This is a genomic window from Allobranchiibius sp. GilTou38 (genome assembly GCF_017565325.1).
GTDB classification, from domain to species: domain Bacteria; phylum Actinomycetota; class Actinomycetes; order Actinomycetales; family Dermatophilaceae; genus Allobranchiibius; species Allobranchiibius huperziae.
Map to the genome: position 1 here is coordinate 1 of NZ_JAGEKN010000010.1, position 56,959 is coordinate 56,959.

51 protein-coding genes and 2 riboswitches (1 of these 53 cut by a window edge) are annotated in these 56,959 nt (G+C 70.2%); of the genes, 21 read left to right on the forward strand and 30 right to left on the reverse strand.

Features of this window, described 5'->3' with window-relative positions; genetic code table 11:
* The first annotated feature begins 251 nt into the window (after positions 1-251).
* Together JOB34_RS14220 and JOB34_RS14225 are read left to right on the forward strand one after the other, a co-directional pair.
* Entirely contained in the window at positions 252-1,184 is a 933-nt protein-coding gene (locus JOB34_RS14220; RefSeq protein ID WP_208053310.1) for a DUF559 domain-containing protein, read from the forward strand.
* A gap of 250 nt (positions 1,185-1,434) precedes the next feature.
* Positions 1,435-2,061 carry a methyltransferase gene (locus tag JOB34_RS14225; RefSeq protein WP_208053311.1) on the forward strand — a complete coding sequence of 209 codons (627 nt, stop codon included), beginning with the start codon at positions 1,435-1,437 and terminating at the stop codon, positions 2,059-2,061.
* On the opposite strand, the gene dapF is transcribed toward JOB34_RS14225, so the two are convergent.
* Both dapF and miaA read right to left on the reverse strand, forming a co-directional pair.
* Entirely contained in the window at positions 2,045-2,905 is an 861-nt protein-coding gene (dapF, locus tag JOB34_RS14230; protein WP_208053312.1) for a diaminopimelate epimerase, read from the reverse strand. The two genes, JOB34_RS14225 and dapF, sit on opposite strands and share 17 nt — an antisense overlap.
* An 11-nt stretch (positions 2,906-2,916) precedes the next feature.
* The gene (gene miaA, locus JOB34_RS14235) at positions 2,917-3,840 is read right to left on the reverse strand and encodes a tRNA (adenosine(37)-N6)-dimethylallyltransferase MiaA (protein WP_208053384.1); all 924 of its coding nucleotides are present in this window, start codon (positions 3,838-3,840) and stop codon (positions 2,917-2,919) included.
* A 192-nt stretch (positions 3,841-4,032) separates the two neighbouring features.
* Here miaA and JOB34_RS14240 point away from each other — a divergent pair, with 192 nt between their 5' ends.
* From JOB34_RS14240 to JOB34_RS14260, 5 genes are read left to right on the forward strand one after another with little or no spacing between them, the layout of a single operon-like run.
* Positions 4,033-5,295, forward strand: coding sequence for an FAD-dependent oxidoreductase (locus JOB34_RS14240; RefSeq protein WP_208053313.1), 1,263 nt, complete (start codon positions 4,033-4,035; stop codon positions 5,293-5,295).
* The gene (locus JOB34_RS14245) at positions 5,292-6,041 is read left to right on the forward strand and encodes a DUF1365 domain-containing protein (RefSeq protein ID WP_208053314.1); all 750 of its coding nucleotides are present in this window, start codon (positions 5,292-5,294) and stop codon (positions 6,039-6,041) included. Before JOB34_RS14240 ends, JOB34_RS14245 begins: the two co-directional genes overlap by 4 nt.
* Complete coding sequence (locus JOB34_RS14250) at positions 6,038-7,306, forward strand: cyclopropane-fatty-acyl-phospholipid synthase family protein (protein WP_208053315.1); 1,269 nt, start codon at positions 6,038-6,040, stop codon at positions 7,304-7,306. The genes JOB34_RS14245 and JOB34_RS14250 overlap by 4 nt, the downstream gene beginning before the upstream one ends.
* The gene (locus tag JOB34_RS14255) at positions 7,303-8,613 is read left to right on the forward strand and encodes a cyclopropane-fatty-acyl-phospholipid synthase family protein (protein ID WP_208053316.1); all 1,311 of its coding nucleotides are present in this window, start codon (positions 7,303-7,305) and stop codon (positions 8,611-8,613) included. The genes JOB34_RS14250 and JOB34_RS14255 overlap by 4 nt, the downstream gene beginning before the upstream one ends.
* The gene (locus JOB34_RS14260; RefSeq protein WP_208053317.1) at positions 8,606-9,388 is read left to right on the forward strand and encodes a DUF1295 domain-containing protein; all 783 of its coding nucleotides are present in this window, start codon (positions 8,606-8,608) and stop codon (positions 9,386-9,388) included. Before JOB34_RS14255 ends, JOB34_RS14260 begins: the two co-directional genes overlap by 8 nt.
* A gap of 58 nt (positions 9,389-9,446) precedes the next feature.
* Here the strand turns inward: JOB34_RS14260 and JOB34_RS14265 are convergent, their stop codons facing one another.
* The 8 genes from JOB34_RS14265 to JOB34_RS14300 form a co-directional block, all read right to left on the reverse strand.
* A complete protein-coding gene (locus tag JOB34_RS14265; RefSeq protein WP_208053318.1) occupies positions 9,447-10,661 on the reverse strand; it encodes an MFS transporter in 1,215 nt (404 codons plus the stop codon).
* A gap of 133 nt (positions 10,662-10,794) precedes the next feature.
* Positions 10,795-12,315, reverse strand: a complete 1,521-nt coding sequence (miaB, locus tag JOB34_RS14270; RefSeq protein WP_208053319.1) for a tRNA (N6-isopentenyl adenosine(37)-C2)-methylthiotransferase MiaB — start codon at positions 12,313-12,315, stop codon at positions 10,795-10,797.
* 33 nt (positions 12,316-12,348) lie between these two features.
* Positions 12,349-13,728: an FAD-linked oxidase C-terminal domain-containing protein gene (locus JOB34_RS14275; RefSeq protein WP_347813876.1), complete on the reverse strand. Its 1,380-nt coding sequence runs from the start codon at positions 13,726-13,728 to the stop codon at positions 12,349-12,351.
* Positions 13,729-13,752: 24 nt separating this feature from the next.
* Complete coding sequence (locus JOB34_RS14280) at positions 13,753-14,376, reverse strand: LysE family translocator (protein ID WP_208053320.1); 624 nt, start codon at positions 14,374-14,376, stop codon at positions 13,753-13,755.
* 23 nt (positions 14,377-14,399) lie between these two features.
* Entirely contained in the window at positions 14,400-14,930 is a 531-nt protein-coding gene (locus JOB34_RS14285) for a regulatory protein RecX (RefSeq protein WP_243758158.1), read from the reverse strand.
* A 1-nt stretch (position 14,931) separates the two neighbouring features.
* Positions 14,932-16,011 carry a recombinase RecA gene (recA, locus tag JOB34_RS14290; RefSeq protein ID WP_208053321.1) on the reverse strand — a complete coding sequence of 360 codons (1,080 nt, stop codon included), beginning with the start codon at positions 16,009-16,011 and terminating at the stop codon, positions 14,932-14,934.
* 428 nt (positions 16,012-16,439) lie between these two features.
* Positions 16,440-17,234 (reverse strand): transglutaminase family protein, encoded by a 795-nt coding sequence (locus tag JOB34_RS14295; RefSeq protein ID WP_243758165.1) that lies wholly within the window; start codon positions 17,232-17,234, stop codon positions 16,440-16,442.
* Between the two features lie 11 nt (positions 17,235-17,245).
* Positions 17,246-17,479 carry a DUF3046 domain-containing protein gene (locus tag JOB34_RS14300; RefSeq protein WP_208053323.1) on the reverse strand — a complete coding sequence of 78 codons (234 nt, stop codon included), beginning with the start codon at positions 17,477-17,479 and terminating at the stop codon, positions 17,246-17,248.
* A 95-nt stretch (positions 17,480-17,574) separates the two neighbouring features.
* On the opposite strand from JOB34_RS14300, the gene JOB34_RS14305 reads away from it, so the two are divergent.
* The 4 genes from JOB34_RS14305 to JOB34_RS14320 all read left to right on the forward strand — a co-directional run bounded on the left by JOB34_RS14305 (position 17,575) and on the right by JOB34_RS14320 (position 25,306).
* The gene (locus tag JOB34_RS14305) at positions 17,575-18,537 is read left to right on the forward strand and encodes a nitrilase-related carbon-nitrogen hydrolase (protein WP_208053324.1); all 963 of its coding nucleotides are present in this window, start codon (positions 17,575-17,577) and stop codon (positions 18,535-18,537) included.
* A 26-nt stretch (positions 18,538-18,563) separates the two neighbouring features.
* Positions 18,564-19,577 carry an agmatine deiminase family protein gene (locus JOB34_RS14310; RefSeq protein WP_208053387.1) on the forward strand — a complete coding sequence of 338 codons (1,014 nt, stop codon included), beginning with the start codon at positions 18,564-18,566 and terminating at the stop codon, positions 19,575-19,577.
* A 67-nt stretch (positions 19,578-19,644) separates the two neighbouring features.
* Positions 19,645-24,300: an ATP-dependent helicase gene (locus JOB34_RS14315; RefSeq protein WP_208053325.1), complete on the forward strand. Its 4,656-nt coding sequence runs from the start codon at positions 19,645-19,647 to the stop codon at positions 24,298-24,300.
* Positions 24,301-24,466: 166 nt separating this feature from the next.
* Positions 24,467-25,306: an Fpg/Nei family DNA glycosylase gene (locus JOB34_RS14320; RefSeq protein ID WP_208053326.1), complete on the forward strand. Its 840-nt coding sequence runs from the start codon at positions 24,467-24,469 to the stop codon at positions 25,304-25,306.
* A gap of 135 nt (positions 25,307-25,441) precedes the next feature.
* On the opposite strand, the gene JOB34_RS14325 is transcribed toward JOB34_RS14320, so the two are convergent.
* The 4 genes from JOB34_RS14325 to rimO form a co-directional block, all read right to left on the reverse strand.
* A complete protein-coding gene (locus JOB34_RS14325) occupies positions 25,442-25,741 on the reverse strand; it encodes a helix-turn-helix transcriptional regulator (protein WP_179481707.1) in 300 nt (99 codons plus the stop codon).
* Positions 25,742-25,909: 168 nt separating this feature from the next.
* Positions 25,910-26,398, reverse strand: coding sequence for a CinA family protein (locus JOB34_RS14330; RefSeq protein WP_208053327.1), 489 nt, complete (start codon positions 26,396-26,398; stop codon positions 25,910-25,912).
* A gap of 6 nt (positions 26,399-26,404) precedes the next feature.
* Positions 26,405-27,004 carry a CDP-diacylglycerol--glycerol-3-phosphate 3-phosphatidyltransferase gene (pgsA, locus tag JOB34_RS14335; RefSeq protein WP_347813877.1) on the reverse strand — a complete coding sequence of 200 codons (600 nt, stop codon included), beginning with the start codon at positions 27,002-27,004 and terminating at the stop codon, positions 26,405-26,407.
* A 17-nt stretch (positions 27,005-27,021) separates the two neighbouring features.
* Positions 27,022-28,518 (reverse strand): 30S ribosomal protein S12 methylthiotransferase RimO, encoded by a 1,497-nt coding sequence (rimO, locus tag JOB34_RS14340; protein ID WP_208053328.1) that lies wholly within the window; start codon positions 28,516-28,518, stop codon positions 27,022-27,024.
* Between the two features lie 68 nt (positions 28,519-28,586).
* Between rimO and JOB34_RS14345 the strand changes: the two genes are divergently transcribed.
* Positions 28,587-29,762 carry a dipeptidase gene (locus JOB34_RS14345; RefSeq protein ID WP_208053329.1) on the forward strand — a complete coding sequence of 392 codons (1,176 nt, stop codon included), beginning with the start codon at positions 28,587-28,589 and terminating at the stop codon, positions 29,760-29,762.
* Between the two features lie 40 nt (positions 29,763-29,802).
* On the opposite strand, the gene JOB34_RS14350 is transcribed toward JOB34_RS14345, so the two are convergent.
* The 5 genes from JOB34_RS14350 to JOB34_RS14370 form a co-directional block, all read right to left on the reverse strand.
* Positions 29,803-30,624 (reverse strand): hypothetical protein, encoded by an 822-nt coding sequence (locus tag JOB34_RS14350; protein ID WP_208053330.1) that lies wholly within the window; start codon positions 30,622-30,624, stop codon positions 29,803-29,805.
* A 15-nt stretch (positions 30,625-30,639) separates the two neighbouring features.
* Entirely contained in the window at positions 30,640-31,335 is a 696-nt protein-coding gene (locus JOB34_RS14355; protein ID WP_208053331.1) for an ion channel, read from the reverse strand.
* Positions 31,332-33,878 carry a DNA translocase FtsK gene (locus JOB34_RS14360; RefSeq protein WP_208053389.1) on the reverse strand — a complete coding sequence of 849 codons (2,547 nt, stop codon included), beginning with the start codon at positions 33,876-33,878 and terminating at the stop codon, positions 31,332-31,334. The genes JOB34_RS14355 and JOB34_RS14360 overlap by 4 nt, the downstream gene beginning before the upstream one ends.
* Before the next feature lie 239 nt (positions 33,879-34,117).
* Positions 34,118-34,396, reverse strand: a complete 279-nt coding sequence (locus JOB34_RS14365; RefSeq protein WP_243758159.1) for a hypothetical protein — start codon at positions 34,394-34,396, stop codon at positions 34,118-34,120.
* A gap of 11 nt (positions 34,397-34,407) precedes the next feature.
* Entirely contained in the window at positions 34,408-35,358 is a 951-nt protein-coding gene (locus tag JOB34_RS14370) for an SPFH domain-containing protein (protein WP_208053332.1), read from the reverse strand.
* Between the two features lie 167 nt (positions 35,359-35,525).
* Positions 35,526-35,640: riboswitch (SAM riboswitch) on the forward strand.
* Between the two features lie 52 nt (positions 35,641-35,692).
* Here JOB34_RS14370 and JOB34_RS14375 point away from each other — a divergent pair.
* Positions 35,693-37,120, forward strand: a complete 1,428-nt coding sequence (locus JOB34_RS14375; protein WP_347813878.1) for an aminotransferase class V-fold PLP-dependent enzyme — start codon at positions 35,693-35,695, stop codon at positions 37,118-37,120.
* 25 nt (positions 37,121-37,145) lie between these two features.
* On the opposite strand, the gene JOB34_RS14380 is transcribed toward JOB34_RS14375, so the two are convergent.
* Entirely contained in the window at positions 37,146-38,102 is a 957-nt protein-coding gene (locus tag JOB34_RS14380; RefSeq protein WP_208053333.1) for an endonuclease/exonuclease/phosphatase family protein, read from the reverse strand.
* Positions 38,103-38,144: 42 nt separating this feature from the next.
* On the opposite strand from JOB34_RS14380, the gene JOB34_RS14385 reads away from it, so the two are divergent.
* The 3 genes from JOB34_RS14385 (at position 38,145) to JOB34_RS17925 (ending at position 40,929) form a co-directional block, all read left to right on the forward strand.
* A complete protein-coding gene (locus JOB34_RS14385; RefSeq protein ID WP_208053334.1) occupies positions 38,145-38,804 on the forward strand; it encodes a SatD family protein in 660 nt (219 codons plus the stop codon).
* Positions 38,801-39,544 carry a hypothetical protein gene (locus JOB34_RS14390; RefSeq protein WP_208053335.1) on the forward strand — a complete coding sequence of 248 codons (744 nt, stop codon included), beginning with the start codon at positions 38,801-38,803 and terminating at the stop codon, positions 39,542-39,544. Before JOB34_RS14385 ends, JOB34_RS14390 begins: the two co-directional genes overlap by 4 nt.
* Before the next feature lie 505 nt (positions 39,545-40,049).
* A riboswitch (cyclic di-AMP (ydaO/yuaA leader) is annotated at positions 40,050-40,207 on the forward strand.
* 14 nt (positions 40,208-40,221) lie between these two features.
* Positions 40,222-40,929: a transglycosylase family protein gene (locus JOB34_RS17925; protein ID WP_208053336.1), complete on the forward strand. Its 708-nt coding sequence runs from the start codon at positions 40,222-40,224 to the stop codon at positions 40,927-40,929.
* Positions 40,930-41,147: 218 nt separating this feature from the next.
* Here the strand turns inward: JOB34_RS17925 and JOB34_RS14400 are convergent, their stop codons facing one another.
* Both JOB34_RS14400 and dapA read right to left on the reverse strand, forming a co-directional pair.
* Complete coding sequence (locus JOB34_RS14400) at positions 41,148-42,830, reverse strand: ribonuclease J (protein ID WP_208053337.1); 1,683 nt, start codon at positions 42,828-42,830, stop codon at positions 41,148-41,150.
* Entirely contained in the window at positions 42,827-43,714 is an 888-nt protein-coding gene (gene dapA / locus JOB34_RS14405) for a 4-hydroxy-tetrahydrodipicolinate synthase (RefSeq protein WP_208053338.1), read from the reverse strand. Before dapA ends, JOB34_RS14400 begins: the two co-directional genes overlap by 4 nt.
* 273 nt (positions 43,715-43,987) lie before the next feature.
* On the opposite strand from dapA, the gene JOB34_RS14410 reads away from it, so the two are divergent.
* From JOB34_RS14410 to JOB34_RS14420, 3 genes are read left to right on the forward strand one after another with little or no spacing between them, the layout of a single operon-like run.
* The gene (locus JOB34_RS14410) at positions 43,988-44,800 is read left to right on the forward strand and encodes a thymidylate synthase (protein ID WP_347813879.1); all 813 of its coding nucleotides are present in this window, start codon (positions 43,988-43,990) and stop codon (positions 44,798-44,800) included.
* On the forward strand, positions 44,797-45,726 hold the full coding sequence (locus JOB34_RS14415) for a dihydrofolate reductase (RefSeq protein WP_208053340.1): 930 nt from the start codon (positions 44,797-44,799) through the stop codon (positions 45,724-45,726). Before JOB34_RS14410 ends, JOB34_RS14415 begins: the two co-directional genes overlap by 4 nt.
* Positions 45,719-46,264, forward strand: a complete 546-nt coding sequence (locus tag JOB34_RS14420) for a GNAT family N-acetyltransferase (RefSeq protein ID WP_208053341.1) — start codon at positions 45,719-45,721, stop codon at positions 46,262-46,264. Before JOB34_RS14415 ends, JOB34_RS14420 begins: the two co-directional genes overlap by 8 nt.
* A 6-nt stretch (positions 46,265-46,270) precedes the next feature.
* Here JOB34_RS14420 and JOB34_RS14425 read toward each other — a convergent pair whose 3' ends face one another.
* Positions 46,271-46,699 carry a VOC family protein gene (locus JOB34_RS14425; protein ID WP_208053342.1) on the reverse strand — a complete coding sequence of 143 codons (429 nt, stop codon included), beginning with the start codon at positions 46,697-46,699 and terminating at the stop codon, positions 46,271-46,273.
* Positions 46,700-46,786: 87 nt separating this feature from the next.
* Positions 46,787-47,533 (reverse strand): 4-hydroxy-tetrahydrodipicolinate reductase, encoded by a 747-nt coding sequence (dapB, locus tag JOB34_RS14430; RefSeq protein ID WP_208053343.1) that lies wholly within the window; start codon positions 47,531-47,533, stop codon positions 46,787-46,789.
* A 122-nt stretch (positions 47,534-47,655) separates the two neighbouring features.
* Here dapB and JOB34_RS14435 point away from each other — a divergent pair, with 122 nt between their 5' ends.
* Positions 47,656-49,440, forward strand: a complete 1,785-nt coding sequence (locus JOB34_RS14435) for an MFS transporter (RefSeq protein WP_208053344.1) — start codon at positions 47,656-47,658, stop codon at positions 49,438-49,440.
* 57 nt (positions 49,441-49,497) lie between these two features.
* On the opposite strand, the gene JOB34_RS14440 is transcribed toward JOB34_RS14435, so the two are convergent.
* Positions 49,498-50,511, reverse strand: a complete 1,014-nt coding sequence (locus tag JOB34_RS14440) for an NAD(P)H-binding protein (protein WP_208053345.1) — start codon at positions 50,509-50,511, stop codon at positions 49,498-49,500.
* A gap of 48 nt (positions 50,512-50,559) precedes the next feature.
* On the opposite strand from JOB34_RS14440, the gene JOB34_RS14445 reads away from it, so the two are divergent.
* A complete protein-coding gene (locus tag JOB34_RS14445; protein WP_208053346.1) occupies positions 50,560-51,528 on the forward strand; it encodes a cytochrome c oxidase assembly protein in 969 nt (322 codons plus the stop codon).
* A 144-nt stretch (positions 51,529-51,672) separates the two neighbouring features.
* Here JOB34_RS14445 and JOB34_RS14450 read toward each other — a convergent pair whose 3' ends face one another.
* The 5 genes from JOB34_RS14450 to JOB34_RS14470 form a co-directional block, all read right to left on the reverse strand.
* Positions 51,673-52,317, reverse strand: a complete 645-nt coding sequence (locus JOB34_RS14450; protein WP_208053347.1) for an SIMPL domain-containing protein — start codon at positions 52,315-52,317, stop codon at positions 51,673-51,675.
* A gap of 84 nt (positions 52,318-52,401) precedes the next feature.
* Complete coding sequence (locus tag JOB34_RS14455) at positions 52,402-53,232, reverse strand: Fpg/Nei family DNA glycosylase (RefSeq protein ID WP_208053348.1); 831 nt, start codon at positions 53,230-53,232, stop codon at positions 52,402-52,404.
* A gap of 8 nt (positions 53,233-53,240) precedes the next feature.
* On the reverse strand, positions 53,241-54,902 hold the full coding sequence (locus JOB34_RS14460) for an alkaline phosphatase D family protein (protein WP_208053349.1): 1,662 nt from the start codon (positions 54,900-54,902) through the stop codon (positions 53,241-53,243).
* 24 nt (positions 54,903-54,926) lie between these two features.
* Entirely contained in the window at positions 54,927-55,910 is a 984-nt protein-coding gene (locus JOB34_RS14465) for a methyltransferase domain-containing protein (RefSeq protein WP_208053350.1), read from the reverse strand.
* A 219-nt stretch (positions 55,911-56,129) separates the two neighbouring features.
* Positions 56,130-56,959, reverse strand: the 3' portion of a protein-coding gene (locus JOB34_RS14470; protein ID WP_208053351.1) for a polyribonucleotide nucleotidyltransferase. It continues 1,660 nt past the right edge of the window; the window shows 830 of its 2,490 coding nt (coding positions 1,661-2,490); its start codon lies beyond the right edge, outside the window — the gene reads right to left on this strand; the stop codon is at positions 56,130-56,132.

Sequence of the window (56,959 nt, forward strand, 5' to 3'; positions counted from 1 at the left end):
CTGCGAACCGTTTATGCCGGTACGCCGCCCCTACCCCCCGTCCCTACGCCCGCTCTTGTTTCGGCCCGCTCAGCCCCAAACGCGCCACCCACCCCTACGCCCGCTCTCGTTTCAGCCCGCTCAGCCCCAAACGCGCCACCCACCCCTACGCCCGCTCTCGTTTCAGCCCGCTCAGCCCCAAACGCGCCACCGAATCCCCGTGGGTTGTGGATAACCGTGGGCAGCCTCTCGGAGTCCTCGATGCTGTCCGGATGGCCGCCTTCGACAACGCCCGCGTGTTCATCGATCGCCGGACCGCGCGCACACGTGGTCTGCCGATGAAGGAGCTGCTCAGCACGCAGTACACCAGGGTGTTCTTCGACTGCTACGTGCCGGCAAGCACCCCCGTAACGCAGACACTTCTCGTTCAGGCGGCGCTCTTCTGCGCGCCCGAAGCCCTCGCGGCCAGCCACCACTCGGCCGCTCAGCTGTGGGGCGGCATAGTTCCGCGAACGTCGGATGTGCACCTCGCCGTGACCACTGACGTTCGCACCAAACGCCGCGGGATCCGGACGCATCGCTACGACGTGAGCCCGCGGGTCATGCAGCGATCGGGTGTACCGACAACGACACCCGAGCAGACATTCGTGGATCTTGGCGCGTATCTCGAACTGGTGGATCTGGTGGTCCTCGGCGACTCGCTGATCAGGAAGCAACGAACCACGATCGATCGACTCTCCGCGGCCGCGTCGGTCGCATCGGGCAGGGGTTCTGTCACTGTTCGCCGAGCCGCGACGTGGGTGCGCGGGAGAGTGGATTCGCCAAACGAGACGAGGTTGAGGCTGTTGCTCGTCCTCGCCGGCCTCCCCGAGCCCGCGGTGAACACTGCGATCCGAGGGGCAGACGGTGAGATTCAGCGCAAGCTCGATCTCGCGTACGAGAGGGCGCGAATCGCCATCGAGTACGACGGCCGCCACCATATCGACCGGCAGGACCAGTGGCAGCGTGACCTTCTCCGCCGGGAGGAGTTGGAGGGGCAGGGGTGGAGGTTCGTCGTCATCACCGCGGACGACCTGTACTCACATCCCGATCGGGTACTCACGCGGGTGACGACGGCGATGCGCACGCAGGGAATGCGGGTACCTCGCCTGTCCACCGCCTGGTGCACCTATTTCCATCAGCCGTCCGCAAGCTCAGTGGCCTGACGCGGGCCACGCTTCGGCCCGCTCAGCCCCAAACGCGCCGCCCAGCCCGTACGCCCGCTCGCGTTTCTGCCCGCTCAGCCCGAAACGCGCCGCCCAGCCCGTACGCCCGCTCGCGTTTCGGCCCGCTCAGCCCCAAACGCGCCGCCCAGCCCGTACGCCCGCTCGCGTTTCTGCCCGCTCAGCCCGAAACGCAGGTTGTGCGAGTGGACGGCGCACGACCCGCGCGCCGGGAGGTGGGTAGCGTGCTCGCGTGGCGGACTCCGAGGAACATCAGCACTACTTCACCGCGCAGCCCGCGAGCGACGCGGACCGTCGCACGATCAACATCCCGCTGGCCGGGACGACGTACGCCGTGCAGGTCGCCCGCGGCGTCTTCTCCCCCGACCGCATCGACCAGGGCACATCGGTGCTGCTGCGGCACGCTCCGCAGCCACCGACCACCGGCACGTTCCTCGATCTCGGGTGCGGCTGGGGACCCGTCGCGCTGACTATGGCCCTGCGCTCGCCGCAGGCGAGCGTCTACGCCGTCGACGTCAACGAACGCGCGCTCGACCTGACCCGTCGAAACGCCTCGGCGGTGGGGGCGGACGGCGTACGCGCGGAGCTCCCCGACGACGTACCCGCCGCCGTCCGCTTCGACCTGATCTGGTCCAACCCGCCCATCCGGGTCGGCAAGCCGGCGTTGCACGACCTTCTCCGTACCTGGTTGCCGCGGCTGAGCGCGTCGGGCGAGGCCTATCTCGTGGTCCAGCGCAACCTCGGCTCGGACTCCCTGCACCGGTGGTCGAGCGAGGAGTTCGCCGGGCAGGGGCTCGTGACCACTCGGCACACGAGCGAGAAGGGCTACCGCATCCTGCAGGTCAGCCGGGCAGGCTGACCCGGCCGTCGGCGACCAGCGCGGCGGGACCGGACAACGAGACCCGGTCGCCGTCGATCAGGACGCCGAGGCGCCCACCGGGCACATCGACCGTCCACTGGAGCTGGTCGGGCGACTGTCCGCTCCACCACCAGGTCGCCAGAGCGGCGGCCGCCGCTCCGGTGCCGCAGCTGAGCGTCTCCCCCACCCCGCGTTCGAAGACCCGCATGCTGATGTGCCCGGGCCCGTGCGCGCGGACGAACTCCACGTTCGTGCCGTCGAACGGTCGCGGGTCGACGTGCGGTGCCCGTTGCAGGTCCAGGGTGCCGAGATCCATCGACGGCGGCAGCGCGACGACGGTGTGCGGGTTGCCGAGATCGAGGCTGAGCGCGGGCAGCGCGTCGGGCGCGCCGACGACCTGGACGACCGCGTCCATCCCCCGCTCGGCGGCCTCGTCCGCCCGCGACAACCTCCACGGCCCGAGGTCCGTGCTGTAGCCGTCGCCCACCAGGTCGATGCGCTTGACGCCCGCACGGGTGCCGATCTCGAACGACGGACCGCTCGCCAGTCCGTGCTCCACGAGGTAGCGGGCGAAGACCCGCGTGCCGTTGCCGCACATCTCGGCGGCCGATCCGTCGGCGTTGTAGTAGTCCATGAACCACAGCTGCGGGTCGATGTCCGCGGGAGCATCGGCGACCGACTCGGTGCGGGTCACCCGGATCACGCCGTCCCCGCCGATCCCCGCGTGCCGATCGGCGAGGAAGCCGACGTCGGCGGCGGTCAGCGACAGCGCACCGTCGAGGTCGGCCACCAGCACGAAGTCGTTCATCGTGCCGTGGCCTTTGACGAAGTCGACGGTGGGCATGCGTGCCATTGTCACGGACGCGCCGCACGGATCAGCGCCAATGCGCGATCGGTGAGATCCGGGTCGTCGTGATCGAGCCAGGTGATCCTGGGATCGGCCTTGAACCATGCGACCTGTCGGCGTGCGAATCGCCTTGTGGCGAGGGCAGTCTCGTCGATCGCCTGATCCCGGGTCAGATCACCGTCGAGCTGCCCCAGTGCCTGCGCGTACCCGATCGCCCGGCTGGCAGTCCGTCCGTCGCGCAGCCCTTGACCGTCCAGTCGGCGCACCTCGTCGAGCAACCCGTCCTCCCACATCTCACTTGCACGACGAGCGATCCGCTCGTGCAGGAGTGGTCGGTCCGCTCGCAGCCCCACCTGCACGGCCGGGCGGCGGTAGGTGCGCGTGGGCATGCTCGCGCTGAACGGGCGACCGGTCAGCTCGATGACCTCCAGGGCCCGGACGAGACGGCGTCCGTTGGCCGGTCCGATGGCACGCGCCGCCGCGGGGTCCTGCTCGCGCAGCTGTGCATGGAGCGCATCGGGGCCCTCGGTCTCCAGGCGCTGCTCCCACGCGGCTCGCGCACCAGGGTCGGTCGGCGGTATCTCCAGTACGTCCAGGGCCGCCCGCGCGTAGAGGCCACTGCCGCCGACCAGGATCGGCGTACGCCCCCGCGCGCACACGTCGTCGATGGCGACGGTGACGCGTTCCTGGTACGCCGCGAGCGTGGACTCCTCGCGGACGTCCAGCACGTCCAGCAGGTGGTGGGGGATGCCGCGTCGTTCGGCGACCGGCAGTTTGGCCGTGCCGATGTCCATGCCGCGGTAGAGCTGCGAGGCGTCGGCATTGACGATCTCGCCGTCGAGCGCCTCTGCCAGGTCCAGCCCGAGGTGGGATTTTCCGGTCGCCGTCGGCCCGACCACCGCCACCACGGTCGCCCGACCGCCCACATCCATGAGGGAAGTATCCAATGCCGTCGACGCGGTCCGCGGGCCGCGGCGAATGGACATCGTCACGCTCCGCTGCTCGGTCCGGGGACGACGCGGGCGCGCGGTGTGACGTACGCCTCACCGCGACGCGTACCCATCCGTGATCTGGGTCGTCTCGAATCACACGTGGTCCAAGACGTCCACCACCGAGGAGCATCAATGTCACCGCGCAGGTACGCCGTGATCGGCAGCGGTGTGGCCGGACTGACGGCCGCGCACGTCCTCAGCAAGAGTGGCGACGTGAGCCTGTACGAGGCCGACGAGCGGCCCGGTGGTCATGCACATACCCACGACGTGCCGCTCCCCGACGGCAGCACCATCGCCGTCGACAGCGGGTTCATCGTGCACAACGACCGCACCTACCCCACACTGCAGCGACTCTTCCGCGAGCTCGACGTGCCCACTCAGCCGACCGACATGAGCATGTCGGTCTACGTGCCGCGGACCGGCTTCCAGTACGCCGGGGGCAAGGGCCTGAGCGGCATCCTGGCGGACGCCCACACGACGACCCGTCCCGGTTTCTGCCGCATGCTGATCGACGTCAAACGCTTCCACCGCCGCGCTCGCGCCCTGCTCGACGGCCCGGAGCAGGATGATGTGACCATGCAGGACTGGCTCGGTGAGACGACCTACGGTCGCGACTTCACCGAGAACTTCATCCGCCCGGTGATCGCTGCGGTCTGGTCGTGCCCGCCCGACATGGCACTGCACTACCCCGCGCGATCCCTGCTGCAGTTCCTGGACCACCACGGCATGCTCACCGTCAGCGGATCGCCGACCTGGCGCACGGTGACCGGTGGGTCGCGCGTCTACGTCGAGCGCGTCGTCGCGGGTCTGCACCGCACCCTGCTCAACACCCCCGTCGCATCGGTGCGCAAGCTTGCCGATGGCGTGGAGGTCGGTGATTTCGCCGGCAGTCGCGAGGTGTACGACGGTGTGGTGATCGCGACGCATCCGCATCAGGCCCTGGCGATGCTGGCACAGCCCACGGCCGCCGAGGAGCGCGTCTTCAGCGCGATGCCCTATTCAGTCAATACCGCTCAGCTGCATACCGACTCGTCCGTCCTGCCGAGCAACCCGCGTGCCTGGGGCTCGTGGAACTACCTGTCTCCCGAGGACGAGGACGGGGTCGTCGTCACCTACGACCTCACCCGGCTGATGCGGCTGCCGAGCCCGGACGGCACTCGGATGCTCGTCACGCTCGGTGGCGAGCACCGTGTGGACAAGCGCACGGTGATCGCGCAGATGACCTACGAGCACCCGCTCTACACGCTGGGTTCGCTGCGTGCGCAGCGCGAGTTGCCCTCGCTCTCCGACGACCGGGTCGCCTTCGCCGGCGCCTACCACGGGTCGGGCTTCCACGAGGACGGGGCGCTCTCCGGACTGCAAGCGGCGACGCGCCTCGGTGGGACGTGGGAGTGAGCCCGCACCCGACGGCCACCGCCTATCTGACACGGGTACGCCACCAGCGCACCTCCCCGCTGAAGCATGGATTCAGTTATCCCGGCATCAGCTATCTCGTCGACCTCGACAAGCTGGGCAGCTCCGAACGTCCGGCCGAACTCCCCTGGTGGGCCAGCGCGTTCACCCGCTTCAAGGCCTCGGACCATCTAGGCGACCCGAGTAGTTCCTGGCGAGACAATGTGACGACGTACGCCGCAACGCATGGAATCGATCTCGACGGCGGCACGGTGCGCGTCCTCACGGGAGCTCGCTCCCTCGGCTACGTCTTCAACCCCGTCAGCGTCTACTGGTGCCGGGATCGGCGCAGCGCGCTCGCCTGTGTCATCGCCGAGGTGCACAACACCTACGGCGAGCGACACGCCTACCTGGTGCGGCCCGATGAGAGCGGCCGCGCTGAGGTGGGCAAGGAGTTCTACGTCTCCCCGTTCAACGACACCGACGGCGAATACACGATGTCCCTGCCCGAGCCGGACGACGAGTTCGCGGTCGCGATCACCCTGCGCCGCACCGGTGAGCGACCCTTCGCGACCACCTGGACCGGCCGACGAATTCGTGGTCGCGGCGAAACCCTGAAAGCTGCCGTCGCCACTCCTCTAGCCTCATACCTCGTCACCACGCTGATCCACCTGCACGGAGTGCGATTGTGGTCGCGGCGGCTCCCGATCCAACCACGACCACAGCACGCGCCCCAGGAGGCAGTATGACCGCCCTGTCCGACCCCTCGACCATGGGGATCGATCCGATCCGGTGGCCTGATGTCGTGCGAATCCCCCGCAGTTTCAAGGCAAGCGCGGCCGAGAGCGTGACGCGCGGTCTGTTCCGTCGGGCGGTCGCGCGACTCGCGATCCGCGTGGTCATGCCGGATGGGACCACGCTCGGCGGGTGCGCCGACGATCCTGCGGCGCCGACCATGCACGTGCACAACCCGCGCGCCCTGATGCGCCGGATCGGCACCGGCGGCCTGATCGGGTTCGGCGAGTCCTATCTGGCCCGCGAGTGGGACAGCGAGGATCTCGCCGGGCTCATCGCGGCGTTCGCCGGCGGCATCGACCACCTGGTGCCGACGTCGTTGAAGCGGATGCGATCGGCGTACCTCACGCGCAAGCCGCTCTCCGACAAGCCGTCGACGGCAAACTCGCGCAGCAACGTCGAGCGGCACTACGACCTTTCGAACGACATGTTCGCGACGTTCCTCGACCCGTCGATGACGTACTCCGCCGCGCTCATCGAAGGACCGGTCGACGCCGACTCGCTCGAGCTGGCGCAGCACCGCAAGATCGACCGGATGCTCGACCAGGCCGGCGTCGGCGAAGGCAGCCGGGTGCTCGAGATCGGCACGGGTTGGGGCGAACTCGCCCTGCGGGCCGCAGCACGCGGGGCTCATGTCGACTCCGTCACGCTGTCCAGCGAGCAGCTCGCCTGGGCGCAGGGGAAGATCGACAACGCGGGCTTCGCGGCGCGCGTCGACCTGGCGCTGCGGGACTACCGCGACACCCTCGGCCAGTACGACGCGGTGCTCTCGGTGGAGATGATCGAAGCGGTGGGTCTGGAGTACCTCGACACCTACTTCGCCAAGATCGCGCAGGTGCTCGCACCCGGGGGGACGGCGGTCATCCAGGCCATCACCATGCCGCACCATCGGGTGCTGGAGACCAGGAACACCTACACCTGGATCCACAAGTACATCTTCCCGGGCGGCGCGCTGGCATCGGTCGAGATGCTGCGCGACACCGCCGCGCGACAAGGGCTTTCGCTGGGTGATGACCTTCCGATGGGTCAGAGCTACGCCGAGACGCTGCGGATCTGGGCAGAGACCTTCGACGCCGCCCACGAGCGTCTCGAACAGCTGGGCTTCGACGAGACCTTCCGCCGGATGTGGCGGTTCTACCTGCGCTACAGCGAGGGCGGGTTCCGCGCGGACTACCTCGACGTGCATCAGCTGACCTTCACCAAGGGCGCAGCAGCATGAACTCGGACGTTGCGGGCCGTATCGCCGCCCTGGTCGCACCGCTGTCCGGGAGCGAGCTTCCCGTGCGGTTGACCGCGTGGGACGGCAGCGCCTCCGGGCCCCTGGACGCGCCCCACGTGACGTTGGCCAGCCCCCGCGCGATTCGCCGACTGCTGTGGCATCCGGGCGAACTCGGCGCGGCACAGGCGTACGTCACCGGGGAGCTCGATGTCGAGGGCGACCTGGTCGAGGGCCTCTCCCGGGTGCGGGCGACGCTCGCGGCCCGCGGAGTCACCGCCAAGCGTCCCTCCGTGCGGATGCTCGCCGATGCGACCCGACTGGCACGCGAGTTCGGCGTGCTGGGTCGGCCCCTGCCTGCGCCGAAGACGCAGATCGCCGTCCGCGGACGGTTGCACTCCGTCAGCCGGGACCGCGACGTCATCCACAACCACTACGACCTGTCCAACGACTTCTACTCCCTCATCCTCGATGACCACATGGCGTACTCCAGCGCCTACGTCACCGGCGCTGACCTGAATGGCGAGGAGTCGCAGGACTATTCGCTCGAGGACGCTCAGCGCGACAAGCTGGACCTGGTGTGCCGCAAGGCGGGGCTCGATGCCCGTCGCGGCATGCGATTCCTCGACATCGGCTGCGGGTGGGGCTCGCTCTCGCTGCATGCCGCCGCGGCGTACGGCGCGCAGGTCACCGGCGTGACGATCTCCAAGGAGCAGAAGGCCTTCATCGACGCGCGCGTCGCCGAGCGGGGCCTCGACGACTTGGTGGAGATCCGTCTGCAGGACTACCGGGAGATCGCCGACGAGCCGTTCGACGCGGTGGCTTCGCTGGAGATGGGCGAACATGTCGGCGAACGCAACTACGCGGCGTACGCGGACACGCTCGCGCGATGCGCCTCCGACGAGGCACACGTGGTGATCCAGCAGATGTCCCGACACGACGAGCACCCCGGCGGCGGGCCGTTCATCGAGGCGTTCATCGCGCCCGACATGACGATGCGCCCGGTGGGTCAGACGGTCGCCTTCCTCGAGCGGGCCGGCCTCGAGGTGCGCGATGTACATGCCATGCGTGAGCACTACGTGTGGACGGTGCGCGCCTGGCAGCGTCGCTTCGACGCCGCCAAGGACCAGCTCGTCAAGCTCGTCGGCGACGAGGTCGTGCGGGTCTGGGAGCTCTACCTTGCGGGCGGGCTGCTGGCCTTCCAGGAGGGGCGGATGGGCGTCGATCAGATCACCGCCGTACGCCGCAGGTCCGGCATGAGCGCACTGCCCGCCGTACGACCGGCAAGCTGGAGCGACCCGCGTGGCTGATTTCCTGCTCGTCTCCGGCGTCAGCCTCCTGCTGCTGGCGGTCCTGCAGGCTGTGACGTTCTTCGTCGGCCGCGCCAAGGGCCGCTACAACGTCGTCGACGTCATCTGGGGATCGGGGCTCGCGCTCGTCGCGCTCGTAGCCCTGGTGCTGGGCACGGGCGGCATCGCCCGACGGATCACATTGGCCGTGCTGGTGATCGGATGGGGTGCGCGGCTGTCGTACCACATCTGGAAGCGAAGCCGCGGCGGCGAAGAGGACCCTCGCTACGCCGAGTTGCTCGAGGGCAAGGGCACCGGGGCAATCATCGGGCGCATCTTCGTGACCCAGTGGATCGCGCAGTGGTTCATCTCGCTGCCGGTGCAGGTCGCCGCGGCCACCCACGATCCGCGCGGCATCTGGTGGGTCGTCGCAGTCGTCGGAGCCCTGGTGACGGTGTTCGGCATCGCTTTCGAGGCCATCGGCGACGCGCAGATGAGCGCGTTCAAGGCAGACCCTGCGAACAAGGGCACGATCATGGACCGCGGCCTGTGGGGCTGGACGCGGCATCCGAACTACTTCGGTGACGCCTGCGTCTGGGTGGGCGTCTACCTCGTCTCCGCGTCGGTGTGGCCAGGGGTGCTCACGGTGCTCTCACCGGTCGCCATGGTGTTCTTCCTCGTCGTCGCCACCGGCGCGCGACGCCTGGAGAAGTCGATGGCGCAGCGCGAGGGCTACCGGGACTACCAGGAGCGCACCAGCTTCTTCGTGCCCACGCCCCCCGGCAAGCACACCTGACCCGAACATTCGGACATGCACGCCGGGGCACATCTGCCCCGCTGTGCATGTCCGAAACTCACGCGGGCTCACGTACGCCGTGGCGCAGCCAACCGACCACCGTCAGCGCCAGCAGGAAGATGACGCCGATGTAAGCCACGGCACCTGACCAGCCGTACGCCGAGTAGGCAAGTCCCGCAGCCGCACCGAGTACCGAACTTCCGGCGTAGTAGGCGAAGAGGTAGAGCGAGCTGGCCTCCGCGCGGTGGTCATGCGCGATGCGACTGACCCAGCCGCTTGCGACCGCATGCGCCGCGAAGAACCCGGCCGTGAAGAGCAGCACCCCGATCAGGACGAGGGGCAGTGCCGTGACCCAGGTGAGGAGGAGGCCGATGAGTGCGACGACCTCGGAGGTGAGCAGCACCGCCGCCCGCCCGAACCTGTCGGACAGCCGGCCGGCCGCTGCCGACGACACAGTGCCGGACAGGTACATCAGGAAGACGAGGCCCACAACGGTCTGCGACAGGCTGAACGGCCTCGCAAGCAAACGGTATCCGAGCAGGTTGTAGATGGAGACGAAGCCGCCCATCAGCAGGAACGCGGTGCCGAAGAGTGCCAGCAGCCGGGGATTGCGCAGGTGCCCGGCGACGGCCCGCGCGGTGCGGCGTACGCCGATCGGTTGCGGACGGAAGTAGACCGACGGCGGCGCGAAGCGAACGAAGACGAGGGTGAACGCGAGGCTGACGAGGGCCGCGACCTCCAGGGCCCACCGCCACGTGGACAGGTCGAGCGTGAGGGAGGCGACCACCCGCCCGGCGAGCCCACCGACCGTCGTCCCCGCGATGTAGCGACCCATGGCCGCGCCGAGGTCCTGCGCGTGCACCTCTTCTGCGAGATAGGCCATCGCCGTGGCCGGCACCCCGGCCAGCGCGATCCCCTGCACCCCGCGCAGTGCCACCAGCAGCCCGAACGACCCCACCCACGGCAACACGATGCCGACCGCAGCCGTCAGCAGCGCGGAGGTCACCATCACCCGGGTGCGCCCGAACCGCTCCGACAGCGCGCTCGCCGGGATGATGGCCAGTGCGAGCATGCCGGTGGTCGCCGACACCGCGAGGGCCGAACCGGCGGGCGAGACGTCGAAAGCGTCGGAGAGTGCGGGCAGGACCGCTTGCGCGGCGTACATCGCCACGAAGGTCGTCATGCCGGCAGCGAAGAGCGACAACGTGATCCGCCGGTAGCCCGCATCCCCACGCCGGTAACCGGCGGGTGCGGGAGCCGTCGTCTGAGCCATCCCCGTCATCGTCTCGCAGTGCGATCGGAGCCCGGCGCGGAGCCCCGCACCGAGATGTCGATTCGGGCGGGTCGCAGACGCCTGCAACCCTCCGGGATCGACACGTCGGCGAGTTGCGACAGACCTGGGTGCGCTAGCAGGCGCAGGTGGGTCCGTCGGCGGCCGCGCGCGGGGCCGGGGCGCCGATGGACGGCATGCCGAGGGTCACCGTGGGGTTGGCCGTCGTGCCCGGCGTGGCGCCGTCCTGCAACGCGGCCCACGCGTCTCCGCCCGGGGTGCGCCTCACGGAGTAGGCCCCGCCCTGGATGCCGGAGTCGGCCACCAGGTGATGTGGAGCGCCGTAGGAGACACCGACTGTCACCATGTCACCGGGCCTCGCACGCTCGGCGCCGTCCGGCACTGCGAAGTGCACCAAGCGGTTGTCTCGGGCGCGGCCGGACATCCGGCCGCTGGCGGCGTCCTTACGACCTTCACCGGGAGCGACGAGCACCTCGACCTCACGGCCCTCCAGCGTGCGGTTCTCGGCCCAGGAGACCTCTTCCTGCGCCGCGACCAGCCGATCGAAGCGTTCCTGCACCACGGCTTTCGGCAACTGGTCGGGCAGGTCGGCGGCCGGGGTGCCGGGGCGGATCGAGTACTGGAACGTGAACGCCGAGGAGAAGCGAGACTCGCGCACGACGCGCAGGGTCTCGGCGAAGTCGGCCTCGGTCTCGCCGGGGAAACCCACGATGATGTCGGTCGTGATCGCCGCCTCGGGCATCGCCGCGCGCACCCGCTCGATGATCCCGAGGAACTTGGCCGACCGGTAGGACCGGCGCATCTCCTTCAGCACCCGGTCGGACCCGGACTGCAGCGGCATGTGCAGAGACGGCATGACGTTGGGCGTCTGGGCCATTGCGTCGATCACGTCGTCTGTGAACGCGGCCGGGTGGGGCGAGGTGAAGCGCACCCGCTCCAGGCCCTCGATCTCCCCGCAGGCGCGCAGCAGCTTGCCGAACGCGAGGCGGTCGCCGAACTCCACGCCGTACGTGTTGACGTTCTGGCCCAGCAGAGTCACCTCGACGACGCCCTGCTCGACGAGCGCCTTCACCTCGGCGAGCACGTCGCCGGGACGGCGGTCCTTCTCCTTACCGCGCAGCGCCGGGACGATGCAGAACGTGCAGGTGTTGTTGCAGCCGACCGAGATCGACACCCAGCCGCTGTACGCCGAGTCGCGTCGGGTGGGCAGCGTCGAGGGGAAGGTCTCCAGCGACTCCAGGATCTCGACCTGCGCCTCTGCGTTGTGGCGCGCCCGCTCCAGCAGCACCGGCAGAGATCCGACGTTGTGGGTGCCGAAGACCACGTCGACCCAGGGCGCGCGCTGCACGATCGCGCCCTGGTCCTTCTGGGCGAGACAGCCGCCGACGGCGATCTGCATACCGGGGTGGGCGTCCTTGACGGGCTTCAGCGCACCGAGGTTGCCGTAGAGCTTGTCGGCGGCGTTCTCCCGCACGGCGCAGGTGTTGTAGACGACCACGTCGGCCGCGTCAGGGCGACCGTCGGTCGCCAGGGTCAGCCGGTCGACGTACCCGGCATGCTCGAGCAGCCCACTGATCCGCTCGGAGTCGTGGACGTTCATCTGGCACCCGTGGGTGCGAACCTCGTACGTGCGCATAACGCGGTCCAGGGTACGGCGTGCCGAGGTCGCTCAGATCGCCTTGCCCGGGTTGAGGATGCCGTGCGGGTCGAGCGCCGCTTTGACGGCGCGCTGCATGGCCACGACCTGCGGCCCGAGCTCGCGCTCCATCCCCGCTCGCTTCAGCAGACCCACCCCGTGCTCCCCGGTGACGGTGCCGCCCGCGGCCAGCGCCGCGTCGATGATCGCGGTGAACGCGGCCTGGGCGCGTGCCTTCGCTGCCTCGTCGCCGCGTTCGGTGATCATCAGCGGATGCAGGTTGCCGTCGCCGGCGTGCGCGATGTTGGCGATGGTGGTGTCGTAGCGGGCGGCGATCGCGGCGATCTGTTCGAGCATCTGCGGGACGGCCGCCTTGGGCACGCACACGTCCTCGGTCAACACGTCGCCGAGCCGCTCGAGGGCGGGGTAGGCCAACCGCCGCGCGGCCATCATCGCGTCGGCCTCCTCCGGGTCGGCCGCCTCCGCGGTGAAGGTCGCCCCCGCTCCGCTGAACGCCTTCTGCATCGCTGCGGCGCCGGCGGCTCCCGCCTCGCCGGCATCGTCGAACCGGCCGATGAGCACGACGTTCGCCTCGCCGCCGATCCCCAGATGCGCATAGTCGTCCACGGCCTGCAGCGACACCCGGTCGACGAGCTCGAGCGCGGCGGGCGTCAGCCCCTGCGCCGCGACGTCGCGGACGGCCTGACCGGCGCCGGCCAGATCGTCGAAGTAGCCGATGACGGTGTGGCCCGGGTCCGGCAACGGCAGGAGGCGCACCGTGACCTCGGTGACGATGCCGAGCGTGCCCTCCGACCCGACGTACAGACCCATCAGGTCCAGCCCCGTGACGCCCTTCGCGGTCCGCCGACCGAGGCGGACGACCTCTCCGGTGCCGGTGACCACCTGCAGCGCGCGGATGTAGTCGCGGGTGACGCCGTACTTCACACAGCACATGCCCCCTGCGTTGGTCGCGACGTTGCCGCCGATCGTCGACCAGGGCGAACTGGCGGGATCCGGCGGATACCAGAGGCCGTGCTCGGCGACCGCCTTGCGAAGGTCGTCGTTGATGACGCCCGGCTCCACGACCGCGAGCCGCTCGAGCGGGTCGATCTCGCGGACGGCGTTCATCCGGTCCAGCGAAACGACCACGCAACCCTCGAGCGAGTTCGCGCCTCCCGACAGGCCGGTCCCGGCGCCGCGTGGCACCACCGGGGTGTCGTGCTCGATCGCCCAGTGGACGAGCGCCTGCACCTCGGCGGTGGAGCGGGCGCGTACGACCGCCAGTGGCGTGCCGTAGGGCGCCCACTCGGCCTCGTCGTGCAGGTATCTCGCCATGAGATCCGGGTCGCTGACGACGGCGGAGGCGTCGAGGACGTCGTGCAGTGAGCTCAGAGCATCGGCTGTGACAGTCACCCGTGCGACGTTACGCCGCGAGCGTCAGTTGCGCGGGACGAGCGCGATGCCGGTGATCGCGAAGACCGTGCCTGCGACCAGGTCGATGGCACGGCCCGCTCGTCGATACGCAGCCACCACCGGGGCGGACGACGCAGCAGAGGCGACGACGACGTACCAAGCGAGCCCGATGGCCAGGATCGCGCCGAGCACGCCGACCCGGCCACCGACGCTCAGCCCGTGCGGCAGCAGCGAGGCGAAGAGCGCGCCGAAGAAGACGACCGCCTTGGGATTCGCCAGGTTGGTGAAGAGGCCGAGCCGCCATAAGGAATGGCTCCCGCCCTGTTCAGGGGCCGGCACGCCGTGTCCGGTGTCGGGACGGTGACCCCGGAAGGCGCCGATGAGCACCCGCGCGCCATAGAGGAAGAGGAGCACGGCGCCGACCGTGCGGATCACCAGGTAGAGGTGCTCGTAGCGGGCGATAACGGCGCTCAGCCCCACGAGCGCGCACGTGGCCCAGCAAGCCATCCCGCCGACGACGCCGACGGCCACCGACAGACCCGCCCGACGGCCGTGGGCGGCCGAGGTGCGCAACACCGCGACGAAGTCCGGTCCGGGGATCGCCACGGCGACGAACCAGGCCACGAGCAGGGGAAGCGTCGACGACATCGAACGATTCTCGCGCATCCGCCTCAGTCGCGCTGGTGCTCCGGGGCGTCCGAGACGGCCGCCCGGATGATCGACCAGGAGAGGGCCGACGGGTACCCCTTGCGCGCCAGCATCCCCGCGAGGCGGCGGGTCTGCACGGCGGCATCGAGTCCGTGCATGGAGCGCAGCTTCTTGGTGACCAGCGCCTGCGCTCGGTCCCGCTCGCTCTCGTCGTCGATCTGCTCCAGCGCTTCCTGGGCGGTCTCGTCGTCGACACCCTTGCGCCGCAGCTCCTGCGCCAACGCCCGGCGGGCCAGCGCGCGCCCGGCCTGCTGGGAGCGCACGACCATGCCGGCGTACGCCTCGTCGTCGACCAGACCGACCTCCTGCATCCGGTCGAGGACGACCCGCGCCACCTCGTCGTCACACCCCTTGGCGCGCAGCTTGTCCTCCAGCTGCCGACGACTGCGCGGGGCCATCGTGAGCTGACGCAACACGATGGCCCGCGCGATGTCGTGCGGGTTCGGCTCCGGATCGGTCTCGGGCGCCGGCGAGGTCTTTCCCCGCGTCGTCATCTCAGAAGTCGACCGGCACCTCGGCGGGTGTCGCCGCCGCGACCACGTCGGCGGGCTTGTCGACCTGCGGGCCGATGCCCAGCTTCTCCTTGATTCTCTTCTCGATCTCATCCCCCAGGTCGGGGTTGTCCTTCAAGAAGGTGCGGACGTTCTCCTTGCCCTGACCGAGCTGGTCGCCCTCGTAGGTGTACCAGGCACCGGACTTGCGCACGAAGCCCTGCTCGACGCCCATGTCGATCAGGCCGCCTTCGCGGGAGATGCCCTGCCCGTAGAGGATGTCGAACTCCGCCTGCTTGAACGGCGGCGCGACCTTGTTCTTGACGACCTTGACGCGGGTGCGGTTGCCGACCGGGTCGGTGCCGTCCTTCAGCGTCTCGATGCGGCGCACGTCCAGGCGCACCGACGCGTAGAACTTCAGCGCCTTGCCACCGGTGGTGGTCTCCGGCGAGCCGAACATCACCCCGATCTTCTCGCGCAGCTGGTTGATGAAGATCGCGGTGGTGCCGGTGTTGTTGAGCGCGCCGGTGATCTTGCGCAGCGCCTGGGACATCAACCGGGCCTGCAGGCCGACGTGGCTGTCGCCCATCTCCCCCTCGATCTCCGCACGCGGCACGAGCGCCGCGACGGAGTCGATCACGATGATGTCGATCGAACCGGAACGGATCAGCATGTCGGCGATCTCCAGCGCCTGCTCACCGGTGTCGGGCTGGCTGACCAGCAACGAGTCGATGTCGACGCCCAGCTTCTTAGCGTACTCCGGGTCGAGCGCGTGCTCGGCGTCGATGAACGCCGCGATGCCGCCTCCCCGCTGCGCGCTGGCCACGGCGTGCAGCGCGACGGTGGTCTTACCGCTGCTCTCCGGGCCGTAGATCTCCACCACGCGACCGCGCGGCAGGCCGCCGATCCCGAGGGCCACGTCGAGCGCGATCGCACCCGTCGGGATGACGTCGATCGGCGGGCGCACGTCGTCGCCGAGCCGCATCACCGATCCCTTGCCGTGCGCCTTCTCGATCTGCGCCATGACGGCATCGAGGGCCTTGACCTTCTCGCCGGGCTTGGGGCCGGCCGGTGCTGGACTCATCGGGTGCTTCTTTCTGCTCGAGGTGGTCGCGCCTGCCGTCGACCTTCTCCCTGCGTCAACGTGCGATGACGTGAGATCTGGTCAGACGCTAGGCACCCCCACCGACAGCCACCGGGCTCGGTCCGGCACGTGTGGACAAGCAGCTCCCCGGGAGGGCACCTGTGGAAAGCGTAGACCAGTGACCGAACACGCGTACGAAGCGACACGCCGTACGTCGGCACTCCCCCGGCGCCGACTCAACCGACCGGCCCCACCACGTTCGCGTTCTGCGTCCGCGGCCAGTGCTGCAGCCCTGGCCACCGACGCAAAACCCCCACCACGCGACACGTGCGACGGATCCCTACCGACTCATCCCTTCGAGCCGCTTCCTCACACTCCGCTGCGGGCGGACCTCGCTGCGCTCGGCACACCCTGCGCTGCGCGCTTCGTCAGCGACTCAACCGGACCAGGCCCGTGTGATTGTCCTGCGGCAGCTGACCGTCGATGACCGCGCCGACCGTGATCGCCTGCAGCGTCACCGGGCCGCCGAAACTGGTCATGAACGAGGTGTCCGCGGCATCACGTCCGGTCGCCACCCGCAGCAGCGACTGCCGCGGTGCGAGGCCGGTGGCATCCACCGTGTGCCACGCCCCCTCGACATAGACCTCGACGACCGCGTGGAAGTCCATCGGGTCCAGACCGGGTGCGTAGACCGCGATCAGCCGGGCCGGCACGCCGCGGGCGCGCAGGATCGCGATGGCCAGATGTGCAAAGTCGCGGCACACGCCGTTGCCGAGCAGGAAGGTGTCGAGTGCGCCGTCGGTCGGCCGCGAGGAGCCCGCGACGTACGCCGTGCGCCGCTGCACCCACTGCCGCACCGCGAGCACCAGCTCGACTCCGTCGAGATCGCCGAAGAGCTCTGCAGCGACTCCGAAGAGCCGGTCGGACTCGGCGTACCGGCTCGGCACCTGGTTGCCCAGCTGCGCGCCGGTGCCCTCGTCGCCGTCCTCCTCGTAGCCGGAAACCGTTGCCTCGTAACGCATCTGGTACGCGCCGGGCGTCGCCTCGAAAAGGTGCAGCACCCCGTCGTGGGTGTCCCCCACCTCTTGGACGTCTACATCGTCACCATCACGCGTGATCCGCATCGACTCGTCGATCTGCAGGCCCTTGCACCGCGCCGCAGCGACCGCGAGCACGATCCTGGCCGGCCCGTCGACCCGGAAATCCAGGGCGGCGTTCACCATCCGCTTCACGTCTACGGCTCCTTCGTCTCGGTGCCCGGCAGATCGCGGCCCAACCACCGCTCAGGGGGCACCTCGAGGTCCACGCAGAGCGCGCGCCACACCTCGCGCGGGCCCACGCCGTCCTCCAGGGCCTCGTCCGCACTGCGGTCGTGCAGCGCGTGGATCGCGTGCGAACGCGCGAGCACCCGGCTGTACCCCGAGCCGAACTCGTCGTCCATCAGCCGCCAGAACTCGCTTAATCGCACCCCGCCAGTCTGACAGCCGTCGACGTGCCCGCAGGACGTCGCGCAAAGCGGGCCACTCGGCACGGCCGACCCGAACCACGCGCGATACTGCACCCATGCGCCTCATCACCGCTCCCGCCGTCCCCGACTCCCCCGCCCGGGTGAACGCCCCGCAGGACGCACCGGTCCGCGTCGGACTGGTCCAGCACGCGTGGGATCCCGACGCCGCGCGCCTCACACAGACGCTGCACGACGGCATCGGACAGGCCGCGGAGGCCGGTGCCCGCTTCGTCTTCCTGCCCGAGCTCACGCTGTCGCGCTACCCGGCCGACACCCTGCCCTCGGGCGTGGCCTCCGAGACCGCGGAGGACCTGTCCGACGGTCCCACGATGCGCTTCGCCCGCGCCGCCGCGCGCGAGCACGGGGTCTACGTGCACGCCTCCCTCTACGAACGCGCCGACGCCGAGGACGGCCGCGGTCTCAACACCGCGATCCTGGTCTCGCCCGACGGCGACCTCGTGCAGCGCACCCGCAAGACGCACATCCCCGTCACCGCGGGCTACTACGAGGACAAGTACTTCCGCCCGGGTCCGGCGGACGACGCCTATCCCGTTGCGATGGTGGACGATCCGGCCATCAAGCTGGGTATGCCCACGTGTTGGGACGAGTGGTTCCCGGAGGTCGCGCGGTCGTACGCGCTCGCCGGTGCCGACGTCCTCGTCTACCCCACCGCGATCGGCTCGGAGCCGGACCACCCGGAGTTCGACACCCAGCCGCTGTGGCAGCACACGATCGTCGCGCACGCAATCGCCAACGGGCTCTTCGTGATCGCCCCCAACCGCTGCGGCAGCGAGGGACTCATCACGTTCTACGGCACGTCGTTCGTGGCCGATCCGTACGGCCGCGTCCTGGTGCAGGCACCGCGCGACGAGCAGTGCGTGCTGGTCGCCGACCTCGACATCGCCCAGCGCCGCGACTGGCTCGACCTATTCCCCTTCCTCGCCACCCGTCGTCCCGACACCTACGCATCGCTCGCGGCGCCGATTCGGCCGGAGCACCAGCGCACGGTCGACCAGTGACGGCACCGGTGGCCGGCGACTGGCGGATGCCGCCGGAGTGGGCACCGCACGAGCGCACCTGGATGGCGTTCCCCACCAAGGGCTACACGCTCGGTCACACACCCGCGGAGGCCGACGCGGCGCGACGTACCTGGGCATCGGTCGCCAACGCCGTCGCCCGCTTCGAGCCGGTCTCGATGGTGGTCGCGCCGACTGATGCGCAGATCGCGCGCGCCCTGCTCGACCCGGGCGTCGAACTGCACGAGACCGGCCTCGACGACGCCTGGATGCGCGACATGGGTCCGTCGTTCGTGCTGTCGGCCGACGGCGCGCGACTCGGCGCCGTCGACTGGATCTTCAACGGATGGGGTGCGCAGTCCTGGGCCAGCTGGGAGTGCGACGCGCAGATCGGCCGGTACGTCGCAGGGCTCGCCGGTGCCGAGGTCGTCACGTCGCCGATCGTCAACGAGGGCGGGGGTTTCCACGTCGACGGTGGGGGGACCGTGCTGCTGACCGAGACGGTGCAGCTCGACCCCGGGCGCAACCCGGGCGCCACGAGGGCGTCCATCGAGGCCGAGTTCACGCGGTGCCTCGGAGTGGACACCTTCGTCTGGCTGCCGCGCGGACTCACCCGTGACTACGACGAGTTCGGCACCCGGGGCCACGTCGACATCGTGGCGACCTTCCCCTCCCCCGGTGTGGTGCTCGTGCACTCCCAGGAGCATCCGGACCACCCCGACCACGCGGTCAGCCGGTCGCTGATCCAGAGCCTGCGCGGCGCGGTCGACGCTGCCGGACGCACGCTGGAGATCGTCGAGATACCAGCACCTGCAACGCTGTCCGATGACGAAGGGCCGGTCGACTACAGCTACGTCAACCACCTGGTCGTGAACGGCGGCGTCATCGCCTGCACCTTCGACGACGCCCACGACGACCGTGCGCTGGACGTGCTGCGGCAGGTCTACCCGGGCCGCGAGGTGGTCGGGATCGACTCCCGCGAGATCTTCGCCCGCGGCGGCGGAATCCACTGCATCACCCAACAACAGCCCGTTCTGCCCTGACCCGATCGCAGCTGCCCTCCTCACCGGCGCGGGGGCTGTCGGTGGCGGATGGCAGGCTGGCCACGTCATGAGCACCGCCGTCGACGTACTCGACCGCTTCTCCCCCATCACCCGGGCATGGTTCACGGGCACCTTCAGCGAGCCCACCGCCGCACAGGTCGGCGCATGGGACGCGATCTCCAGCGGCTCGCACACCCTGGTCGTCGCTCCAACCGGGTCGGGCAAGACGCTCTCGGCGTTCCTCTGGGCGCTGGACCGGATGACCACGCAACCCGTCCCGGAGGAAGCGCTGAAACGCTGCCGGGTCCTCTACATCTCCCCGATGAAAGCGCTCGCGGTGGACGTGGAGCGCAACCTGCGCGCCCCGCTGGTGGGGCTGCGCCACGCGGCCACCCGGCTCGGCGCCGAGCCACCGGACGTGACTGTCGCCGTCCGGTCCGGCGACACCCCGGCACAGGAGCGACGCGCGTTCAACCGCACCCCCAGCGACGTACTGATCACCACCCCGGAGTCCCTCTTCCTGCTGCTCACCTCGGCCGCCCGCGAGTCGCTCACCGGCATCGAGACGGTGATCCTCGACGAGGTGCACGCGCTGGCGGGTACGAAGCGAGGAGCTCACCTGGCGGTGTCGCTCGAGCGGCTGGACGTGCTGCTCGACAAACCCGCTCAACGCGTCGGACTGTCGGCGACCGTACGCCCGGTCGACGAGGTCGCGCGGTTCCTCGCTGGCGGGCGGCCGGTCACCTGTGTCCAGCCGCCGTCGACCAAGGAGTGGGACCTCGACGTCGTCGTACCGGTGCCGGACCTGTCCGAACTCGGCCAGACCACCGACGATCTGACCGGTGCGGCGGCAGGTCCGCGGGAGCGCAGCTCGATCTGGCCGCATGTCGAGGAACGCATCGTCGACCTGATCTCCGAGCACCGTTCGACCTTGGTCTTCGCCAACTCCCGGCGCCTCGCGGAGCGGCTCACGACCCGCCTCAACGAGATCTGGCAGGAGCGCACAGCCGAGGCGGACGAGGCCGTCGCGGATGGTGGTTCGCGGCCACCCGCGGAGGTCATGGCGCAGGCCGGCAGCGCGCGGGGCGCGCCCGCCGTCCTCGCCCGGGCCCACCACGGCTCGGTCAGCAAGGAGCAGCGCGGCGAGATCGAGGACGCCCTCAAGACCGGCACGCTGCCGGCGGTCGTCGCGACCAGCTCCCTCGAGTTGGGCATCGACATGGGCGCGGTCGATCTGGTCATCCAGGTCGAGTCGCCACCGAGCGTGGCCAGCGGGCTGCAGCGCGTCGGCCGCGCCGGTCACCAGGTCGGCGCCGTCAGCCACGGCGTGGTCTTCCCCAAGTTCCGTGGTGACCTCGTGCAGACGGCGGTCGTCGTGGAGCGGATGCGCGACGGTGGCATCGAGGCCCTGCGGGTGCCTGCCAACCCCATCGACGTCCTCGCCCAGCAGATCGTGGCGATGTGCGCGATGGACGACTGGGACGTCGACGAGCTCTTCGCGCTGATGCAGCGGTCGGCCTCGTTCGGCACCGTCGCCCGTACGGTCCTGGAGTCGGTGCTGGACATGCTCTCGGGCCGCTACCCGAGCGAGGAGTTCGCCGAGCTGCGACCGCGGATCGTGTGGGACCGGGTCGGCAGCAGCCTGTCCGGTCGCCCGGGCGCGCAGCGTCTCGCGGTGACCAGCGGCGGCACGATCCCCGACCGCGGGCTGTACGCGGTCTTCCTCGCCTCCGGCGACGGTCCGGGGCGCCGGGTGGGTGAGCTGGACGAGGAGATGGTCTACGAGTCCCGCGTCGGCGACCTGTTCACCCTCGGCACCAGCACCTGGCGGATCGAGGACATCACCCACGACCGGGTCCTCGTCACCCCGGCGCCCGGCCAGCCCGGCAAGCTGCCGTTCTGGAAGGGCGATTCGCTCGGGCGGCCGGCCGAGCTCGGCGCCGCGGTGGGCGCGTTCGTCCGCGAGATCGGCGCGCTGCCCGACGACAAGGCGCACGAGCGGGTCAAGGCTGCCGGTCTCGACCAGTGGGCAGCGGACAACCTCATCGCCTACCTGCGCGAGCAGCAGGAGGCCACCGGACAGCTCTCCCACGACCGACAGATCGTCGTCGAACGCTTCCGCGACGAGCTCGGCGACTGGCGCATCGTCATCCACTCGCCCTACGGCGCCGGGGTGCACGCGCCCTGGGCGCTGGCCATCGCCGCCCGGATGCGCGAGCGCTTCGGTCTCGAGGTGCAGGCCATGCACGGCGACGACGGCATCGTCCTGCGGCTGCTCGACCTGGATCTCGACGAGGGCGAGCAGTCCCTGGGCAGCGCGCTCATGGAGATCGTGGCGCTCGACCCCGACGAGGTGCACCAGCTGGTGACCGAGCAGATCGGTGGATCCGCTCTGTTCGCAGCACGTTTCCGCGAGTGCGCGGCGCGCGCCCTGCTGCTTCCCCGTCGGCAGCCGGGCAAACGGCAGGCCCTGTGGCAGCAGCGCCAGCGGGCGTCGCAGTTGCTCGAGGTCGCCAGCAGGTATCCGTCGTTCCCGATCGTGCTCGAAGCGGTCCGGGAGTGCATCCAGGACGTCTTCGACGTGCCGGGTCTCATTCAACTTATGCGCGACATCGGCGCCCGCCGCATCAAGATGGTGCAGGTCGACACGCAGCGACCGTCGCCGTTCGCGGCCAGTCTGCTCTTCGGTTACGTGGCCCAGTTCCTCTACGAGGGCGATTCGCCGTTGGCCGAACGCCGCGCCGCCGCACTCGCGCTCGACCCGTCCCTGCTGTCCGATCTGCTCGGCACCACCGAGGGCGCCTCCCTGCGCGACCTGCTCGATCCCCAGGTCGTGACCGACACCGGCCTGGAGCTGCAGCGGCTCGCCGAAGGTCGGCGTGCGCGCAATGCCGAGGAGATGGCGGACCTGCTGCGGGTGCTCGGTCCGCTGACCCTCGAGCAGGTCACCGAACGCAGCGAGAGCGAGCAGGACGACGTACGCGGGTGGCTCGTGGATCTCGTCGCCGCCCGGCGGCTCATCGAGCCGTCCTGGGGCGGGACTGTGCGGTACGCCGGGATCGAGGACTCCTCGCGGTTGCGCGATGCGCTCGGAGTGGCTCTGCCGCCCGGTGTGCCCGGTGCGTTCCTCGAGCCCGTTGACGACCCCCTGGGCGAGCTGCTCTCCCGGTACGCCCGCACCCACATCCCCTTCACGGTGATGGAGGCCGCCGAGTCGTTCGGCCTCGGGCGGGCCGTCGTCCACGACGGCCTGCGGCGCCTGGTCGGCGCCGGTCGCCTGGTGGAGGGTGAGTTCCGCCCTGGCGCGCAGTCCGGCGAGGGCGCCGCCCTGGAGTTCTGTGACCGCGAGGTGCTGCGGATCCTCAAACGCCGCTCGCTGGCGTCGCTGCGTGCCGAGGTCGAGCCGGTGCCGGCCGTCGAACTCGCCAGGTTCATGCCCTCGTGGCAGGGCGTGCAGGGCCGAGCCCGCGGGGCCGATGGGCTGCTGCGGGCCGTCGAGCAACTGGCCGGCGCTCGGGTGCCGGCCAGTGCGCTGGAGACCCTGGTGCTGCCGGCCCGGGTGGTCGGGTACACCCCGGGGCTGCTGGACGAGCTCACGACCAGCGGCGAGGTGCTCTGGCAGGGGCACGCCGCCCTGCCCGGCGACGACGGGTGGGTCTCGCTGCACCTGACCGAGACCGCGCACCTGACACTGGCGCCCGCCGACGACACGCTCGAACAAACCGAGACGCACACCGCGCTCATGGACGCGCTCGGTGCGGGTGGCGCGTACTTCTTCCGCACGCTGTCCGACGCCGCACACTCCACGAACGACAACGAGCTCATCGGTGCCCTGTGGGACCTGGTCTGGGCCGGGCGGGTCACCGGCGACACCCTGGCGCCGTTGCGCGCGCTGCTCGCCGGCGGCCGTACTGCCCACAAGGCCAAGACGTCCGGTCCACGCCGCACCCGGTACGCCCGGCCAGGCTCCGGGCTGCGCGCGATGGGCGCCGCACGGCCCGCGATGCCCACCCGCGGCGGCCCGCCCACGTCGGCCGGTCGCTGGTCGGCGCTGCCGGCGGCGGACACCGACGCCACCCTCCGGGCGCTGGCGACCACAGAGGTGCTGCTCGACCGCTACGGAGTGGTCACCCGCGGTTCGGTGGCGGCCGAGGGGGTGCCCGGCGGGTTCTCGGTCATCTACAAGGTGCTGGCGTCGGCAGAGGAGACCGGCCGAGTACGTCGCGGTTACTTCGTGGAGGGACTCGGCGCCGCTCAGTTCGCCACCTCCGGCGCGATCGACCGGCTACGCGCGGGTGCGAAACCCATCACCAGTCACCGCAACCCGTGGGATGCTCCCGCACCCACGGAGGCAGCACGCGCCGTCGTACTCGCCGCTGCGGATCCCGCCAACCCGTACGGTGCCGCGTTGCCCTGGCCGGAGGCCGAAGGCGGCCACAAGCCCGGCCGCAAGGCCGGTGCCCTCGTCGTCCTGGTCGACGGCGTGCTCGCGCTCTACATCGAGCGGGGCGGCAAGTCGCTGCTCAGCTGGTCCACCGAGGAGTCGGAGTTGGAGGCCGCGGCAGACGCCCTCGTGCTCGCCGTACGCGAGGGGGCACTGGGGCAGCTCACCGTGCACACCGCCGACGGCGACGCGGTCCTCGGTGCACAGTCGCCACTCACCGACGCTCTGCAGAAGGCCGGGTTCCACACCACCCCGCGCGGCCTGCGCCTGCGCCGCTGACCCGTTCGCATGGGCGGTTGTCAGCGAGAAAGTGGCGCCGACACCACAGATCCGCTGACCACCACCGCACCGTCCTCGCGGTTGTCAGCGGGAAAGTGGCGCCGGCACCACAGATCCGCTGACAACCGCGCCCGGACCCTGTGGGACCGACGGTTACGGTGGCGAGGTGCCCGAAGGCGACGTGGTCTGGAAGGCGGCCGACCGACTCAACGCCGCGCTGTGCGACCAACCGCTCGTCGGCGCCGAGTTGCGCTGGCCCGGCATCCCCGACCGCCCGCTGCACGGCATGGTCACCACCGGCGTGCACAGCCGCGGCAAGCACCTGCTGCACCGCCTCGACTCAGGCCTGACGATCCACTCCCATCTGCGGATGGAAGGCTCGTGGCGGGTGCGCCCGACACCGCAGGTGACGCCGCGTTTCGCCAGAGCCGCCGACATCCGCGCTCTGCTCGCGACGCAGGAGTGGGCGGCGATCGGCTGGCGCCTTGGCATGCTCGACCTCATCGCGACCGGGGACGAGCATCGGCTGGTCGGCCACCTCGGTCCGGACATCCTCGGCGCGGACTGGGACCCGGAGGAGGCGGTACGCCGGCTGCTGCGAGCTCCCGATCTGACCATCGGCGAAGCACTGCTCGACCAGCGCAACCTCGCCGGCATCGGCACCTTCTTCGCGGCCGAGGCGCTCTTCGCCCGGCGACTGAACCCGTGGACCGCCGTGGGCGATCTGGGGCCGGACGAGGTCCGCGCGCTGATCGACGTCGCCCAGAAACAGCTGGCGCAGTCGGCACACGACCCGTCACGCTCGCTCACCCAGCGCACGGGCCTGCTCGACGACAACTACGTACACGGCCGCAGCGGACTGCCGTGCGAGCGGTGCGGCACGCTCACCCGCGTCGCGATGATCGGCAAGGCCCCCCAGGACCGCACGATGTTCTACTGCCCGCACTGCCAGGGCGGACTCGGACCGACCGACGACGGGAAGCGGCAGCGCCCCATCGGTCGTTGAGGACCACCGCCGAGCAGATGTGGAACAGACGCGCGCCATACAGCGCGTTCGCTGACACGAGATCCAGCTGAAGTCGTTGTGGGGCGTAGCGCGCCCTATCGAGCGCGCCGGGACTCCACTGTGCGTGGGAGGGGGTCAGGCTGCGGAGACGACCGGCGTGCGCGCGGTGTGCACGGGAAGCGGCACCGGCGCGCTCACGGCCTCGGCGGCAGCGACGCGTTGGGACACCTGAGAGAGCGCCGTCGAGAGCGGGATGCCGAGGGCGGAGCAGACGGAGGACAACAGCTCCGAGGAGGCTTCCTTCTCACCGCGCTCGATCTCGCTGAGGTAGCCCAGAGACACCTTGGCCGCGGCAGAGACCTCGCGCAACGTGCGGCCCTGGTCCTGGCGCTGGTCGCGAAGGACGTCACCGAGTTCGCGTCGTAACAAGATCATGAACGCCTCCCAGTGTCCTCATGTCGTCGGCCGGTGCGGTCCGGGGATCGTGGGCGGATGCCCTCATCCAGTGCACCCACACTACTCATTGATGCCGACAGGAGTGTGGGGCACCACCTGCAGGCAGTGTGCGAGCTTCCACCGATATGAACGCGCTCGTCGAGTCGATTAATCCAGCCGGCCCGTCGGGTCGAGGCCCGAGGCCAGCAGTCGCAGCACCGCCACCGTGCACGCCTCCCGCACGGAGTCACGGTTGCCCGACAGGTCCAGCTGCCGCACCCGCACCCCTTCCGGACCGGCCACCGCCACGAACGCGCGCCCGACGGGCTGCCCGTCCTGCTCGGTCGGACCCGCCACCCCCGTCGTCCCGAGACCGTACGTCGACCCCAGCACCCGGCGTACCCCGGTCGCCATCTGCTCGGCGACCTCGGCCTGCACCGCGCCACCGGCGGCCAGCAGGTCCGCGTCCACGCCCAGCACGCTGTGCTTGAGATCGGTGGCGTAGGCCACCACGCCCCCGCGCACGACGGCGCTGGCCCCGGGGACCTGCACCAGCCGGGCCACCACGAGGCCACCGGTGAGCGACTCGGCCACCCCGACCGTGGCACCCGCGGAGCGCAGGGCAGCGACCACGTCGGCCGGATCGAGAACGGACATCGAGCTTCAGCGCACCGGCCGGGCCCGCAGCCGCAGCGCGCGGAATACGTAGTCGACGCCGGTCACGACCGTGATGACCAGCGCGACGAGCAGCACGCACCAGGCCGCGACGTGCACGATTCCGCCGAGCGGCAACACGAACAACCCGATCCCGAGCGCCTGCAGGGCGGTCTTCGCCTTGCCGCCGCGGCTCGCGGGGAGCACGCCGTGCCGCAGGACCCACAGCCGCAGCACCGTCACCCCGAACTCGCGAATGAGGATGAGCACGGTGATCCACCACGGGACCTCGTGGATCAGTGACAGCCCGACGAGCGCCATCCCCATCAGCGCCTTGTCGGCGATCGGGTCCACGATCTTGCCGAAGTCGGTCACCAGACCCCGCGATCGGGCGAGGTCCCCGTCGATGCGGTCGGTCACGGACGCGACGAAGAACACCCCCAGCGCGCCCCAGCGGTACGCCGTGTCATGGCCCCCGTGGGTCAGCAGGAGCCACCCGAAGAGCGGCACCAGCAGAATGCGCAGGACGGTCAGGGCGTTGGCGATGTTCCAGTTGCTCACCCCGGTGCTCGGGGCGGTCGCCGGATCCGGCACGAGGGGCGGGGGCACCAGGCGGTGCTCTCCGCTCACAGCGGGCTCGCGATCCAGTCGATCCCGAGGGTGTCCTCGACGCGGGCCGTCACGATGTCGCCGACGGCCGGGCGGACCCGGTCGCCGTAGGTCAGGATCGTCTCGCCGTCGACGTCGGGTCCCTGCTGGCCGGCGCGCCCGCGGACCTCCCACTCACCGGAGTCCTCGTCCAACTCCGAGGCCTCCACGAGCACCTCGACCTCCTCGCCGATGCGCTCGGCGGCGCGCTGCTCGTTGATCTCGGTCGCCAGGGTGCGGATGTGCTCCACCCGCGCGTCGATCTCGTCGGCGGGCAGCTTCCCGGCGTACGACTCGGCCTCGGTGCCGTCCTCGTCGGAGTAGCCGAACACACCGACCACGTCGAGCCGGGCGTTCAGCAGGAACTCCTCCAGCTCGGCGACGTCGTCCTCCGTCTCGCCCGGGAAGCCGACGATGACGTTGGAGCGGATGCCGGCGTACGGCGACCGCGCGCGCACCTGCTCCAGCAGTCCCAGGAACGACTCGCGGTCGCCGAACCGGCGCATCGTGCGCAGCAGCGGACCGCTCGCGTGCTGGAAGGAGATGTCGAAGTACGGCGCCACGCCCGGGGTGGAGGTCATCACGTCGAGCAGGTCGGGGCGGATCTCGGCCGGCTGCAGATAGGACACCCGCACCCGCGAGATCCCCTCCACGGCAACCAGTTCCGGCAGCATCGTGTCGAGCAGTCGCAGGTCGCCGAGGTCCTTGCCGTACGACGTGGAGTTCTCGCTGACCAGGAAGATCTCGCGCGCGTCGTGCTGGCCGAGCCAGCGCGCCTCGTCGAGGACGTCGGAAGGGCGGCGTGAGACGAAAGCACCACGGAACATCGGGATCGCGCAGAAAGCGCACCGACGGTCGCACCCGCTGGCGATCTTCAACGGCGCCCACGGCCGTCCGTCCAGCCGGGCGCGGATGATCCGCGGCGATCCGGCAGGCGACTCGATGGTGACGTCCTGCGGGGGCCCGGCGATCTCGCCCGCGCTCAGCGGGGTGCCACCGGTGTGGCTGCCGTGTCCAGGCTGAGCCACTCCCTGCCCCTGGCGTGCGACCGGCGACAGCGGCAGCAGCTTTCGGCGGTCGCCCGGCGTGTGCGATTCCGGACGCTCACCGTCGAGGATCGCGGTCAGCGACGCCGACATGTCCTCATAGGAGTCGAAGCCGAGCACGGCGTCGGCCTCGGGCAGCTCCTCTGCCAACTTCTTGCCGTAGCGCTGGGCGAGGCATCCGACGGCCACGACGGCCTTCGTACGCCCGTGCTGTTTGAGGTCGTTGGCCTCGAGAAGCGCGTCGATCGAGTCCTTCTTGGCCTGCTCGACGAATCCGCAGGTGTTGACGACGGCGACGTCGGCATCGGCGGCGTCGTCGACCAGGGACCACCCTCCGGCGGCCAGTCGGCCGGCCAACTCCTCCGAATCCACCTCATTGCGCGCGCACCCGAGTGTGACGAGCGCAACGCTGCGCGAAGGGGAGGACATGACCCCCAGGGTAGTTGGCATCGCGGCCCCTTCCCGCCGGACGGCCCGCGGGGTGATGGGATGGTCCGATGCCCCGCGACCTCACCGACCTCCTGCACGAGCATCCCCTCATCGACGGTCACAACGACCTGCCGTGGGCCGCGCGCGACCTGACGGGTTACGACTTCGACCGGCTCGACCTGGCTGCCGGCACCGTCGGGCGCACCCACACCGACCTGCCGCGGTTGGCCGCGGGCCTGGTCGGCGGGCAGTTCTGGTCGGTCTGGGTGCCGGCGACGCTCGCCGGTGATGCCGCGGTGACGGCGACCCTCGAACAGATCGACGGCGTCCACCAGATGATCGGCCGGTACGCCGACCGGCTGGGTCTCGCGCGCACCGCCGACGAGGCGCGGCGCGTCTTCGCCTCCGGCCGGATCGCGTCCTTCCTCGGCGCGGAGGGCGGTCACAGCATCGGCTGCTCGCTCGGCGCGCTGCGCATGCTGCATGTGCTCGGGGTGCGCTACATGACGCTGACGCACAACGAGAACGTGCCGTGGGCCGACTCTGCCACCGACACCCCCGTGCTGAAGGGCCTCAGCCCATTCGGCGTCGAGGTGGTGCGGGAGATGAACCGGATCGGCATGCTGGTCGACCTGTCCCACGTGAGCGCCGACACCATGCGCGACGCGCTGGCCGAGTCGGTGGCGCCGGTGATCTTCTCCCACTCCAGCGCCCGCGCCGTGTGCGACAGCCCCCGCAACGCGCCCGACGACGTGCTGGAGATCCTCCGGGACGAGAACGGCGTCATCATGGCGACCTTCGTGCCGGACTTCGTCTCGCAGGAGTGCGCTGACTGGCGCGCGGACGCCCGCGAGGCGGCGCGTACCGAGGGCATCGACCCCAACGATCACGAGGCCTTCGAGGCGTTCGGAGCCCGGTATTCCGTCGCGCACCCGAAGCCGAAGGCCACCATCGAGCACGTCCTCGCGCACTTCGAGCACCTTCGCGAGGTCGTCGGCGTCGACCACATCGGCGTCGGCGGCGACTACGACGGGGTGCGGGAGCTGCCCGAGGGGCTGCAGGACGTCAGCTGCTACCCGCGGTTGTTCGGTGCCCTCCGCGATCGCGGGTGGTCCGACGCGGACCTCGTCAAGGTCGCGGGCGCCAACGTGCTGCGGGTGCTCGGTGATGCCGAGGACGTGGCTCGTGAGCTGCAGACCACGCGCGGACCCAGCCTCGCGACGTACGCCGACCTCGACGGCTGATCGGCGCGCCTTCGGGCCGCGCCGCGCTCTTCGGTGCCCCTCAGACCTCGAGGCGGTCGGGACGACGCAGCACGTGCCCGAGGGCGGCGATCACACCGACGACCCACCCGACCCGGATGCCCCAGTCGGCGCCACTGCTCACCGCCAGGGTGAACAGCCGGCCCAACGGCCCGTGGTGGGAGATGGCGAGGTACTCGACCCCGAGCGCCACCGCCCCGGCCACCACGGTCGCTCCCCATCCGGCGAGCAGGACGGTCAGAAAGCCGCGACGCCCGGGGGTCGACGCGAGTGCCGCCCACAGCAGCAGGAGCAGGACCACACCGGCGACCGCGAACGCCAGGACGAAGTGCCCCGTCCCGGCGTTCAGGTTGATGTCCGACGCGGCCCGCAGGCCCGAGGACGGCCAGGGCGCCAGGCCCCCGATCAGCAGATTGGTCCGGGGATAGATCGACATCGAGTGCCGGTGGTCGGCGACGTAGCTGGCGACCAGCGAGACGGCCAGCCCGATCAGGGTGGCGATGAGCGCGACGAGGAACGCCGATCCGGCGCCCGCTCGACGACGCACGACCGGTATGCCGCGCTGATTCTGGCCGGGCTGCGTCCAGGGCGCCGCACTACCTGGGGCGCCGCCTTCCGGGTGCTCGCGTCGCTGGGTCGCCGACTGCCACTGCGGATCCTGCCGGGGCGTCTCGCGCTGCGGATCTCCCGCAGCGCCGTAGGGCCCGCGCTCGCCACTCGCGGCGTCGTGAGGACGGGCCGCGCGGCCGGGCTCGACACCTGGCTCGCCAGCCGGCCCACGGCCGGGCTGTCCGTAGGGATTGGTCGGATCGGGTCCGTCACCCCGGGGTCGGTCGTCACTCATGCGCGCACCCTTCGCTCACGGTTCCTTGCGGAACCTGGTCAAGGTCATCCCTAGCAGTCGAGCGACCACCAGGCCTAGATAGTTGACTCCGGCAAGTTGCTCCAACATCGCCACGGACCGGGCGTGGTCGCCGACGGGGTAGATGTCGGAGAGCCCCGTCCCGGTCATCGTGGTGAAGGACAGGAAGACCAGCTCGATCCAGGTCAGCGGCCCGTGGTGCGTCGTGCCGGTCGTGAACTGGCCGGACCACACGGTCTGCACCAGCCCGTAGAGATAGGCGAACGCCCACGCCACCACGGTGAAGCACGCGCCGGTCGCGTAGATCTCGTCGGCGCCGACCTCGTTGTCGCCGAACATGTAACGGATCAGCGCGTACGCCGTGTAGAGGTAGAAGATCGCGTGCGTCACGTCGAGCCCCACCGTGACCCAGTACGCGTCGTGCAGCGGCACGTCCAGCACGCTGAAGATCAGCGCCGGCACTCCGATCGTGGCCGAGATCCAGGTGAGGGCCGGCGTCATCCGCACGGCAGCCACCGCCGTGACCAGCACGAGCAGCTGCACCACGGAGTACGCCGTGCGGCCGGGCGTGCTGTCGCCGGTGAACGGATAGATCAGCAGGCCGCCGAGCTGGATGATCAGCAGCACGGCGTTGGGGTAGGTGCCGAGGATGCCCCGCAGGCCGGTACGCCGCCGCGGGGCCGCGACGGTCATGTCCGGCCGTTCTCCGTCAGTGACCAGGCGTCCTCGCCGGGGTCGTCGTCATCGTCGGCCACGCCGAGCGGTGTCTGCGCAGCACCGTCGAACGGCGCCCCGACATCGTCGCCGCGCAACAGGGACAGGGTGGCCGGCAGGTCGTCGCCCTTGACCAGGACGTCGCGAGCCTTGGAACCCTCCGAGGGGCCGACGATCCCGCGCGACTCCATCAGGTCCATCAGCCGGCCGGCCTTGGCGAAGCCGACCCGCAGCTTGCGCTGCAGCATCGAGGTCGATCCGAACTGGGTCGTGACGACCAGCTCGGTCGCCTGCAGCAGCAGGTCGAGGTCGTCGCCGATGTCCTCGTCGACCTCCTTCTTCGCCGCCACCACCGTGACGTCGTCGCGGTAGTGCGGTTTGAGCTGGCCCTTGACGTGCTGGACGACCTCGGTGATCTCTGTCTCGGTGACCCAGGCGCCCTGCACGCGCATCGTCTTGGACGCGCCCATCGGCAGGAAGAGCGCGTCACCCTGGCCGATCAGCTTCTCGGCACCGGGCTGATCGAGGACGACGCGTGAGTCGGCCAGCGACGAGGTCGCGAACGCCATCCGGGAGGGCACGTTGGCCTTGATCAGACCGGTGACCACATCGACCGACGGGCGCTGGGTCGCCAGCACCAGGTGGATGCCGGCGGCGCGCGCCAGCTGGGTGATGCGGACGATCGACTCCTCGACGTCGCGCGGCGCGACCATCATCAGGTCGGCCAACTCGTCCACGATCACCAGCAGGTACGGGTAGGGGTGGATGACGCGCTCGGACCCCGGCGGCGGGGTCACCTTGCCGGAGCGGACGGCCTTGTTGAAGTCGTCGATGTGCTTGTAGCCGAAGGCGGCCAGGTCGTCGTAGCGCGTGTCCATCTCGCGCACGACCCACTGCAGCGCCTCGGCGGCCTTCTTGGGGTTGGTGATGATCGGGGTGATCAGGTGCGGAATACCTTCGTACCCGGTCAGTTCCACCCGCTTGGGGTCGACCAGGACCATCCGGACCTCGTCCGGGGTGGACCGCATCAGGATCGAGGTGATCATCGAGTTCACGAAGCTGGACTTGCCGGCGCCGGTCGCACCGGCGACCAGCAGGTGCGGCATCTTGGCGAGGTTGGCGATGACGTAGCCGCCCTCGACGTCCTTGCCGACACCCATCACCATCGGGTGCTCGTTGGAGCGCGCCGCCTGGCTGCGCAGGACGTCGCCGAGGCTGACCTTCTCGCGGTCGGCGTTCGGGATCTCGATGCCGATCGCGGACTTGCCCGGGATCGGGGACAGGATGCGCACGTCGGCCGACGCCACGGCATAGGCGATGTTCTTCGACAGCGCGGTGACCCGCTCCACCTTGGTGCCGTGTCCGAGCTCGACCTCATATCGCGTGACGGTCGGGCCGCGGCTGAACCCGCTGACCTGGGCGTTGATGTCGAACTGCTCGAAGACCTGGGTCAGCGACTCCACGACCCGGTCGTTGGCGGCCGAGCGGGTCTTGTGCGGCGTCCCCGGTGCGAGCAGGTCGCTGTTCGGAAGGGTGTAGGTGACGTCGCCGGCCAGCGCGAGCTGTTCGACGCGCTGCGGCAGCGGGCGGGTGGGCGGTGCCTGCAGCTCCTCTTTCACCCGCATCGGAGCCGGCGTCCTCGTGCCGGGCAGAGCGACCGCGTCCGGCGTCGGCGCGGGGGTGGGCACTGCGGTGGCCGGTGCGTCGAGCAGTTCCTCGCCGACCACCTCGTCGCCCTCCGGGACCTTCTGACCCGGGCGCAGGCGGCGGCCGTTCTTGGTCGTCCGTGCCACGATGGCGGCCTGCTCGAACGGTTCGTCACCGTCGCGGCGGGCGTCCTCCTCGGCGGCACGCCGCGCGCTGCGACTCGACCGGCGCTTGCGGCCCGGTCCGTCGATCTCGTCGCCGTGCAGGTCGTGCTCGACGGCGTCGACCGGGCCGTCGTCCTCATCGGTCGCGCGCTCGCCGAACAACCGGTCCTGCAGATGGCCCAGCCGCCCCGGGATCTGCTGCACCGGCGTGCCGGTGAGGACCAGGACGGCGAAGAACCCCACGAGCAGCAGGATCGGCACGGTCCCCCAGGTGTGCACCGCGGCGACGAGCGGACTGGAGGCCAGGAACCCGATCATGCCGCCGGCTCCGCTCACTCCCCCGCGGTAGGTCGGAGAGGGCGTGCCGTGCGCGACGCTCGCCAGGCCGCAGGCCGAGACGGCGAGGATCCCGAGTCCGGTGATCACCCGGTTGGTGCCCTGGTAACCGCGTGGCGAACGCAGCATGTGCACACCGAGCAGCAGGAGCACCAGCGGAAGTGCGAGGCCGACCAGGCCGAAGGTGCCGGCCACGACGGCGTGGACGACGTCGCCGGCAGCGCCCTGCAGTCCCCACCATTCACGCGCGGCGACCACGATGGCCATGGCGATCAGGGCGAATCCGATGCCGTCGCGGCGCAGCTCCGGCTCGACGTCGTGGGTGGTGTGCCCGACCCTGCGCGCCGCTCCCCCGGCGACGTGGGCCACGCCCATCCAGGTGCCGCGGACAGCGCGCAACGGCAGCGGGAGACCGCCGTCCCTGGCACCCTTGGTCGGGCGCGCGGCGGGCGTCTTGCGTGGTGCCGGAGGGCGCCGGGACGCCGGACGCTTGCCACCGGACGCGCGCTGGCGCGACGTGGTGCTGCTCGGGGCTTGACGGGTCGGCACGGGCACAGGCTAGCCGTCAGTCACACCTGTCACAGGCGCCCCACGCGGAGAACCGCCCGGAATCCTCAGCCCCCGTCGCTGCGCGGACGGCCGCGCCGAGGCAGGGGACGGGCCGTCCTGGGCAGCCGGCCACGCTTGCGCAACGCCTCCCGGATCAGCATCTCCACCTCGGCGTTGACGCTGCGCAGCTCATCCTGGGCGAGCCTGGTCAACGCCTCGTGGACCGCCGGATCCAGACGAAGCAGCAACGACCGGCGCGCGGGCGGACGCTGCGCGCCGAGGTGGCCGGGGTCGCCGGAATCGGCGGCGTCGGCGTCTTCGCTCGGCGGATCGGAGTCGCTCATCGACCGATCCGTCAGTGGTAGAGGCTGCCGGCGTTGACCACCGGTGTGGCGCGCTGGTCACCGCACAGCACGACCAGCAGGTTGGACACCATCGCCGCCTTGCGCTCCTCGTCGAGGTCGACGATGTTCTCGCCCTCCAACCGGGTGATGGCCATCTCCACGATGCTCACCGCACCCTCGACGATGCGTTCACGGGCGGCGATGATCGCGGCGGCCTGCTGCCGCTGCAGCATCGCCTGGGCGATCTCCTGGGCATAGGCGAGATGGCTGATCCGGACCTCGAGCACCTCGCACCCGGCGACCGCGATACGCGCCGCGACCTCGTGGGCGAGCTGCTCGGACACCTCGTCGGTGGAGCCGCGCAGCGACGTGCCCGTGCCGCTGGGGTTGTCGTACGGATGCGTCGTCGCGACGTGCCGCAGGGCCGACTCGGACTGCACCCGGACGAAGTCGCCGTACGACTCGACCGAGAACGTGGCCTTGGCCGTGTCGGCAACCTGCCACACGACGATGGCGGCGATCTCGACCGGGTTGCCGTCTGCGTCGTTGACCTTGAGGGCGTTGGTCTCGAAGTTGCGCACCCGCACGGAGATGTTGCGGCGGGTGGTGAGGGGCAGCACCCAGGTCAGGCCCGCGTGCCGCGCCGTCCCGATGTAGCGGCCGAAGAACTGCACCACCCTGGTCTGACCCGGCTGGATCACGACCAGCGGGGTGGCGACCAGCGCGGTCAGTACCGCCAGGACCACGCCGACCGCCGGCAGCCCCGCGACGAAGCTCCGGACGGCCACCGCCGCCAGGACGAGCGCGACCGCCAGCGCGAGGAAGCCGTTGACCGACCAGGCACGTCGCTCGGCGACGTCGACCCGCCGCCCCTCGTGGCCCACCGGTCGCGTCGACGGCGGTTGCACGGTCGGATCGGCACTGTCCGACGCGGGATCCTCGGGCCGCAGTTGCTGTGACATGACGTCCTCCTCGGTTTAAGTGATATCACTTTAATAGCACTTAAACCAGGCGGGCGGAAGCCCTTCGCGCAGGTGAGAGGACCGCAGCGCATCCTCCGCGGTGCGACCGGTCCACGATGCGGATCGCGACATGACGACCGGACACCGCATCCGTTAGCCTCGTCGCAGGTCAAGAGTCTCAGCGTCAAGCCTCGGCTAGCTGAGCGGCAACCCTCCTCCGCGGTGGGGTGCTCCGAGTGACGACCCGGCCACGCCGCATCCGCCGCGTGGCAAGCGCGGACCGACGTATCGGCATGCTGCCGGCGACCGCTGGTCCCACGGCGAGAGGCTGCCCGTGACCGTCCAGGCAACACATACCCAGCACGACACCGCGACCCCTTCCAGCACCGAGAGCGGCACGGCCGTACCCCGCGAGCCCCGCGCCGCACTACGCGTCGTCCGCGACCTTCCGCCCCACCGCCTGCCCCAGGTGCAGGCCCACCTGCCGCTCACCGTGGCGCACGAACTCGGGGTGCCCACCGTGCACCGAACTGTCGTGGACGCCGCGAACTTCGACCACGGGGCGACCACCCCCGCGCTGGTCAGCGTGCGCGATGCCGTCGATGCCGCACTGCCGACGTACGGCTCGGTGCACCGGGGCGCCGGCCTGCCGAGCCGGGTGACCACCGGCTGGTTCGAGCAGGCGCGGGCGACCGTGGGCGAGTTCGTCGGAGCGCGCCCCGACGACGAGGTCGTCTTCACCCGCAACACCACCGACGCCCTGGCCCTGCTGGCGCACTGCGTGCCCCGCGGCACCCAGGTCTTCGCCTGGGAGTCGGCCCACCACGCCGCACTGCTGCCCTGGGGGCGGTGCAACTGCACCCGCCTCGCGGTCCCGAACAGCGCCTCCGACGCCGCGCAGCTGTTGCGCTCGGCGCTCGCCGCGAGCGACGCGCGCGGCAAGCTGGTCGTCATCACCGGCGCGTGCAACGTCACCGGCGAGGTGTGGCCGGTGCGCCAACTCATCGCCACCGCCAGGGAGTACGGCGCGCGCACGGTCATCGACGCCGCGCAGCTGGCCCCGCACCGCGAGATCGACCTCGCCGACCTCGGCGCCGACTGGGTCGCGTTCTCCGGTCACAAGCTCTACGCGCCGTACGGCGCCGGGGTCCTCGTCGGCCGACGCGACTGGCTGGACCTCGCATCGCCCTACCTGCCCGGAGGCGGCGCCACGGCGCGCGTGCGTCATCAGCGCGTCACGTGGCATTCCGGCGCGGCCCGTCACGAGGGTGGCACGCCCAACGCCGTGGGTGCCATCGCGCTCGCCGCTGCGTGCGCGACGCTGCGCCGGCACCACGAGGAGATCGAGCGCCACGAGGCCGCCCTCGCCGATCAGTTGCGGACCGGGCTGCGCTCCATCCCGGGAGTCCGCCTGGTCAGCGTGCTCGGCGAGGACCGGCCCAACGTGGGTGTGGTGACCTTCACGGTCGACGGGTACGACCCGGCGCTGGTGTCGTTGGTGCTCTCCGACGAGTACGGCATCTCGGTGCGCGACGGTCGCTTCTGCGCCCACCTCTTGTGCGACAGCATCCTGGGCGACGGCTCCACCGCGGTGCGGGCGAGCATCGGCCTCGCGACCCGCGCCCACCACGTGGGCCGCCTCGTCGACGGCGTACGCCGCCTGGTCGAGGCGGGACCCACGCTGGACTACACCTACGACGAGTCCACGGGCTGGACCGCAGCCGACGACCCGCGCGACCTGTCGGTCCCCTGCCCCTGGTGACGGGCCGCGGACCCTCCCCGGCGTCCTAGCGCAGTCGGACGCGTGCCCAGACGGCCCGGTGGTCGGTATCGGCGACCGTGACCCTCCCGGACGCCACGACGTCGAAATCGCGCACGAGGATGTGGTCCAGTGCGATGAACGGCGGGAACGACCGCCCGTTCGGCCACGTGCGGACCCAGCCGCTGCCGGTGGCCCGTTGAGCGTCGGTCATCCCTGCGATGGCCCGGCGGAAGGCGGGCATCGCGGTCGAGGCGTTGAAGTCGCCTGCGATCACCAACGGCATGTCCGTCGGCTGACGGGCGCGCCAGCCACGCACCTCGTCGAGACCGGCGCGCCATCGGGTCGTGAGATTCGGCAGCGGGGCGTAGGTGTGCACGCCCCTCAGGAGGTAGGCGCCCTCCGGGGTCTGCACGCGCGCCACCGGCATGCCCGCACCGTCGTACGGCACGAAGGAGCTCTCCTCGGTGAGCGGATGGGCGCTGGCGATCACGGTTCCGCGGAAGTCGGTGCGCGTCCGACCCACCCGGTGCGGCAGGAGGTTGCGCAGACCCGCAGCATCGAGACGTTCGAGCGCATCCGGTGTGACCTCCTCCAGCACCAGCGTGTCGACGTGGTGGGCCCGGACCGCGGCCATGATGGGGGCCGCCGACGCCTGGCCGAACTCCATGTTCGAGGTCATGATCACCTCGTCGCCGGGCCGGCTGTGCACTGTGTGGGGCACCAGGGTCGGGACCGCGAGCGCCACAGGGACCGCGGCGATGAGCAGCAGACCCACCAAGGCGATGAGCATGGGCCGCGTCGGCCCGACCACGGCGGTCACGCCGACGCCGGCGACGAACGCGGCTATCGCGAGGGTGCCGAAGAGCGGGAAGATCGACTGCACGATCGGGGCGACCCCGTCGGCGTCGATCCAGCGGGCCGCCATGCCGCACGCTGCGATCAGCGCCATCAGGCAGAGCACGACGAGGGCAGCGTACTTCAAGAACATTCCTTCATCTTGACCTTATGAAGCTATGATCTTCATATGCAGGACATGAAGCCCGGCGAGCACGCAGACCCGTGCGCCACCCTGATCGGCGACATCGTGGACTCCCGGGGCGCCCCTGACCGCCATGCGTTGCACACCCGCCTCGTCTCCACCTTGCGCCGCACCGACCACCTGGTGGCCGCGACCACCGCACTGCGGATCACGGTAGGTGATGAATTCCAGGCCAGCTACGAAACCCTGGGCAATGCGCTGGAGGCGGCCTTCCGGATCAGGCTGGGCCTGATGCCCGAGACGCTGGTGCGATTCGGGCTGAGCTGGGGAGGTGCCACCGTGCTGGACGCCCGCGCCGGCACCCAGGACGGACCGGCGTGGTGGGCCGCCCGCAAGGCGATCGAAGCGGCGCAGGCGGCCGAACGACGACCGGCGACGCACGCCGTACGCACCGTCTACACCCCCGCGCAGGACGACGGCCCCAGCGCGGGAGCGGTCAACGCCGCCCTGGTGTGTCAGGACCAACTGCTTTCATCGCTGGATGAACGAGCCATGCGCATCCTGCAACGCCTCGTGGCGGGCGAGTCCCGCACGGAGATCGCACGCGCCGAGGACGTCTCCCCGTCGGCGATCTCCCAGCGCATCCGCGCCGCGGGCCTGGAAGTCATCGTGAACGCCGCCCGCGACCTCGCCTCCGTCCGATGAGCATCCTCGGCGCACTACTGCTCGCCGTCGGCGTCGGCGACCTGGTGCGGGTCCGGTCCGTCGTGGCGTCGTACGCGGTGGGGCCGCTCGTTCTCCTCGTGGCCGCCCTGGTGGCCGACCTGCACGACGCCGCCGACATCGTGCTGCTGGTCTTCGCTGCCGCGGTCGCCGCCGCGTGGCGCTGGCTGGCCGGTCGCGCCGCGCGCAGCAGACACGGCGAGACGCTGGCGCTGTGCCTGCTCGGAGCGGGCGTCCTGGTCGTGATGATCGCCGCGGGCAGCGCGAGTCACGCCGACGGCGCGCTCGGCCACTGGATGCGGCACAGTGCGTTCGCCACGCTGCACGAGCTGTCGCCCGACCGCTTCCTGCTGGTGCTCGGCCTCGGCGCGGTGCAGCTGGCCACCGGCAACGAGCTGGTGCGCCTGGTGCTGACCGCGATCGGCGCGGTGAAGCCGGAGGGCCAGCCGCAGCCCTCCGACGAGCTGCGCGGCGGTCGGCTGCTCGGTCCGATGGAGCGCCTGTTCATCCTCGGGCTCGGCATGGCCGGGCAGATCACCGCGGCCGGGCTCGTGATCGCCGCGAAGGGCCTCATCCGCTTCCCCGAGCTGCAGGCCCGTCGATCGGCGCGCCAGGAGATCTCCGGCCTCGGCATCGATGCCGTCACCGAGTACTTCCTGGTCGGCAGCTTCGTCAGCTGGCTGGTCGCGCTCGGCGCCCTCGGCATCGTCGGCCTGCGCTGAGGACGGGCGTGACATCGGTCACCCGGTTCCAAGGCCCCGCTCAGCACACCGCGGTCGGGCAGGTGCGACGGGGATCCGGTGGATGTCCGTCTCACCCGCACCAGGGCATGACCACAGGGTCACAGCGTCGACGCGTGACCGCGGGCGGACTGCGCAGGCGCCCAGTGCCGGTCCGTTGCAAGCAGATTGCACCCATCCGGCACGAGCTCGGCCGCCGCTGCCACCACCTGCTGGGCCTCGGCGCACACTGCCGCCGGGTCCATGCGTTTCGGACATAGCCTTTCTAACTATCACATCTCAACCCTCAGATGCGCTTCCGCTTGCTCACAGGACCGCCACAGACACGACCGGACGGTCGACCAGGCGGGTTTGGCAGGGGCGGCATCGGCACGTACGGTGGTCCACATCGGGTCGTCAGCACTAGATGTGCTAACGGCCCACTTTCGGGGCGTGCCACACCACGGCACGATTCAGCCCTCGTGGCACCGCGCCTAACCTCGCCCGGTGTCACCATCTGCCGGGAACGTCCCGGGAACGGCGAGGACGGGGGACCCAACCGGGTCTCCATGCATGGAGACCCACTGGGGTTAAGCAGAGAACTTCTGCAGGGCACCTGACCGCCCGACCCGACAGCTAACTCCGTAGGCGCGCGTCAGGAAAGGGACATTGGTTCATACATGAAGAACATCTCTACGAAGACCCGCATGATCACCGTCGGTGCCGTCGGCACCGCGATGCTCGGCACCGGCCTCGCGGCCGCCGGCACCGCCCACGCTGCTTCCGGTTCCGTCTGGGACCGCGTCGCTGCTTGTGAGAGCGGCGGCAACTGGGCCATCAACACCGGAAACGGCTTCTACGGCGGCCTGCAGTTCACCCAGCAGACCTGGGCCGGCTACGGCGGTACCGCGTACGCCGCCCGTGCGGACCTCGCCAGCCGTTCGGCTCAGATCGCGGTCGCCCAGAAGGTGCTCGCCTCCCAGGGTCCCGGCGCATGGCCGGTCTGCTCCAAGAAGGCCGGCCTGACCTCCGGCAACGGCGCGGGCAGCGGTGGTGGCGTCGCCACCCCGGCCCCCCGCCCCGTCGTCAAGCACCCCGGCCGCGGCGCCTCGCGCCCCGTGGTCAAGCAGCGTCACGCGGTCGCCCCCCAGGTGCGCACCCACCGTTACGTTGCTCCCCAGGTGCGTACGCACCTGCACCACGCCGCTGCGCCGCAGCTGCGTACGCAGCCCACCGGCCGTGTCATCACGGTGCACGCCGGCGACACGCTCAGCAAGCTCGCTGAGCGGTACCACGTCAAGGGTGGCTGGCAGGCCCTGTTCGCCATGAACAAGGGCACTGTGAACAACGCCAACCTGATCTTCATCGGACAGCACCTGTCCATCTGAGATCTCTCATGAAGAAGGCCCGGACCGCTCGTCGGTCCGGGCCTTCTTCTTCTCCCCACGAAGTTCTCCGCTACGTGGCGGAGAACTTCGCGGGGTGACGTTCGGGGCCCCCGCCAAGTATCGGAGCGAAGCTTCGGGCCCCGACAAGGTATTCGGAGGAGCGAAGCGGAGGAGAAACCTCGTTGGGTGAAGCGAAGCGGAGAACTCCGCGGGGTGACTCAGGCGTCGATGACGACCGGGATGATCATGGGACGCCGGCGCAGCTTGCCGCCCATGAACGAGCCCACGGTGCGGCGGATGACCTGCTGCAACTGGTAGGAGTCGGTGACGCCCTTGCGGCGGGCCTCCTCCAGGGCGGCCTCGAGCTTCGGCAGCACTTCGTCGAGGACCGCCTCTCCCTCGGCGAAGCCGCGGGCCTGGATCTGCGGTCCGGCCGCGATCTGCCCGGTGTCGGCGTCGCGTACGACGATGACGGTCACGAAACCCTCGTCGCGCAGGATCCGGCGGTCCTTCAGCAGGGTCTCGTCGGTAGTGCCCACCAGCGAGCCGTCGACGTAGATGTAGCCGCACGGCACCGCGCCGGTGATGGAGGCCTTGCCCTTCACGAGGTCGACGACGACGCCGTCCTCGGCGAGCACGACGTTGCTGCGCGGCACCCCGGTCTTCACGGCGAGGTCACCGTTGGCGATCAGGTGGCGCCATTCGCCGTGCACCGGCATCACGTTGCGCGGCTTGACGATGTTGTAGCAGTAGAGCAACTCCCCCGCGCTGGCGTGCCCGGAGACGTGCACCATGGCGTTGCCCTTGTGCACGACATTCGCGCCGAGGCGCATCAGGCCGTTGATCACCCGGTAGACGGCGTTCTCGTTGCCCGGGATCAGGGAACTGGCCATCAGCACGGTGTCGCCCCGGCCGACATCGATCCGGTGATCGCGGTTGGCCATCCGGGACAGCGCAGCCATCGGCTCGCCCTGCGAACCGGTGCAGACCAGCACGATCTTGTTGTCCTGCAGGTCGTCGAGCTTCTTGACGTCGACGAGCACCCCGTCGGGGATGGTGAGGTAGCCGAGGTCGGCGGCGATGCCCATGTTGCGCACCATCGAGCGACCGACGAGTGCGACCTTGCGCTTGTGCTTGTACGCCGTGTCGATCACCTGCTGCACGCGGTGCACGTGCGAGCTGAAGCACGCCACGATGATCCGGCGGGACGCCTCGGAGAAGACCCGCTCGATGGCGGGCGTGATGTCGCGCTCCGGAGTGGTGAAGCCCGGCACCTCGGCGTTGGTGGAGTCGGTCAGGAAGAGGTCGACGCCCTCCTCGCCGAGCCGCGCGAACGCCCGCAGGTCGGTGATCCGCCCGTCCAGCGGCAGCTGGTCCATCTTGAAGTCGCCGGTGTGCAGCAGGGTGCCGGCGGGCGTGCGGATGAAGACCGCGAGCGCGTCGGGGATGGAGTGGTTGACCGCGATGAACTCGCAGTCGAACGGGCCGAGCTTCTCCCGGTCCCCCTCCTTGACGCCGAGGGTGTAGGGCGTGATCCGGTGCTCCTTGAGCTTGGCCTCGATCAGAGCCAGCGTCAGCGTCGAACCGACGAGGGGGATGTCGGGCTTGAGCTTCAGGAGATAGGGCACCGCGCCGATGTGGTCCTCGTGCCCATGGGTGAGGACGATCGCGTCGATGTCGTCGAGGCGCTCCCGGATGTACTGGAAGTCCGGCAGGATCAGGTCCACGCCGGGGTGGTCCTCGGGGAAGAGGACGCCGCAGTCGACGATGAGCAGCCGACCGGCGTACTCGATGACGGTCATGTTGCGACCGACCTCGCCCAGGCCGCCCAGGGCGACGACGCGTACGCCGTCCTTGGGCAGGCGCGGGGGCGCGCTCAGTTCGGGGTGGGGATGGCTCACAGAACTCCTGATCGGCGAAGGCCCTCGCGCAGAATGTCGAGGTGCTCGGGTGCCGCCGGCAACAGTGGCAGGCGGCAGAAATCGGACTCGATCACGCCGAGCATCCTCATGGCGGCCTTGGCCATGATCGCGCCCTGCGTGGTGTTCATGACCGCCTCGATGGCGGGTATCAGCGTGGTGTGGATCTCGCGGGCGCGCGGCAGGTCGCCGCGGTCGACAGCGGCGACCATCTCGGCGTACTGACTCCCGGCGACGTGGCCGACGACGCTGACGATCCCCACGGCGCCGAGGGCGAGCCAGGGAAGGTTGAGCACGTCGTCACCGGAGTACCACAGAAGGTCGGTCTCGTGCATGAGCCGACTGGCCGCGAACAGGTCGCCCTTGGCGTCCTTGACGGCGATCAGCTCCGGGATCTGGGCCAGGCTGCGGATCGTGTCGCTCGCGAGGGCCGTGCCGGTGCGGCCGGGGATGTCGTAGGCCATCGCGGGGAGCCCGGTGGCGCCGACGACCGCCCGGAAGTGCTCCACGATGCCGGCCTGGGTCGGTTTGTTGTAGTACGGCGTGACGATCAGGACCGCGTCGGCCCCGACCGCGGCGAGCGCCTCGGCGGCACGGCACGAGTGGGCGGTGTCGTTGGTGCCGACACCCGCGGTGACCGCCACCCGGTCGCCGACGGCCTCCACGACGGCGCGTACGACCGCGACGTTTTCCTCGTCGGTGGTGGTCGCGGACTCCCCGGTCGTGCCGTTGACCACCAGGCCGTCGTTACCGTGGTCGGCCAGGTACGCCGCAAGGCGTTGGGTGCCGTCCAGGTCGAGTGCGCCGTCCTCGCGCATGGGGGTCACCATCGCGGTGACGGTGCGGCCGAACGGAGTGGACGTCATAGGGCGAAGGCTATCGGGCGCAGGCGCTGCCCCGATCCTGCGGTGGGCCCGGCCCGAGAGCTGCCAGGAGCTACCCAGGAGCTACCCGGGAGATGAAAGATCGCGTCGCTACCCGCTCGGGGGTCCGGGTAGCGACGCGATCACCCGGTACATCGGCCCACTCCCGGAGTCGTTACAGGACGGCGATGTGACCTGCGTCACACTAACGCTCACAAGCCGATGACTGTGGCGAGCGATCCGTCGCTGTCGCCCCCCGGCACTACCATCGGGGCCGTGGATCAGTACCTGGCGCTGCTGCGGCGCACCCTGCACGACGGCGCCCGCAAGGACGACCGCACCGGCACCGGCACCTTGTCGGTCTTCGGCCACCAGATGCGGTTCGACCTGGGCGCCGGCTTCCCCGTCACGACTACTAAGAAGCTGCACCTGCGCTCGATCTTCGGTGAGCTGCTGTGGTTCCTGCGCGGCGACACCAACGTCGAGTGGCTCCACGAGCGCAAGATCTCGATCTGGGACGAATGGGCCGATGAGAACGGTGACCTCGGGCCGATCTACGGGCACCAGTGGCGTTCGTGGCCGACCCCCGACGGCGGGCACATCGACCAGCTGGCGCGGATCATCGACGCGATCCGCACCACCCCCGACTCCCGCCGCCTCGTGATCTCGGCATGGAACGTCGCCGACGTCGACGACATGGCCCTGCCCCCGTGCCACACCCTCTTCCAGTTCTACGTCGCGCCGCCGGATGCAGGCGGCGTACGCCGGCTCTCGTGCCAGCTCTACCAGCGCTCGGCCGACGTCTTCCTCGGCGTTCCCTTCAACATCGCCTCCTACTCGCTGCTGACCTCGATGGTCGCCCAGGTCACCGGACTCGGGGTCGGCGACTTCGTGCACACCATCGGCGACGCGCACCTCTACCTCAACCACGTCGACCAGGCCCGTGAACAGCTGCGTCGCACGCCCGGCCCGCTGCCGACCCTGCGCCTCAACCCGGCACGCACCCAAATCGACACGTTCGAGCTGGAGGACATCGAGCTCGACGGCTACGTCGCCGCGCCCGCCATCAAGGCGCCGATCGCCGTATGACGATCACCCTCATCGCCGCCGTCGCCCGCAACGGCGTGATCGGCCGGGACGGTGACATGCCCTGGCACGTCCCCGGCGAGCAGCGTGGCTTCAAAGCCGCGACCATGGGCCACCCGATGCTGATGGGCCGCAAGACCTTCGCGGCCATGGGCGCCCTGCCCGGGCGGCGGTCGATCGTGCTGACCCGCGATCCGGACTTCCGGGCCGACGGCGTGGAGGTGGCGCGCAGCCTGGACGAGGCCCTCCTGCTCACGCAGGACGAGGACTTCTTCGTCGTGGGCGGAGCCCAGATCTATGCACTCGCACTTCCCTACGCCGACCGGCTGCTGCTCTCCTTCATCCCGCAGAAGCCGGCCGGTGACGCGTACTTCCCCGGCTGGCCCTACGACGACTCACCGGCCTGGCGCGAAAGTGCCCGCGAGGACCACGACGGGTGGACCGTCCTGACCTACGACCGGGTCACGCCGCGCACCCAGGTCGTGCACGGTCCCCGGATCGCCCGCGGGGCGCGGCAGAAGATCGGCGCCAGCGTCGCGGTCATGCACGAGGGCCGGCTGCTCGTCACGCGCCGCGAGGACAACGGCCTGTGGTGCCTGCCCGGTGGCGGCGTCGACGCCGGCGAGACCTGGTCGGAGGCCGCCCTCCGCGAGGCGCGTGAGGAGACCGGTCTCGAGGTCGCGATCGACGGGGTGCTGGCCGCGTACACCGACCCGAACGTCGTGGTCGCCTACCCCGACGGGCACCACACCCAGATCTTCGGCGTCTGCTTCCGCGCCCACCCGGTCGCAGGCGAGGCGGGCATCTCCGAGGAAGTGACCGAAACCCGTTGGGTGACCCGTGAAGAGGCCGCCGGGCTGCCCTTGATCCCCACTGCGCGGCGGCTCGTGCCGCAGGCGTTCGACACAGGCGATGTGACCTATGACTGACCTCACCCCCACCCCCGACGCGGCGGTCCGCACCGCCCGCGCCACCGATGCCGACGCGGTCGGCGCCGTGCAGGCGCAGCTGTGGCGCGAGGCGTACGGCATGTTCCTGTCGCCGAAGTTGCTCGAGCAGTTCACGCCCGAGGCCTTCGCGCAGGTGTGGGCCGAGTCGCTCACCAGTCCCCCGAGCCCGCTGCACCGACTGCTGGTAGCCACGCAGGGCGCCGACCTCGTCGGGTTCGTGGCCATCGGGCCCGGCGAGCACGAGGGCACCGGCGAGATCCTCGTCGGCGGCGTGCTGGCGAGCCACCGCCGCTCCGGGCACGGCTCACGACTGCTCAACGCCGCGGTCGACACCCTGCGAGCCGGCGACTTCGGGCAGGTCGAGGGATGGGTGCTCGCCCTCGACGAGCAGACGCGCGAGTTCGCCGAGCAGGCAGGGCTGTCCGCGGACGGCGCCTGGCGTGAGCGGGCGCTGCCCGGCGACAGCGCGGCCCGCGAGGTACGCCTGCGCGCCTGGATCGGCCCCGTCGAGGACTGAGTCCGCTCAGCTGCCGGGCTGCTCCAACTGGATGTTCACCATCCACGGCACGCCGAACTTGTCGGTCAGCTGGCCGAACTTGGCGCCCCACGGCGCCTTCTCCAGCGGCATATCGATCCTGGCGCCCTCCGACAGGCCCTTCCAGTAAGCCGTGAGCTCGTCGTCGTCGCCTCCCTCGCCGGTGAGCGAGATGCTCATCCCGCCGATCGGAGTGGCCTGCATCGTGCTCGGCACGTCGGCCCCCATCAGCTCCAGACCCTTCTCGGTCCGTAGGTAGCCGTGCATGATGTTCTCCTCCTCCCCCGCCGGCACCGGCATCTTGAACTGCGCGAAGGTGACGAGGTCGGGCGTGCCGCCCAGGACGGAGGCGTAGAAGGTCATCGCCTCGCGGGCGTGGCCTTCGAAGTTCAGGTAGGGGTTGAGGCTGATGGCCATGGCGGCTCCTGCGGGGCGAGAGGCTGATGTGAACGGGGTTCACATCGTAGCGACGCCGCTCGTGCCGGCGCCAGGGATCGACTGACCTCACAGGTCGAGAAGGTGCTCCAGTCCGACGGTCAGACCGGGCCGGTCGCCGATCACGCGCACCGCGGCCAGCACGCCGGGCATGAAGCTCACGCGGTCGAAGGAGTCATGCCGGATCGTGAGCGCCTCCCCCGCCGCACCGAAGGCGACCTCCTGGTGCGCCACCCGTCCGCGCATCCGCAGCGCGTGCACGGGAATGCCGTCGATGCGGGCACCGCGAGCGCCGTCCGGATCGGTGCGGGTCGCGTCCGGTACGTCAGCCAGTCCGGAGCTCGCACGGGCCGCCGCGACCAGCGACGCGGTGCGCGCCGCCGTACCCGAGGGTGCGTCGACCTTGTCCGGGTGGTGGGTCTCGATGATCTCCACCGACTCGTAGAACCGGGCGGCGCGCTGCGCGAACGCCATCATCAGCAGCGCGCCGATCGCGAAGTTGGGCGCGATGAGCACGCCGACCCGCGGGTCATCGATCAGCTGCGCCTCGAGCGCCTGCAGCCGCTGCGGCGACCAGCCCGTCGTCCCGACGACGCAGTGCACGCCGGCAGTCACGCAGTGCGCGACGTTGTCCGGCGAGGCATCGGGCGTCGTCAACTCCACCGCGACACTGGCGCCGCCCAGGTCACCGAGCGGATCGCCGTGATCGAAGCGACCCACCAGGTCCAGATCCGTTGCGTCGTCGATGGCCTGCACGGCAGCCGATCCCATCCGACCGGAGGATCCGATGACGGCTACGGGGATGCGTTCGCTCACGGCGCCCAGGGTAGGGGGTGGGGCGGTTCCCAGGGCATGAATAGTGGAGGTATATTCGTTACCTAAGTTAACGGTCGTGGGCGCATGCCGCGCGACGTCCTGTTCGATCTTCGAGGAGACTCATGTCCGAGGCCGCTTCGCCCCGCGAGCAGCGCACCCGTGGCGTACGCCGTCGCTACGAGGCCGAGCACCCGCGCTACAAGTGGGTGGCTTTGTCGAACACGACGCTCGGCGTGCTGATGGCGACGATCAACTCCTCGATCGTGATCATCTCGCTGCCGGCGATCTTCCGCGGGATCGGGCTGAACCCGCTCGGCGCCGGGAACATCAGCTACCTGTTGTGGACGCTCATGGGGTTCCTGGTCGTCTCCGCGGTGCTGGTCGTCACGCTCGGGCGCCTGGGTGACATGTTCGGCCGGGTGAAGATCTACAACCTCGGCTTCGTGGTCTTCACCATCTCCTCCCTCTTCCTCACGGTCGATCCGCTGCACCAGGGCGGGGGCGCGATGTGGATCATCCTGGGACGCCTCGTGCAGGGCGTCGGCGGCGCGATGCTGATGGCGAACTCGACGGCGATCCTCACCGACGCCTTCCCGTCCCACCAGCGCGGGATGGCCCTCGGCATCAACCAGGTCGCGGCCATCGCGGGATCGTTCCTCGGCCTGATCATCGGTGGCGTGCTGTCCGAATGGCACTGGCGCGCGATCTTCCTGGTGAGCGTCCCGATCGGTCTGCTCGGCACCGTGTGGTCCTACACCTCGCTGCGCGAGCTCGGCGTGAAGCGCCGCGGCACCCTCGACATCCCCGGCAACATCACCTTCGCCGGCGGCGTGACCGCGATCCTCGTCGCGATCACCTACGGGATCCAGCCGTACGGCGGCCACTCGATGGGGTGGACCAACCCCTGGGTGCTCGCCGGACTCATCGGCGGCCTGGCGCTCCTCGTGGCGTTCACCGTCATCGAGTCCAAGGTGAAGGACCCGATGTTCTCGATGGGCCTGTTCAAGATCAAGGCGTTCGCGGCCGGCAACTTCGCCGGGCTGCTCGCCTCGATCGGCCGGGGCGGCATGCAGTTCATGCTCATCATCTGGCTGCAGGGCATCTGGCTCCCGCTGCACGGATACGACTACCAGAGCACTCCTCTGTGGGCCGGCATCTACCTGCTGCCGCTCACCGTCGGCTTCCTGATCGCCGGACCGGCGTCCGGTTTCATGTCCGACCGGGTCGGTGCTCGCGCGTTCGCCAGCGGCGGCCTAATGCTGACGGCCGCGACGTTCGTCGGGCTCATCCTCATTCCGGTCGACTTCAGCTACCCGGTCTTCGCGCTGCTGCTCTTCCTCAACGGCATCGGGTCCGGGATGTTCTCCGCTCCCAACACCACGGCCATCATGAACAGCGTGCCGGCCAATCAACGCGGAGCGGCGTCCGGGATGCGCGCGACGTTCTTCAACTCCGGCACATCGCTGTCGATCGGGATCTTCTTCTCACTGATGATCGTCGGACTGGCCTCGCACCTGCCCGACCAGCTGCGCACCGGCCTGGCCGCCCAGCACGTGCCGGCGGGGGTGGCCGATCAGGTCGCCGGACTGCCGCCTGTCGGGTCGCTCTTCGCGGCGTTCCTCGGCTTCAACCCGATCCAGTCGCTGCTCGGTCCGACCGGGGTGCTGAAGCAGGTGCCGGCCGGTAACGCCAAGACCCTGACCGGTCGGGAGTTCTTCCCGCACCTGTTGAGCGGCCCCTTCCACGACGGCCTGGTGATCGTCTTCCTCACTGCCGCGGCGATGATGCTCATCGCGGCCGTGGCCAGCCTTCTGCGTGGCGGTCACTACGTGCACGACGACGATGATGACGACGCCCCCGCGGGGTCCGACGCCGTGCGCGACGAGGAAGTCAATCAGCCGGCCTGATCTCGGCTTTCGGACATGCACGGCGGGGCACCTGTGCCCCGCCGTGCATGTCCGAATTCAGCTCTTGCGGCGCGCGAGCCCGGCTGCGATGGCGCCGATGCCCGCGACGCCGACAACCCCACCAAGGACCTGGTAGGCCTGGTGGCGCCACCCCTGCGGGTCGAAACCCGCGGTCGCGGCCTGGATCGCGTCGTCGTACGACGTGCGCCCGCCGGGCGGTGCGCCCACCACCTCGAGGATGTCGTCCTCGTGACAGACCGCCTCGTGCACGAGACTGCCGACCAGCGGGCGCGCGATCCCCGCGGACACGGGGGTGACCGCCCCGACCCAGTGACTCGCGAGCTGCGGCGTAAGCACAGGAACCGTTGCGATCAGCGGTGATCCGAGTCCCGTCACCCGGGCGTACTCCCGCATCATCTCGGCGTAGGTGAGCACGTCGGGACCGCCCACGTCGAAGGTCCGGTTGACGTCCGGGGCGAGGTCGGCGGCGCCCACCAGGTAGTGGAGCACGTCGTCGATGGCCACCGGTTGGATGCGGTTGCGCAACCACCGCGGCGCCACGACGGCCGGCAGCCGCTCGGTCAGGTGCCGCAGCATGTCGAACGACGCCGACCCGTCACCGAGCACCACGCCCGCCTGCAGCACCGCCGTGGGGACGCCGCTCGCGAGCAGGATCTCCCCTACCTCGACCCGCGAGCCGAGGTGCGGCGACAGGTGACCGGTCGGGTGCAGCCCGGACAGGTAGACCAGCCGTCGGACGCTCGCGCTGTGCGCCGCCTCCGCCACGACGTGGGCCATCTCGCGGTCGCGGCGTACGAAGTCGCCCCCGCCGTCCATCGAGTGCAGCAGGTAGTACGCGGTGTCGACGCCGTCGAGCGCCTGCTTCATGTCGTCCGGGTCCGACGCGCTGCCCTGCGCGACCTCGACACGGTCGGACCACTCCCGGGCCCGCAGCGCCTCCGGGTGGCGGCTGAGCACCCTTACCTGCCAGCCACTTTCGAGCAGCTTCGGCACCAGCAGGCCGCCGATGTACCCGGTGGCGCCGGTGACCAGCGCGATGCGAGACGTCATACGGGACACAGTAGGCGTGCGCCCAGCGACGTCGGGGAGGATGGGCGGGTGCCTGCCTTCACTCCGGCCTCGTGGCTGACCGCCTGGACCTGGTCGTGGCCCGGCGTCGTCGTGGCGCTGCTGCTCACGGCGCCCTACCTCGCGCTGGCCGGACGCGCAGCGCGCCGGGGTGAGCGGTGGCCCTGGTGGCGCACCGCGGTCTACCTGGTGGCCGGCGTCGGATCGTTGATCTATGTGACCTGTGGACCGATCGGGGCCTACCGCACGAGTCTGCTGTGGTGTTTCGGCGGCCAGGTGGGGGTGGTCGCCTCCGTCACACCGCTCGCGCTGGCGATCGGCGACCCGGTCGGGCTCGTACGCCGGGTCCGTCCCGGCGCGGTCACCGCGCTGCAGGGGCGCGTCGCACGGGTGCTGATGTTCCCCCTGCTGGCATCCGTCCTGGCCGCCGTCAGCATCGTGCTGGTCTTCTTCACCGGATACGCGCAGTGGGCGATCACCTCCGGGATCGGCGAGTTGGTGCTTCTGGTGCACCTGCTCGCGGTGGGGGTCCTCGTCGTACTGCCGCTCCTCACCGAGGAGTTGCTGCCCGCGTGGGCGACCGCACCGGTGCGCGCGCTGTTCGCCTTCGTCGACGGGTTGCTCGACGCCATCCCCGGCATCCTGGTGATGACCGCGTCCTCGCTGCTGGTGCCGGACTTCCCGGGCTGGGGCACTCCGGCACACGCGCACTTCAGCAGGACCCTGGACCAGAAGTTCACCGGTGGGGCCCTGCTCGGCGTCGCCGAGGCCATCGGCGTGCCGCTCCTGGCGGCGGTGTTCGTGCAGTGGATGCGCAGCGACGCGGTGGAGGCCGCCCAGGTCGATGCACGACTCGACGCTCAGGAGCGCATCGGTCCTGCTCCGGCGGCGCGTACCCAGGTCGAGGAACCCGACGCGCAGGGCGATCGACCCTGGTGGTTGGACGACCCACGAATGGCCGACCGCTTCCACAAGCGCAACGACTCCACCGGCAACTGAGCGGACCGTCCGCGCGGGTCTGTCTCACCGTTGCGCCCGCGGGAGCACCGTCGACTCGCCGTCCCGACGATGCCGGGTCCGCCCGTGTCGGGTACGGCCAGCGTGGTGTCGCAGTCGAGGGTGACGACGTGGACGGCGGGTGGGTCAGCTCGCGAGGAACTCCACGTCGATCGCGATCGTCACCGCGATCCGGCGTGGAGCGAACCTCAGGTCCGTCGAGGACCCGCTCGACGCGACGAAACGAGCCTGTTCGCGGAACTCGGGCCCACCCTGGGCAGATCCGCTGTCGGCGATGACGACCGCTTCGATCGCCTGTTTGCCGGCTGCCCGCGCGTACTGGTGAGCGTGCTCGTCGGCAGACCGCACCGCCTGCGCGCGCAGCGAGTTGCTGGCCTCGTTGCGGGTGGCGGTGGTCAACTCCCATTGCACGTGCTGGACCCGCACCTCGTCGATCTCGCACCACTGCTCCACGGCGTGCCCGAGCTGTTCGAAGTCCGCGAAGCGCGCCTGGACGTCGGCGGAGGTCTGGTGCGTGTGCGGCAGTCGGCGACCGTCGGGGTCGTACGGCCGATCGGACCAGGTGGTCACCTGCTCGTTGCTCCAGCGGCGTACCGCTCCGCCGCGTTCGAGGTCGGCGAGCTCGTCGGTCAGTAGGCGCAGCACCGTGCGGACGCGTTCGGTGACTGCGTGCTTGTCCGTGCCCTCCGCCTGGATACGCAGCTGCAGATCGGCTCGCTCGGCAGGGCAGTGCCTGGTGGCGGTCTCGTGCACCCGAATGGTCAACGACATCTCTGGAACCTATCGGCTCCCCGGCCGCTCCAGAGCGTTTCGATCCCGTGAGCGCCCGTCCAGTGTCGAACGCGCCGGCCCGGGTCAGGCGGTGCGGTGGCGCTGGCAGCGCGGGCACCAGAACAGATTACGTCCGCCCATCACCTGGGTGCGCACCTTCGCGCCGCACCTCGGGCACGGCTCGTCCGTACGCTTGTAGACCGCGTGCTTCGGGCGGCGTACGACGGCCGCGCCGGTGCTGGCGATCGCCGCCTCCGCCTTCTCCAGCTGCGCCTCGTCCGTCACGATCCGGCCGGTGGCGACGCCCACCTTCATCAACCGCACGAGGTCGGTCCACAGTGCGTCCCACACCGCGGAGCGCACCTTGTTGCCCGGCTTGAACGGGTCGACACGATGACGCCACAGCAGCTCGCAGCGATAGAGGTTGCCGATACCCGCGACCACGTCCTGGTCCATCAGCAACTGGCCGATCGCCTTGCGGCTGCGATGGATCCGATCCCACGCACGGCTCGGATCGGCATCGGCTCGCAGCGGATCCGGACCGGTGCGCGCGATGACCTCCGCGACCTCCGTAGGAGTGCGCAGTGCGCAGATGATGGGCCCGCGCAGGTCGGCGACCGTGGTGTCGGTCGCCAGCCGCAGGCGCACGGCGCCGCGCGGAGGCGGCAGCATGTCGTCGTACGACAGCACACTGAACTTGCCGATCAGGCCGAGGTGCACGTGCAGCACCCGTTCGGCGGAGAACTCCACGAACAAGTGCTTGCCCCAGGCGTCCGCGCTGTCGAGATAGGTGCCGTCGAGCAGCGCCGCGCTCTCGGCGAATCGGCCCTGCGGGCTGCTCACCGCCGGCCGGCTCCCGCCGAAGGAGTCGTCGATCGCGGAGGCGAGCCGGTGAATCGTATGTCCCTCTGGCACAGCCTCACTCAGCCGATCAACACGGTCGAGACGCGATCCAGCCGAGGCTGGTCGTACTGTCCATCCGACACCACACCGCGCGCCCAGGTCAGCAGCAGCCGGTCCCCCAGCACCTCGACCCCACCCATGTTGTTGTCGAACCACGGCCCGTGCGTGAGGTCCCACTCGTACGCCGGCCGCCGCACCTGCGGCAGCCGCCGCGCGAGGCGGCGCATCGGGCGCTTCGTCCAGTTCGCCAGGGCGCCCTGCAGCATCCGCACGTGGCGCGGCAGCGGGTTGCGGATCGGCGAGCAGACGACCTGCAGAATCCGCGAACTCAGCGCATAACGCTCGTGCTGCACCTGGGTGATGTAGGAGTTGTGCACGTCGCCGGACAGGAATGTGATCGTCGCCGGCGCCTCGCCGTGCTGGCCGCGTGCCACCTCCACCACCCGTTGCAGCACGTGGGCGAACGACCGCTCGAACGCCGCCCAGTGCTCCAGATCGACCGCCTCGCGCAGCTTCTCGCCGAGTCGCGCCGTCCGTGGCCCACCCCACGCGCCGCCCGCCATCGTCTCGTCGATCGACTCCAGGTCGTGGATGGCCGGCGGGAGGAAGAACGGCAGCGACGTGCCGATGAACAGATGCGAGGTGTCACCGTGCAACTGCTCGTCGAACCACCGGCTCTCCTTCGCATCCAGCATCGCGCGCTTCCCCGGCTCCAGCACTCGGGCATTGCGCGAGTCGATGACGACGAGCCGACTCTCACCCAGATCACGGGTGAAGGAGAAGCGATAGGTCTCCGGCTCGCGGTCGACCCGGTCGGCGAACGCTTCGATGACCTCGGTGATGTCCAGCTCACCCTCGACCGGGTCATGGGCGGCGATCTGCCGCCAGATCTCGTCCTGCCGCAGCTCGTCCGGCGCAAGATTGCCCGCGTGCTGGTAGATCCAGTACGACGCGAGCGCACCCTTGATCCGGTCGCGCCACCACGGGAGCTCGTTCATCTCCTCGTGCCAGGCCTGCGAGGTGTTCCAGTCGTCGCGCACGTCGTGGTCGTCGAAGATCATCGCGCTGGACAACGTCGAGAGCAGCCATCGGTTCGCCGGGTCGGACCATGCCAGCCGGTAGAGCTCGGCGTACTCCACGAAGTCCTTCACCTCCGACCCCGGCGGGGCGTCCAATCCCCTTCGACGCTCAATGAACTCGCGCATCGCACGCGATGTCTCGTCGGCATAGAGCTGGTCGCCGAGGAAGAGCACGAAGTCGGGCCAATGGTCGGGGTTGCGCACCATCTCCAGCGCGTACGCGCGCAACGCGTCGACCCCGTGCGCCTGGGTGCCCTCCTTGTCGTGCGGGACGCTCGTGCGGCACGACCCGTAGATGAAACGCGACGGCCTGCTGCGATCGAGGGTGGCGATGCGGCACGGCGGGTAGGCGTCATCGGGCGTCGGCCACAAAACGTCGCCGTCCACGGCCACCTGGTAGTCCTGGACCGACCCGGGGGCCAGGTCCTCGATCAGCACGATCGCGTAGTGGTGTCCGTGCGCGGCGAAGGTCGGCACGGACGTGGTGTGGCCGTCGTCGGTGCGCACCTCGACCTGCCCGGCGGCGGCCGTCTCGACCCAGATCGTCGCCGTCGTCTCCCCCACATGGCGCAGCAGCGGACCGAGGACCAGCGGTGGAGGCATAGGACAGTCCTAGCAAACCGCGCCTCAGCGGGCGCGACGGCCCGGTGTGCGGCTGCGCGTCACGACGTACGCCGAGGGGTTGACGCCGTGGTAGCGCACCACCTGCTCACGCACGATCTTCAGCCCGCGGGTGCGTGCCAGAGCGTCCTTGAAGATCCGCTTGTCATCGGTGAGCAGGACGCAACGACCGCTCGGCGCCAGCACACGCTCGATCTCGCGCAGCACCCGCGGGTAGAGCTCGATGTTGTTGCTGTTGCTGCCGATCCGCTTCCCGAAGGGCAGGTCCGTGACGACGCGGTCCACGCTTCGATCGGCCAGGTCCAGTCGGGCGGCATCCCCTACGAAAACCTCGATGCGCCCGTCGAGACCGCGTTCGGCGAGGTTGCGACGCGCCAGGTCGATCGCCTCGACGTCCTGGTCCAGACCGATGCACCGGCCGTCCGGCCGGTCGATCGCGTCGACGATCGGGACGGTGGCGACCCCCGCGCACGGATCGAGCAAGACATCGTGAGGAGCACACTTGGCGAGCCGCAGCAGGCCCGCGACCACCGACACGGGTGTCGCCGCCGGCAGACGGCGCAGCGTGCCGAATCGAGCCGCCCACGCCAGGGGCCCCAGCTGGGCGACGCCGCGCTCGACGTCCAGGTTGACCTGCCAGTCGGAGGGGGCGTTCACCCACACCGCTCCGTCGGAGAAGCGCGCGATCAGCTCCTCGCGGACATCGGGCGCGGCCTGCACCCGGAACCGCACCGGCTGCTCGATCCCGACGCGCTCTGCGAGCCGTCGTACGACATCGGCGATGACGTCGGAAGGTGCATCCGGATCCCAGGGCAGCGCCACCCGGTCCAGCGCGACGGCGGACGTCAGGAACCCTAGATCCTCCACATGCTGCAGGAGGATCTCCCCCGGCTCGATCGACCGGCTGCGGATGCCGTGCTCCTGCAGCAGATCTCCGCGGAACAGATCCTCGAACCCGACCGCGCACGTCACGATCAGGTCCACCGGCATACCCGTGATCCTCTCAGGCCGCACGACGCTCGATTGTCAGCGCATTCGTGGCGCCGACACCACCACGACGCTGACAACCGCTGAGGCCGCTTCCGGTTGTCAGCGGATTCCTGGCGCCGGCACCACCACGACGCTGACAACCGCGGCAGGGGCCAGGACGCACGGACGCCCGGCACCCCCGTTCGGGGGCGCCGGGCGTCCGGGTACGGCGTATCAGACTCAGGCGTCGGCCGGGGTCGCGCCGGCGGGCTGGTTGGACTCGTTCGAGCCGCCCTGCCCGCCACCGCTGTTGCCACGGCCGCGACCGCCACGACGGCGGTTGCGCGGGCGGCGTTCGCCACCCTCACCCTGGCCACCGGTGTCCTCGGACCCGGTGCCCTGCGCGGAACCGTCGTCCTCGGCGGCGACGGCCGTGGTGTCGTCCGCAGCGGTCTCCACAACCGGGGCGGCGTCGGCCACGGGGGCCGGCTCCGCGGCGGCGGGAGCAGCCTGGGCGGGGGCGGCCTCGGCAGCAGCCGACGCGTCCTCGACGACGGCCAGCGACAGCTTGCCGCGAGGGTCGACCTCCTTGAGCTCGACCTGCACCTTCTGACCGATCTTCAGGACGTCCTCGACGTTGTCGATCCGCTTGCCGCCGACGAGCTTGCGCACCTCGGAGATGTGCAGCAAGCCGTCCTTGCCGGGCAGCAGGGAGACGAACGCGCCGAACGTCGTGGTCTTGACCACGGTGCCCAGGAAACGCTCGCCGACCTCCGGCATCTGCGGGTTGGCGATCGCGTTGACCGCGGCCCGGGCGGCCTCGGCTGACGCACCGTCGGTCGCACCGATGTAGACCGTGCCGTCGTCCTCGATCGACAGGTCCGCGCCGGTGTCCTCCTGGATCTGGTTGATCATCTTGCCCTTCGGGCCGATGACCTCACCGATCTTGTCGACGGGCACCTTCACCGTGATGACACGCGGTGCGAAGGGGCTCATCTCGTCGGGGCCGTCGATGGCCTCGTGCATGACGTCCAGGATGTAGAGCCGGGCGTCGCGTGCCTGGGTGAGCG

What these genes read in the sequence shown, in the direction of transcription:
- JOB34_RS14220 (WP_208053310.1), top strand. Translation starts at nt 252, where the DNA reads ATGGCCGCCTTCGACAACGCCCGCGTGTTCATCGATCGCCGGACCGCG.
- dapF (WP_208053312.1), bottom strand. Translation starts at nt 2,905, where the DNA reads ATGCCCACCGTCGACTTCGTCAAAGGCCACGGCACGATGAACGACTTC.
- miaA (WP_208053384.1), bottom strand. Translation starts at nt 3,840, where the DNA reads ATGGATGTGGGCGGTCGGGCGACCGTGGTGGCGGTGGTCGGGCCGACG.
- JOB34_RS14240 (WP_208053313.1), top strand. Translation starts at nt 4,033, where the DNA reads ATGTCACCGCGCAGGTACGCCGTGATCGGCAGCGGTGTGGCCGGACTG.
- JOB34_RS14250 (WP_208053315.1), top strand. Translation starts at nt 6,038, where the DNA reads ATGACCGCCCTGTCCGACCCCTCGACCATGGGGATCGATCCGATCCGG.
- JOB34_RS14255 (WP_208053316.1), top strand. Translation starts at nt 7,303, where the DNA reads ATGAACTCGGACGTTGCGGGCCGTATCGCCGCCCTGGTCGCACCGCTG.
- JOB34_RS14265 (WP_208053318.1), bottom strand. Translation starts at nt 10,661, where the DNA reads ATGGCTCAGACGACGGCTCCCGCACCCGCCGGTTACCGGCGTGGGGAT.
- miaB (WP_208053319.1), bottom strand. Translation starts at nt 12,315, where the DNA reads ATGCGCACGTACGAGGTTCGCACCCACGGGTGCCAGATGAACGTCCAC.
- JOB34_RS14280 (WP_208053320.1), bottom strand. Translation starts at nt 14,376, where the DNA reads ATGTCGTCGACGCTTCCCCTGCTCGTGGCCTGGTTCGTCGCCGTGGCG.
- JOB34_RS14285 (WP_243758158.1), bottom strand. Translation starts at nt 14,930, where the DNA reads ATGACGACGCGGGGAAAGACCTCGCCGGCGCCCGAGACCGATCCGGAG.
- recA (WP_208053321.1), bottom strand. Translation starts at nt 16,011, where the DNA reads ATGAGTCCAGCACCGGCCGGCCCCAAGCCCGGCGAGAAGGTCAAGGCC.
- JOB34_RS14295 (WP_243758165.1), bottom strand. Translation starts at nt 17,234, where the DNA reads ATGGTGAACGCCGCCCTGGATTTCCGGGTCGACGGGCCGGCCAGGATC.
- JOB34_RS14305 (WP_208053324.1), top strand. Translation starts at nt 17,575, where the DNA reads ATGCGCCTCATCACCGCTCCCGCCGTCCCCGACTCCCCCGCCCGGGTG.
- JOB34_RS14310 (WP_208053387.1), top strand. Translation starts at nt 18,564, where the DNA reads ATGCCGCCGGAGTGGGCACCGCACGAGCGCACCTGGATGGCGTTCCCC.
- JOB34_RS14315 (WP_208053325.1), top strand. Translation starts at nt 19,645, where the DNA reads ATGAGCACCGCCGTCGACGTACTCGACCGCTTCTCCCCCATCACCCGG.
- JOB34_RS14325 (WP_179481707.1), bottom strand. Translation starts at nt 25,741, where the DNA reads ATGATCTTGTTACGACGCGAACTCGGTGACGTCCTTCGCGACCAGCGC.
- JOB34_RS14330 (WP_208053327.1), bottom strand. Translation starts at nt 26,398, where the DNA reads ATGTCCGTTCTCGATCCGGCCGACGTGGTCGCTGCCCTGCGCTCCGCG.
- rimO (WP_208053328.1), bottom strand. Translation starts at nt 28,518, where the DNA reads ATGTCCTCCCCTTCGCGCAGCGTTGCGCTCGTCACACTCGGGTGCGCG.
- JOB34_RS14345 (WP_208053329.1), top strand. Translation starts at nt 28,587, where the DNA reads ATGCCCCGCGACCTCACCGACCTCCTGCACGAGCATCCCCTCATCGAC.
- JOB34_RS14350 (WP_208053330.1), bottom strand. Translation starts at nt 30,624, where the DNA reads ATGAGTGACGACCGACCCCGGGGTGACGGACCCGATCCGACCAATCCC.
- JOB34_RS14355 (WP_208053331.1), bottom strand. Translation starts at nt 31,335, where the DNA reads ATGACCGTCGCGGCCCCGCGGCGGCGTACCGGCCTGCGGGGCATCCTC.
- JOB34_RS14360 (WP_208053389.1), bottom strand. Translation starts at nt 33,878, where the DNA reads ATGGGCGTGGCCCACGTCGCCGGGGGAGCGGCGCGCAGGGTCGGGCAC.
- JOB34_RS14365 (WP_243758159.1), bottom strand. Translation starts at nt 34,396, where the DNA reads ATGAGCGACTCCGATCCGCCGAGCGAAGACGCCGACGCCGCCGATTCC.
- JOB34_RS14370 (WP_208053332.1), bottom strand. Translation starts at nt 35,358, where the DNA reads ATGTCACAGCAACTGCGGCCCGAGGATCCCGCGTCGGACAGTGCCGAT.
- JOB34_RS14385 (WP_208053334.1), top strand. Translation starts at nt 38,145, where the DNA reads ATGCAGGACATGAAGCCCGGCGAGCACGCAGACCCGTGCGCCACCCTG.
- JOB34_RS14390 (WP_208053335.1), top strand. Translation starts at nt 38,801, where the DNA reads ATGAGCATCCTCGGCGCACTACTGCTCGCCGTCGGCGTCGGCGACCTG.
- JOB34_RS17925 (WP_208053336.1), top strand. Translation starts at nt 40,222, where the DNA reads ATGAAGAACATCTCTACGAAGACCCGCATGATCACCGTCGGTGCCGTC.
- dapA (WP_208053338.1), bottom strand. Translation starts at nt 43,714, where the DNA reads ATGACGTCCACTCCGTTCGGCCGCACCGTCACCGCGATGGTGACCCCC.
- JOB34_RS14415 (WP_208053340.1), top strand. Translation starts at nt 44,797, where the DNA reads ATGACGATCACCCTCATCGCCGCCGTCGCCCGCAACGGCGTGATCGGC.
- JOB34_RS14420 (WP_208053341.1), top strand. Translation starts at nt 45,719, where the DNA reads ATGACTGACCTCACCCCCACCCCCGACGCGGCGGTCCGCACCGCCCGC.
- JOB34_RS14425 (WP_208053342.1), bottom strand. Translation starts at nt 46,699, where the DNA reads ATGGCCATCAGCCTCAACCCCTACCTGAACTTCGAAGGCCACGCCCGC.
- JOB34_RS14435 (WP_208053344.1), top strand. Translation starts at nt 47,656, where the DNA reads ATGTCCGAGGCCGCTTCGCCCCGCGAGCAGCGCACCCGTGGCGTACGC.
- JOB34_RS14440 (WP_208053345.1), bottom strand. Translation starts at nt 50,511, where the DNA reads ATGACGTCTCGCATCGCGCTGGTCACCGGCGCCACCGGGTACATCGGC.
- JOB34_RS14450 (WP_208053347.1), bottom strand. Translation starts at nt 52,317, where the DNA reads ATGTCGTTGACCATTCGGGTGCACGAGACCGCCACCAGGCACTGCCCT.
- JOB34_RS14460 (WP_208053349.1), bottom strand. Translation starts at nt 54,902, where the DNA reads ATGCCTCCACCGCTGGTCCTCGGTCCGCTGCTGCGCCATGTGGGGGAG.
- JOB34_RS14465 (WP_208053350.1), bottom strand. Translation starts at nt 55,910, where the DNA reads ATGCCGGTGGACCTGATCGTGACGTGCGCGGTCGGGTTCGAGGATCTG.